The sequence below is a fragment of the Enterococcus sp. AMC1623 genome, assembly GCF_058216495.1.
The window spans coordinates 2680001-2737671 of the sequence record NZ_CM177096.1 but is presented as its reverse complement, the minus strand read 5'-3'; the positions used below and the strand labels follow the sequence as shown (position 1 = coordinate 2737671).

General features: G+C 36.9%; 60 protein-coding genes, 1 pseudogene, 1 riboswitch and 1 other annotated feature (1 of these 63 cut by a window edge). Of the genes and pseudogenes, 13 read left to right on the top strand and 48 right to left on the bottom strand.

The features are described 5' to 3' along the window. The 6 genes and pseudogenes from AC4BC7_RS13285 to AC4BC7_RS13260 all read right to left on the bottom strand — a co-directional run. On the bottom strand, positions 1-843 hold the 5' portion of the coding sequence (locus AC4BC7_RS13285; RefSeq protein WP_490503072.1) for a PTS galactitol transporter subunit IIC. The gene continues 513 nt to the left of window position 1, outside the view; 843 of the gene's 1356 nt are visible here — the first part of the coding sequence; the start codon lies at positions 841-843; its stop codon lies off the left edge, out of view. A 25-nt stretch (positions 844-868) separates the two neighbouring features. Beyond that, positions 869-1165, bottom strand: coding sequence for a PTS sugar transporter subunit IIB (locus AC4BC7_RS13280; RefSeq protein WP_490503071.1), 297 nt, complete (start codon positions 1163-1165; stop codon positions 869-871). 33 nt (positions 1166-1198) lie between these two features. Then, complete coding sequence (locus tag AC4BC7_RS13275; protein WP_490503070.1) at positions 1199-2047, bottom strand: PRD domain-containing protein; 849 nt, start codon at positions 2045-2047, stop codon at positions 1199-1201. 483 nt (positions 2048-2530) lie between these two features. Beyond that, entirely contained in the window at positions 2531-3031 is a 501-nt protein-coding gene (locus tag AC4BC7_RS13270) for a Gfo/Idh/MocA family protein (protein WP_490504436.1), read from the bottom strand. 85 nt (positions 3032-3116) lie between these two features. Continuing rightward, a pseudogene (locus AC4BC7_RS13265) lies at positions 3117-3449 on the bottom strand (transposase zinc-binding domain-containing protein); the annotation flags it as partial. Positions 3450-3605: 156 nt separating this feature from the next. After that, positions 3606-5003 carry an alkaline phosphatase gene (locus AC4BC7_RS13260; RefSeq protein ID WP_490503069.1) on the bottom strand — a complete coding sequence of 466 codons (1398 nt, stop codon included), beginning with the start codon at positions 5001-5003 and terminating at the stop codon, positions 3606-3608. 361 nt (positions 5004-5364) lie between these two features. On the opposite strand from AC4BC7_RS13260, the gene AC4BC7_RS13255 reads away from it, so the two are divergent. Continuing rightward, positions 5365-6810, top strand: coding sequence for an amino acid permease (locus AC4BC7_RS13255; RefSeq protein WP_207942263.1), 1446 nt, complete (start codon positions 5365-5367; stop codon positions 6808-6810). A 41-nt stretch (positions 6811-6851) separates the two neighbouring features. On the opposite strand, the gene AC4BC7_RS13250 is transcribed toward AC4BC7_RS13255, so the two are convergent. Genes AC4BC7_RS13250 through AC4BC7_RS13235 form a run of 4 tightly spaced genes read right to left on the bottom strand, consistent with a single transcriptional unit; the run spans position 6852 to position 10539 of the window. Further along, a complete protein-coding gene (locus tag AC4BC7_RS13250) occupies positions 6852-7247 on the bottom strand; it encodes a GNAT family N-acetyltransferase (RefSeq protein ID WP_207942264.1) in 396 nt (131 codons plus the stop codon). Between the two features lie 12 nt (positions 7248-7259). Then, complete coding sequence (locus tag AC4BC7_RS13245; RefSeq protein WP_490503068.1) at positions 7260-8576, bottom strand: HD domain-containing phosphohydrolase; 1317 nt, start codon at positions 8574-8576, stop codon at positions 7260-7262. Beyond that, positions 8573-9817: a hypothetical protein gene (locus AC4BC7_RS13240; protein WP_490503067.1), complete on the bottom strand. Its 1245-nt coding sequence runs from the start codon at positions 9815-9817 to the stop codon at positions 8573-8575. The genes AC4BC7_RS13245 and AC4BC7_RS13240 overlap by 4 nt, the downstream gene beginning before the upstream one ends. Positions 9818-9828: 11 nt before the next feature. Next, positions 9829-10539, bottom strand: coding sequence for a gamma-glutamyl-gamma-aminobutyrate hydrolase family protein (locus AC4BC7_RS13235; protein ID WP_207942266.1), 711 nt, complete (start codon positions 10537-10539; stop codon positions 9829-9831). Between the two features lie 148 nt (positions 10540-10687). Between AC4BC7_RS13235 and AC4BC7_RS13230 the strand changes: the two genes are divergently transcribed. Further along, positions 10688-11215, top strand: coding sequence for a type 1 glutamine amidotransferase domain-containing protein (locus tag AC4BC7_RS13230; RefSeq protein WP_207942267.1), 528 nt, complete (start codon positions 10688-10690; stop codon positions 11213-11215). A gap of 61 nt (positions 11216-11276) precedes the next feature. Here AC4BC7_RS13230 and AC4BC7_RS13225 read toward each other — a convergent pair whose 3' ends face one another. Next, positions 11277-12404 (bottom strand): DUF3114 domain-containing protein, encoded by a 1128-nt coding sequence (locus AC4BC7_RS13225; protein WP_490503066.1) that lies wholly within the window; start codon positions 12402-12404, stop codon positions 11277-11279. Positions 12405-12416: 12 nt separating this feature from the next. Next, a complete protein-coding gene (locus AC4BC7_RS13220) occupies positions 12417-12950 on the bottom strand; it encodes a TetR/AcrR family transcriptional regulator (protein ID WP_207942268.1) in 534 nt (177 codons plus the stop codon). Positions 12951-13055: 105 nt separating this feature from the next. Here AC4BC7_RS13220 and AC4BC7_RS13215 point away from each other — a divergent pair, with 105 nt between their 5' ends. Then, positions 13056-13967: an NAD-dependent epimerase/dehydratase family protein gene (locus AC4BC7_RS13215; RefSeq protein WP_207942269.1), complete on the top strand. Its 912-nt coding sequence runs from the start codon at positions 13056-13058 to the stop codon at positions 13965-13967. Here the strand turns inward: AC4BC7_RS13215 and AC4BC7_RS13210 are convergent. Beyond that, positions 13954-14466, bottom strand: coding sequence for a VanZ family protein (locus AC4BC7_RS13210; protein ID WP_207942270.1), 513 nt, complete (start codon positions 14464-14466; stop codon positions 13954-13956). The two genes, AC4BC7_RS13215 and AC4BC7_RS13210, sit on opposite strands and share 14 nt — an antisense overlap. A 175-nt stretch (positions 14467-14641) precedes the next feature. On the opposite strand from AC4BC7_RS13210, the gene AC4BC7_RS13205 reads away from it, so the two are divergent. The 3 genes from AC4BC7_RS13205 to AC4BC7_RS13195 all read left to right on the top strand — a co-directional run bounded on the left by AC4BC7_RS13205 (position 14642) and on the right by AC4BC7_RS13195 (position 18795). Further along, positions 14642-15670 (top strand): M42 family metallopeptidase, encoded by a 1029-nt coding sequence (locus tag AC4BC7_RS13205; RefSeq protein ID WP_490503065.1) that lies wholly within the window; start codon positions 14642-14644, stop codon positions 15668-15670. A gap of 60 nt (positions 15671-15730) precedes the next feature. Next, positions 15731-15969 (top strand) — a binding site (T-box leader). 52 nt (positions 15970-16021) lie between these two features. Continuing rightward, complete coding sequence (locus AC4BC7_RS13200; protein ID WP_490503064.1) at positions 16022-17680, top strand: 2-isopropylmalate synthase; 1659 nt, start codon at positions 16022-16024, stop codon at positions 17678-17680. A gap of 65 nt (positions 17681-17745) precedes the next feature. Next, positions 17746-18795, top strand: a complete 1050-nt coding sequence (locus tag AC4BC7_RS13195) for an endonuclease/exonuclease/phosphatase family protein (RefSeq protein ID WP_490503063.1) — start codon at positions 17746-17748, stop codon at positions 18793-18795. A gap of 51 nt (positions 18796-18846) precedes the next feature. Here AC4BC7_RS13195 and AC4BC7_RS13190 read toward each other — a convergent pair whose 3' ends face one another. The 13 genes from AC4BC7_RS13190 to AC4BC7_RS13130 form a co-directional block, all read right to left on the bottom strand. Continuing rightward, positions 18847-19221 carry a hypothetical protein gene (locus tag AC4BC7_RS13190; protein WP_490503062.1) on the bottom strand — a complete coding sequence of 125 codons (375 nt, stop codon included), beginning with the start codon at positions 19219-19221 and terminating at the stop codon, positions 18847-18849. 93 nt (positions 19222-19314) lie between these two features. Continuing rightward, on the bottom strand, positions 19315-19653 hold the full coding sequence (locus AC4BC7_RS13185; RefSeq protein ID WP_490503061.1) for a hypothetical protein: 339 nt from the start codon (positions 19651-19653) through the stop codon (positions 19315-19317). A gap of 18 nt (positions 19654-19671) precedes the next feature. Beyond that, the gene (locus AC4BC7_RS13180; protein WP_490503060.1) at positions 19672-20295 is read right to left on the bottom strand and encodes an HAD family hydrolase; all 624 of its coding nucleotides are present in this window, start codon (positions 20293-20295) and stop codon (positions 19672-19674) included. 78 nt (positions 20296-20373) lie between these two features. Further along, positions 20374-21669, bottom strand: coding sequence for an LLM class flavin-dependent oxidoreductase (locus AC4BC7_RS13175; protein WP_207942276.1), 1296 nt, complete (start codon positions 21667-21669; stop codon positions 20374-20376). A 3-nt stretch (positions 21670-21672) separates the two neighbouring features. Beyond that, the gene (locus AC4BC7_RS13170; protein ID WP_207942277.1) at positions 21673-21957 is read right to left on the bottom strand and encodes a glutaredoxin family protein; all 285 of its coding nucleotides are present in this window, start codon (positions 21955-21957) and stop codon (positions 21673-21675) included. Positions 21958-21961: 4 nt separating this feature from the next. Next, positions 21962-22954 carry an MsnO8 family LLM class oxidoreductase gene (locus tag AC4BC7_RS13165; RefSeq protein WP_490503059.1) on the bottom strand — a complete coding sequence of 331 codons (993 nt, stop codon included), beginning with the start codon at positions 22952-22954 and terminating at the stop codon, positions 21962-21964. Between the two features lie 13 nt (positions 22955-22967). Then, on the bottom strand, positions 22968-23708 hold the full coding sequence (locus AC4BC7_RS13160; RefSeq protein ID WP_207942279.1) for an amino acid ABC transporter ATP-binding protein: 741 nt from the start codon (positions 23706-23708) through the stop codon (positions 22968-22970). Then, positions 23705-24418, bottom strand: coding sequence for an ABC transporter permease subunit (locus AC4BC7_RS13155; RefSeq protein WP_490503058.1), 714 nt, complete (start codon positions 24416-24418; stop codon positions 23705-23707). Before AC4BC7_RS13155 ends, AC4BC7_RS13160 begins: the two co-directional genes overlap by 4 nt. Before the next feature lie 19 nt (positions 24419-24437). Then, complete coding sequence (locus tag AC4BC7_RS13150; RefSeq protein ID WP_490503057.1) at positions 24438-25250, bottom strand: transporter substrate-binding domain-containing protein; 813 nt, start codon at positions 25248-25250, stop codon at positions 24438-24440. Between the two features lie 21 nt (positions 25251-25271). Next, complete coding sequence (locus AC4BC7_RS13145; protein WP_207942282.1) at positions 25272-26087, bottom strand: transporter substrate-binding domain-containing protein; 816 nt, start codon at positions 26085-26087, stop codon at positions 25272-25274. A gap of 13 nt (positions 26088-26100) precedes the next feature. Further along, positions 26101-26862 carry an amino acid ABC transporter permease gene (locus AC4BC7_RS13140; RefSeq protein WP_207942283.1) on the bottom strand — a complete coding sequence of 254 codons (762 nt, stop codon included), beginning with the start codon at positions 26860-26862 and terminating at the stop codon, positions 26101-26103. Between the two features lie 13 nt (positions 26863-26875). Then, the gene (locus AC4BC7_RS13135; RefSeq protein ID WP_207942284.1) at positions 26876-27418 is read right to left on the bottom strand and encodes a GNAT family N-acetyltransferase; all 543 of its coding nucleotides are present in this window, start codon (positions 27416-27418) and stop codon (positions 26876-26878) included. Further along, positions 27400-27969: an NAD(P)H-dependent oxidoreductase gene (locus tag AC4BC7_RS13130; RefSeq protein WP_490503056.1), complete on the bottom strand. Its 570-nt coding sequence runs from the start codon at positions 27967-27969 to the stop codon at positions 27400-27402. Before AC4BC7_RS13130 ends, AC4BC7_RS13135 begins: the two co-directional genes overlap by 19 nt. A 320-nt stretch (positions 27970-28289) precedes the next feature. Between AC4BC7_RS13130 and AC4BC7_RS13125 the strand changes: the two genes are divergently transcribed. Together AC4BC7_RS13125 and AC4BC7_RS13120 are read left to right on the top strand one after the other, a co-directional pair. Next, a complete protein-coding gene (locus AC4BC7_RS13125) occupies positions 28290-29219 on the top strand; it encodes a LysR family transcriptional regulator (RefSeq protein ID WP_490503055.1) in 930 nt (309 codons plus the stop codon). Positions 29220-29265: 46 nt separating this feature from the next. Further along, positions 29266-29913, top strand: a complete 648-nt coding sequence (locus tag AC4BC7_RS13120) for a CPBP family intramembrane glutamic endopeptidase (RefSeq protein WP_490503054.1) — start codon at positions 29266-29268, stop codon at positions 29911-29913. 56 nt (positions 29914-29969) lie between these two features. On the opposite strand, the gene AC4BC7_RS13115 is transcribed toward AC4BC7_RS13120, so the two are convergent. The 3 genes from AC4BC7_RS13115 to AC4BC7_RS13105 form a co-directional block, all read right to left on the bottom strand. Continuing rightward, positions 29970-30914 carry an IS3 family transposase gene (locus AC4BC7_RS13115; protein WP_490504395.1) on the bottom strand — a complete coding sequence of 315 codons (945 nt, stop codon included), beginning with the start codon at positions 30912-30914 and terminating at the stop codon, positions 29970-29972. Then, positions 30800-31363: a helix-turn-helix domain-containing protein gene (locus AC4BC7_RS13110; RefSeq protein WP_311055572.1), complete on the bottom strand. Its 564-nt coding sequence runs from the start codon at positions 31361-31363 to the stop codon at positions 30800-30802. Before AC4BC7_RS13110 ends, AC4BC7_RS13115 begins: the two co-directional genes overlap by 115 nt. Positions 31364-31431: 68 nt before the next feature. Continuing rightward, positions 31432-32244 carry a YwqG family protein gene (locus tag AC4BC7_RS13105; RefSeq protein ID WP_490503053.1) on the bottom strand — a complete coding sequence of 271 codons (813 nt, stop codon included), beginning with the start codon at positions 32242-32244 and terminating at the stop codon, positions 31432-31434. Positions 32245-32428: 184 nt separating this feature from the next. Here AC4BC7_RS13105 and arr point away from each other — a divergent pair, with 184 nt between their 5' ends. Then, entirely contained in the window at positions 32429-32845 is a 417-nt protein-coding gene (gene arr, locus AC4BC7_RS13100) for an NAD(+)--rifampin ADP-ribosyltransferase (protein ID WP_207942288.1), read from the top strand. A gap of 24 nt (positions 32846-32869) precedes the next feature. Here arr and rpiB read toward each other — a convergent pair whose 3' ends face one another. From rpiB to AC4BC7_RS13065, 7 genes are all read right to left on the bottom strand, one after another. Then, on the bottom strand, positions 32870-33328 hold the full coding sequence (rpiB, locus tag AC4BC7_RS13095) for a ribose 5-phosphate isomerase B (RefSeq protein ID WP_490503052.1): 459 nt from the start codon (positions 33326-33328) through the stop codon (positions 32870-32872). 17 nt (positions 33329-33345) lie between these two features. Beyond that, positions 33346-33816: a PTS sugar transporter subunit IIA gene (locus AC4BC7_RS13090; RefSeq protein WP_207942290.1), complete on the bottom strand. Its 471-nt coding sequence runs from the start codon at positions 33814-33816 to the stop codon at positions 33346-33348. Between the two features lie 4 nt (positions 33817-33820). Then, positions 33821-35896: a BglG family transcription antiterminator gene (locus tag AC4BC7_RS13085; RefSeq protein ID WP_490503051.1), complete on the bottom strand. Its 2076-nt coding sequence runs from the start codon at positions 35894-35896 to the stop codon at positions 33821-33823. 69 nt (positions 35897-35965) lie between these two features. After that, positions 35966-37021 (bottom strand): zinc-binding dehydrogenase, encoded by a 1056-nt coding sequence (locus tag AC4BC7_RS13080; protein WP_016176373.1) that lies wholly within the window; start codon positions 37019-37021, stop codon positions 35966-35968. Positions 37022-37051: 30 nt separating this feature from the next. After that, positions 37052-38320 (bottom strand): PTS galactitol transporter subunit IIC, encoded by a 1269-nt coding sequence (locus tag AC4BC7_RS13075; protein ID WP_207942292.1) that lies wholly within the window; start codon positions 38318-38320, stop codon positions 37052-37054. 39 nt (positions 38321-38359) lie between these two features. Then, the gene (locus AC4BC7_RS13070; RefSeq protein WP_016176375.1) at positions 38360-38653 is read right to left on the bottom strand and encodes a PTS sugar transporter subunit IIB; all 294 of its coding nucleotides are present in this window, start codon (positions 38651-38653) and stop codon (positions 38360-38362) included. A gap of 277 nt (positions 38654-38930) precedes the next feature. Then, positions 38931-39911 (bottom strand): AraC family transcriptional regulator, encoded by a 981-nt coding sequence (locus AC4BC7_RS13065; RefSeq protein WP_490503050.1) that lies wholly within the window; start codon positions 39909-39911, stop codon positions 38931-38933. A gap of 280 nt (positions 39912-40191) precedes the next feature. Between AC4BC7_RS13065 and AC4BC7_RS13060 the strand changes: the two genes are divergently transcribed. The 3 genes from AC4BC7_RS13060 to proC are packed head-to-tail and all read left to right on the top strand — an operon-like array spanning position 40192 to position 41903. Next, positions 40192-40617 carry an EamA family transporter gene (locus AC4BC7_RS13060; RefSeq protein ID WP_490504434.1) on the top strand — a complete coding sequence of 142 codons (426 nt, stop codon included), beginning with the start codon at positions 40192-40194 and terminating at the stop codon, positions 40615-40617. Positions 40618-40624: 7 nt separating this feature from the next. Next, positions 40625-41110, top strand: a complete 486-nt coding sequence (locus tag AC4BC7_RS13055) for a DMT family transporter (RefSeq protein WP_490503049.1) — start codon at positions 40625-40627, stop codon at positions 41108-41110. Continuing rightward, positions 41073-41903, top strand: a complete 831-nt coding sequence (proC, locus tag AC4BC7_RS13050; RefSeq protein WP_490503048.1) for a pyrroline-5-carboxylate reductase — start codon at positions 41073-41075, stop codon at positions 41901-41903. The genes AC4BC7_RS13055 and proC overlap by 38 nt, the downstream gene beginning before the upstream one ends. A 123-nt stretch (positions 41904-42026) precedes the next feature. Here the strand turns inward: proC and fabF are convergent, their stop codons facing one another. From fabF to AC4BC7_RS13030, 4 genes are all read right to left on the bottom strand, one after another. Beyond that, the gene (fabF, locus tag AC4BC7_RS13045) at positions 42027-43259 is read right to left on the bottom strand and encodes a beta-ketoacyl-ACP synthase II (RefSeq protein WP_207942295.1); all 1233 of its coding nucleotides are present in this window, start codon (positions 43257-43259) and stop codon (positions 42027-42029) included. Then, the gene (locus tag AC4BC7_RS13040; protein ID WP_207942296.1) at positions 43256-43798 is read right to left on the bottom strand and encodes a TetR/AcrR family transcriptional regulator; all 543 of its coding nucleotides are present in this window, start codon (positions 43796-43798) and stop codon (positions 43256-43258) included. Before AC4BC7_RS13040 ends, fabF begins: the two co-directional genes overlap by 4 nt. A 112-nt stretch (positions 43799-43910) precedes the next feature. Further along, positions 43911-45680: an ABC transporter ATP-binding protein gene (locus AC4BC7_RS13035; RefSeq protein ID WP_490503047.1), complete on the bottom strand. Its 1770-nt coding sequence runs from the start codon at positions 45678-45680 to the stop codon at positions 43911-43913. A gap of 2 nt (positions 45681-45682) precedes the next feature. Further along, on the bottom strand, positions 45683-47392 hold the full coding sequence (locus tag AC4BC7_RS13030) for an ABC transporter ATP-binding protein (protein ID WP_207942298.1): 1710 nt from the start codon (positions 47390-47392) through the stop codon (positions 45683-45685). 114 nt (positions 47393-47506) lie between these two features. Between AC4BC7_RS13030 and AC4BC7_RS13025 the strand changes: the two genes are divergently transcribed. Then, positions 47507-48160 (top strand): TetR family transcriptional regulator, encoded by a 654-nt coding sequence (locus AC4BC7_RS13025; protein WP_490503046.1) that lies wholly within the window; start codon positions 47507-47509, stop codon positions 48158-48160. Positions 48161-48311: 151 nt separating this feature from the next. Here AC4BC7_RS13025 and AC4BC7_RS13020 read toward each other — a convergent pair whose 3' ends face one another. From AC4BC7_RS13020 to metK, 8 genes are all read right to left on the bottom strand, one after another. Next, a complete protein-coding gene (locus AC4BC7_RS13020; RefSeq protein ID WP_490503045.1) occupies positions 48312-49277 on the bottom strand; it encodes a transketolase family protein in 966 nt (321 codons plus the stop codon). After that, positions 49270-50133: a transketolase gene (locus AC4BC7_RS13015; protein WP_490503044.1), complete on the bottom strand. Its 864-nt coding sequence runs from the start codon at positions 50131-50133 to the stop codon at positions 49270-49272. Before AC4BC7_RS13015 ends, AC4BC7_RS13020 begins: the two co-directional genes overlap by 8 nt. 15 nt (positions 50134-50148) lie before the next feature. Further along, on the bottom strand, positions 50149-51504 hold the full coding sequence (gene ulaA, locus AC4BC7_RS13010; protein WP_207942302.1) for a PTS ascorbate transporter subunit IIC: 1356 nt from the start codon (positions 51502-51504) through the stop codon (positions 50149-50151). Between the two features lie 14 nt (positions 51505-51518). Then, entirely contained in the window at positions 51519-51800 is a 282-nt protein-coding gene (locus tag AC4BC7_RS13005; protein WP_207942303.1) for a PTS sugar transporter subunit IIB, read from the bottom strand. Then, positions 51800-53845 carry a BglG family transcription antiterminator gene (locus AC4BC7_RS13000; RefSeq protein WP_207942304.1) on the bottom strand — a complete coding sequence of 682 codons (2046 nt, stop codon included), beginning with the start codon at positions 53843-53845 and terminating at the stop codon, positions 51800-51802. Before AC4BC7_RS13000 ends, AC4BC7_RS13005 begins: the two co-directional genes overlap by 1 nt. Before the next feature lie 177 nt (positions 53846-54022). Beyond that, positions 54023-54802, bottom strand: coding sequence for an alpha/beta hydrolase (locus AC4BC7_RS12995; RefSeq protein ID WP_207942305.1), 780 nt, complete (start codon positions 54800-54802; stop codon positions 54023-54025). Between the two features lie 20 nt (positions 54803-54822). Further along, positions 54823-56298 carry an MDR family MFS transporter gene (locus AC4BC7_RS12990; protein ID WP_490503043.1) on the bottom strand — a complete coding sequence of 492 codons (1476 nt, stop codon included), beginning with the start codon at positions 56296-56298 and terminating at the stop codon, positions 54823-54825. 73 nt (positions 56299-56371) lie between these two features. Further along, entirely contained in the window at positions 56372-57562 is a 1191-nt protein-coding gene (metK, locus tag AC4BC7_RS12985) for a methionine adenosyltransferase (RefSeq protein WP_207942307.1), read from the bottom strand. Beyond that, a riboswitch (SMK box riboswitch) is annotated at positions 57560-57644 on the bottom strand. (Overlaps the previous gene by 3 nt.) Positions 57645-57671: the final 27 nt, after the last annotated feature.

The following is a 57671-nucleotide window of genomic DNA, read 5'->3' as shown; positions in this document are numbered from 1 at the left end:
GATATAATTATTGGCAGCATCCGAGATTGGTGTAAGTGCTGTCATAAATAGTTTTGATACCATTGGGAACAAGGTCAAAGCGGCACCAGCCTGTACCCCCGTCATCAATGACTGAATCCCTTGCCCGCCGAATAACCCAACAAGTGTTCCAATAACGAAGCCCATAACATGCGTTTCACCAAAAATACCAATTTTCTCTTGCATTGTTTCAACATTAACGGTCTTTCTCATAAATGGAATCTTGTCTAGTAACCTGCTAACAGGATAAAAAATAATATTTGATAAAAACATCGGATGCGGCATAGAAACACCAGGAATCCCTGTCAATTCCTGTAGCTGATTTTTTGTCGCATCAGCATTTTTCAACTCTGCTATGATTTGTACCACCGCAACTGCAAAACCAATAATCGCATTGTTGGTTACACTTGAAACAATGTAAGCCGTAAAAATTTTATTTGCTACATTCCACATATCTACATTCAACGTATTCGTCCAGCCTATAATTAGCATCAATATATTGATACCGATTTGCACTGGGAACATGATAAATGCATATTTCCAAGTCCAGGCTAACCCTAGAGCTGGCGCCCACCCCATATCCAGAGCGTTTAACTGGATCCCAAGACTCGTCACAAATTCCTGAGAAGCAGTACCTACAGTTCCACCCATAAAGTCAATTACTAACCCAATTCCTATAAAAGCAACACCTAACGTCAGTCCAGAAGAAAATGCCTTTGTTGGTTTTAAGCCAACGATAATTCCAATGATTGTCAATACAATAGGTAGAAAAACAGCTGCTCCCATATCAAGAATGCTTTGAAAAATCTTTGCTAGTAAATCCATTTTTATTCCTCCCTATAAAACATCTTTATTTTAATTTCAATGAGCGTATAATTTCCTCCATTGTTTCATCTGCTCCCACACCTGTTAAAAAGGTAATTCCGTTAACTGTTGGAATACTGTATTCCTTCTTTTTTTTCGCCATGGGTGTTATAGAAACATATAAATCTGCAGTTGAAATATGTGTATCTAGCGATTTGATATCTACTGCTTCCACCTTTGCTTTACTTGAAAGTTTCAACTCTCGCAATCGATCATTAATTTTCGTTGCCACAGTTGCCGATGTTGCAATTCCTCCGCCACAAGCTACAATAATTAATTTCATCTTCCTCAACCTTTCTCTATCTAAATTTTTTGATTACACTCGACTATTGTCATCAATCAGACGCTGAACATGTAGTAGCAAATACAAATTTTCATCATAATCAAAATCAAATTCATACTTTGTTTTCAATAGATGATCTACCTTACGAACAATACGATTGGCTTCATCAAATCTTTGGGAAACATACTCATATAAATCTTGAATATCTTCATTCGTCAGATTTCCTCCACTTAGTTTTCTCATCACAAAATACCTTAGATGCAAAATAAAACGTGAATAGTACATGGATTCTTTATTAATTGGAAATTGGAACTCTTCATCGATGATTCGAGTAATATCACCCAAGATGTTACTTAATTCCATTACTTCATTAAATTGCCCAGTGCTTTGAAGACCATTCACAAAATGAAGGGTAAAGAAGGTTATCTCTGAATCATAGAGTTCTAAATTATAAGTATTTCTCAAATACTTGACTGCCCATTCAGCAGCACTATATTCTTTCGGATAAATGTATTTCAGCTCATAATTCAAAGGATTGACAATTTCTCCATATTCCTTTGTTCGCTCCAGTGTAAACTGAATATGAGCCGATAAAGAAAATAGGAAAGCCGGGCTTAATTGTTCTTCTAAAATTTTGCTAGCACCTGATGTAATCTCTTCTGCCATCAATAAAATCTCTTCGGGAATCTCAATCAACGAATCCACGATTTTTTTCTCATAATTTGAGTAATAATATCGAAAAATTTTAGAGGCTTTGCGAATATCAATCATATCTCCTTTCTTCTTACCAAATCCAATCCCCCTTCCAATCAAAACAAGTTCTTTACCGCTTTCGTCGATAACGGATACAGCATTTTGATTATAAGATTGTATAACTTCCATTTATCGCCCTTCCTTTCCAAAAAAATAAAAAAAGCATCACTACAAGTATCGAAAAAAACTCCGAACTCATAGTAATGCCTGATTGAACAGTTACACTCTACATAAGGTTTTATATGAAAATATATATTGAATACGCTTTCATTATAACTCATTTCTCTTTAATGTCAATCCTTAATTTTTATTTTTTTCTTCTTTAAATAACAATTTCAACACATAGTCGCCTCTTAAAAATTTAAGAAAAATTCTAAAACGTCAATATGAAAAAACTTTCTTCAAAATTTTCATCCAATCAAGGCGTACTTTACTTATATCTTGATTGAGTTTCAACCGTCTTTTCACCAAAAAACATTGACTTGCTTGAGTTCGTCAATTATAGAAAATACTCTCTTCTCTTCACGATAATCAATAATTGTTTGTACTTTTGATGTCCAATTCCATTTAACTACCGTAATTCTGTTTCATGTTTTCATAAACAATTCAGATTTATACACAAAATCCGTTGATATGGTTGATTTCATATACAAATTCACTTTGATAAGAGAAGTGTACTTCCTCATCTAGATGTAATTGAGCAGTATCTGCTTTCCAAAAATTCGGTACAACTATCTTCCCTTTTTCTCCATATAAAATAAATTCACTTGGTAAATTCATATGCGTCGACACAAAAATATTGGTCTGTAGTTGATTTTCAAGCAATAGACTTATATCGCATTGTGTGTCTGTCTCATTGAGATTCATTAATGCAGTACCGGCTGCTTCATGAATCTCTGTATCAAATAAGTGCAACATGTACTGTACAGGATATCCGCCAGAGCCATGAAATGACCCACCACCTGCTTCCAACGAACGAAACCAGCTGATATGATCCACGTTAGGATAGACTGTGGTTGAACGAATATATCGTACCGGTCCAATTTTTTCAGCTTGCAGTTGTTCTTTTACCCATTGAGTAACTGGCAAAAGAACTGCTTTTTGTGCTTCCATTAAGAATAACTGACGCTCTTTGGTTAAATGAAACAATTCATCTGCATATAATTCCTGGTAGCTTCTATAAGCTTTAGGAATGTTTAAAGTTGTCGCACAATCCTGCATCTATCGTAAACACAACATGACGGCGCACTACTCGAAACAAACTGTTCGCTGTTACCTCAGCCCATCTCTGGCTCTTACCAACAGAACAAGTGGGACAAAATTTCCCTTTGTAACTTAGTGGAACCCTTTTGGGATTATGAGACCCGTCACAAACAAATAACCGATACCCTTTGCTTATATCCCTACAATAACGAAACTTGTTGACTTCTTTCTTTACGACAGGAAGAATCCTTCGTCCATACTTTTCTATGAAACGATTCCAATTCTGATAATCATCAAAAAAGATAGCTTGAAGAAGATTCTTTTTCATTCTTCTATTTTACAAAGTTTTCGGACAAATGAAAAGTGGTCAAAAGCTTATGATGAAAAGCTTTTGACCACTCTAAAAAGTTATAATCCCTTTAATGTTAAAAAAACACTTAGAAAAACAAACCTCGTTTTTCTAAGCATTTATCTGGATGAATCTTTAATTTTTCGGAATATCTTTGTCGTTAATTTTAGCTTTGCCGTCTTTCCCCTCAAGTAGATTGAAAATTAATTTTGCCTGATCGGTATTATCAATCCGTCCAGCAAATGCTTCTGATTTTGGACCATAAGCATAGACGTTCACATCTTCCCCTGTATGTCCGCCTGTTGTCCAACCTGTATTCGAACGGGCATCGAAAATTTTACGAATCGGTACGGCAATTTCTTCTAACTCTTGGCTTTTTTCAACTTTGGTCACCATTGCTAATTCTTCTTTGGTTAGTTCAAAGTCAATATATTTTTCAAGGACTTCTTTCGCAGACGCTCCATTTAAAATTTCATTCGCCATGAAATCAGGTGTCCGTTTTGCTGCATGAAGTGGCTCAGTTAACCAATTATATTCATCATTGGCGCCAATAGAGAAACCTCCTGTTGAATGATCGGCAGTTGTCACTACTAAAGTATTGCCGTCTTTTTCAGCAAATTTAATCGCTGCTTCAAAAGCTGCCTCAAAATCTTGCATTTCACTCATCGCGCCAACTACATCATTACTATGACCTGCCCAGTCAATTTGACTTCCTTCTACCATTAGAAAGAAACCTTCATCGTTTTGGCCCAAACGTTCAATCGCAGCCGTGGTCATCTCTGCTAATGAGGGTGTTTCTTGTTTTCGATCAATCATTTTCGGTAAGCCTTCTGGTGCAAACAATCCTAATACTTTTTCAGTATCATCTTTTAATAATTCATCTTTATTGGTCACGTAGCTGTATCCACTTTTTTCAAATTCTTTTACTAAATCACGGTCTTCACGTTTAAAATAATCTAAGCCACCACCCAACAAAACGTCAACGGTGTGCTGATTGTTGGTCAAATCATCAAAGTAATCATCTGCTATTTCCTTCATATTTTTACGTGATTCATCGTGTGCGCCAAAAGCTGCCGGCGTTGCATGGGTAATTTCTGAAGTTGCAACCAATCCTGTCGACTTGCCTAATTCTTTGGCACGTTCTAGAACAGTCGGTGTATCTGATAAATCATTATCGACAGCAATCGCATTATTGTAGGTTTTTACACCTGCTGACATAGCGGTTGCAGCTGCGGCCGAATCCGTGACATTTTCTTCTGGGTCTTCTGGATGCGTTGCTTGTTGTCCCACTAAATAACGATCAAAAACTGTATCGGGAGCAATTTTTTCATTTCCTTCTTTAAAATAGCGATAAGCAGATGTATATGAAACACCCATACCATCGCCAATCATAAAAATAATGTTTTTAGGATGTTCTTGCGTCGTTTCTGTAGGGGCATTTTCTTTGTTACTACTAGCTAAAACAGTTGTAGAAACAACGCCTCCTACGACTAGACAACTAAGTAAACTCATTCCTAACGTACTTTTTTTCATTGAACATTTCCTCCTCTATCTATTACCTCTCAAAAATAACAAAGGATTATTAAGTTGTAATCAATATCCAGTAAACAAGCTGTAAATTTTGTATATTTTTTGTTTTTTTGGAATATTATATTTTTTCAACAAAATTATAACAACCAAATAATTTGTTATTAATAAATAACTTGTTTTTCCTTATTACTTTCCATTTATTAGAAGAAAAATGAGTATTTCTTAAAAAATATTGACGGCTGTACAGATAAGACTATAATCGAAAAGGATATTAATCTTCGTACTAAAATAACAAATAAAGATTATTTTTATTTTATTATTTGTTATTTTAATACAACTAATTTTATTTAAGGAGTTTTCAAAAATGGAAGCAAACACAAAACAGTTGCGATGGACCAACGTAGGGCTGATTGCCTTTAGTATGGTTTGGGGATTAGGAAATGTCGTGAATAACTATGCCCAACAAGGTCTTTCTGTCGTTACTTCATGGATCATTATCCTCGTTCTCTACTTTATTCCCTATGCATTAATTGTCGGACAATTAGGATCAACCTTCAAAGATAGTCCCGGGGGTGTCAGTTCATGGATTGAAAATACCACGACCAAAAAGTTAGCCTTTTATGCTGCTTGGACATATTGGGTCGTCCATATTCCCTATTTAGCACAAAAACCACAAGGCATCTTGATTGCTTTAGGTTGGGCTGTCAAACGTGATGGCACGTTTATTTCAGATATGCCTATGCAACTTATTTCGATCCTTAGCTTAATTATTTTTCTTGCTTTTCTTTACTTATCAACTAAAGGTTTATCAACGTTGAAAGTAATTGGCGGACTTGCTGGAACAGCCATGTTTATTATGTCTATTTTATTCATTCTGTTAGCAATCGGCGCACCCGCTATTCATTCCAATATTGAATTTGCAACACCTGATATGAACAAACTAAGCTCTTATATTCCTAAATTTGATTTTTCTTATTTTACAACGATTTCCATGCTGGTTTTCGCAGTAGGAGGAGCAGAAAAAATTTCTCCTTATGTCAATCAAACCAAAAATCCAGCCAAAGAGTTTCCAAAAGGAATGATTTTCTTAGCATCGATGGTTGGTTTAAGCGCGATTTTAGGTTCCGTTGCAATGGGGATGTTGTTTACTAGTAACAATATTCCAGCTGACTTAATGGCGAATGGTGCCTATACTGCTTTCCAAAAATTAGGTGCGTATTATGGTGTAGGAAACACGTTAATGATTATTTATGCGCTAACCAATACTATTGGACAAATTTCAGCGTTAGCTTTCTCCATTGATGCACCGTTAAAAATTTTATTAGCGGATGCCGACCCTATGTACGTACCCGCTTGGTTAAGAAAGAAAACGGCCAAAGGTACCCTAAAAAATGGTTACTTACTAACAGGAATTTTAGTGAGCATTTTAATCTTGCTACCGATTTTCGGTATTAGCAGTATGCAAGAGCTTGTAAAATGGATGACCAACTTAAATTCAGTCGTGATGCCCTTACGTTATTTATGGGTGTTCTTTGCTTATATGATGTTAAATAAAGCTTCAAAAAATTATCAATCTGAATACAAATTTGTCAAAAATCCCAAAATTGGTTTTGCCATTGGATTATGGTGCTTCTTATTCACTGCTTTTGCTTGTATTTTAGGAATTGTCCCTAAGATGGAGATGGATTTAAGCTCCAAAACATGGTGGTTCCAATTGACTTCAAATCTTTTAACCCCAGTTGTTTTTCTTTTAATCGGCGCTCTTTTACCAATTATTGCACGTCGTTCTTCACAAACAAAAATTCAATAAAAGCAACTAGAGCTTGGGTACTTCTACCCAAGCTCCTTTTTTCATGTATAGTGGCACGCCATTTGTCCTGCCAGCACGGAATAAAAACCAAATTTTTCATAATAGTTGCGTAAAGAGTCATCATAAATGACATTTATCATGTATATTTTTTGTTCTTTTAGCTTAGCAATGGCCATCGTCATCAAGGTGCTTCCAATTCCTTGTCCTTGATAATCCGGTGCGACCATTACATCTTGAATATAGGCATCCGTTGCACCATTGCTGACTACTGAAAGAAACCCAACTAATTTTTGCGCATCGTAGCAAGCAATTCGCAAAAAATCAGCCAAATCAAGACGATTGAGTTCTTCCTCCAAGCGATTCCAGCCCACTGCTTGACGTAAGTCAGCAATTTCATTTGGTGTAATTAATTTATCAGTGACATACTCTACGATCATTTCCTCTCTCCTTTACTCCACGTTAACTAAATCAATAAAAATTTGAGCAATCATTGGATCAAACTGTGTTCCTTTATTCCGTCTAATTTCTGTCAAGGCTTCTTTTTTACTCATTGCCAAACGATAGACTCGATTGTGCGTCATCGCATCATAGGCATCGACTACACTAATAATTCGACAAGGTAACGGAATTTCTTCCCCTTTTAATCCATGTGGGTAGCCAGTTCCATCCCAACGCTCATGATGAGAAAGAATCAGCTCAGAAATGCCGGCTAATTCTGGCGTTTCACGGGCAATACGATACCCAATCTCCGTATGTCTACGCATTTCTTGCCATTCTTCTTCCGTCAATTTACCTGGTTTGTTTAAAATATCTAAATTAATCCCCACTTTGCCAATATCATGTAAGAGAGACAGCAGTGCTAATTCATCTTTGTCTTTAGAAGATAATTCCAATTTTTGCGCTATGGCAGTACTATAGGTCTCCAAACGCTTCGAATGCGTTTCTGTCTCAGAGCTTCGTTCATATATCGTTGATAATAAGGTACTAATAATACCATTTCGATAACTCTTACTATTCAGTAGTTTTTGTTGATACATATTTTTTTCAGCCTCTTGAATTGCCGCATGGATACTGCCAACCTCTCCTGATGCGCTCGCACAACCTAAAGACAAACTAAGTGGCAAGTTACTCCCTTCGACAATGACTTCTGTTTGTTGAATATTTTGAATGATCGCTTCGGCTTCCTCAATCGCTTGATTCGGTAAAATAATTAAAAATTCATCGCCACCATAACGAATGACTGAAGCTTGCTCATCACAATATTGCGCACACAAACGACTCGCTTGCCGTAACAACTTATCGCCCACATGATGCCCGAAAACATCGTTCGTCATTTTCAACCCATTCACATCAATCATAATAACCGAAGTTGCTTGTTGCTTCTCTTCTAACGTAGTAACAGTTCTGTCTAAAGAATAACGATTGTGCAAACCCGTCATCGCATCATGGCGACTTAGATATTCAATTTCACGTTGCGTTTGCCGCTCTTCTGTCACATCTCGAAAGACCATCACTACTCCTGATAAATTATTATCATCCATATAAATTGGCGCCGTACTATCAGCAATTGGGATTCTTTTTCCCACACGGTTGATTAGTTCAGCTTGGTTGATTTCGATGCTTTTTCCCGTTTGCAAAACTTGTTTAATTGGATTTTCGATTAATTTTCCGTTCAATTCATTTCGTAGTTCAAATATTTCAGAAAAATCTTTTCCATAAACATCGTCACGTGTCCAACCTGTCAATTTTTCAGAAATGCGATTCATAATTTTTCTTCTAAAACTTGTGTAGGCAGCAAGATAAATTTGTTCGGCTTTTGTCCGATAAAATTTTCTCTGACTCCTCCAAATGCATCAATGACTGATTGATTGACATCTTCAATTTCCAAGGTTTTACCATTAATGATTACATTGAGCACACTGCTTTCAGAGAATAACTTCTCCCAACGCTGGACCCATTGCTTTTTTGTTTTTTGCTCATGTTGTAGCTTGTCCTGACTAGCTTGTAAACGTTTGGTTTCTTTTTTCAAGCGCTCACGATTTACTAATAGCTGGAAATAGATTGTCAAAGCGGCTCCGACTGTCAATAACAGCGTCAAACTACTGATGCGCACCATATCATTAAAAACACTTTCTGAACCTAAAAGAATATCTGTATCTTGTACAAATGAGATGAGCTGCCAATCATTTACCTTTAGCGGTACCGCAGTGATATAGTAATTTTTGTCAGCTTGTGCGATGACTGTGCTAGTTAGTTTATCTGCATGCATCATTTGCCTTAGTTCGGCTCTTTCTGTTTTATTTAGACGCAAGGTTTGTAACGTATCAAGTAAATTTTCGCCTTGATATTTATCGTAATCGCTATAAATCAGTTTATCATCTGCTGCTAAAATGACACTTTTAATGCTAGAGTACATCGCAATATTATACATTTCTAAAAATAAATCAGTCACATTCACATAAGAATAAAATGCTCCAATAACACTCCCCTCTTCTTCAATTGGTAACAAAATAGTCATCCTATCATTCGCTAGTTTTTCATCATAATGAATGGTGCTAACGACAATTTCACCTTCTGCAAATCGACTCGGAATTTCTTGTTTTTCTTGTTCTCCTAACATTGATTCAGCATCCTTTAAAATCATTGCCATTGTGGCATATTCAACCCGGCGAACTGAATCATCATTGTTGCGGTATTTTAAAAATTCTTCTGGCGAGGAGACTTTCCCTTCTGTTTTTAGCAATTGATACATCGCTTCGACAGCGTGCAATGAATTTTGATTTCTTTCAATTGCATGTTCAATATGCTTGGCATCCCCTTCTGTTCGTACTCTTAAAATTTCCGATACTGTTTTGTTGTATTCGGCATCAACTCTTCGTTTTTCGAGATACAACAAAGTAACTAAAATGCCAATAAACGTTATTAAAATCAGCATGCTGTAACGGCTAAATTCTCTTTTAAAAAAGTTTTTCAGATTATAAATTCCTTTTTTCTTCTCATGTATCATACGCGTCTCCTTTACGTAGTTCTGACACATCGGCCAAGAAAATAGCGCAACAAGTGTTGGTTCTCCTTAGTAACTGCTTCAAAAAATTCCGGATGCCATTGAACAGCTAAAACAAAGCGTTTATTTGACATATAAACGGCTTCAATCAACCCGTCACTAGCCGTTGCGGCAATTTTTAATTGGGGACTTAATCTTTTAATTCCTTGATGATGATAACTATTCACTCCAACTTGAGTTTTTCCTAAAATCGTAAACAATAAGCTATCTGGAAGAATCGTTACCTTATGTTGAGCGCGATTATAAGGAGCAATCATTTGATGCTGACACGCGCTCGAAGATTCTGTTGGTAAATCTTGATAAAGTGTGCCACCCAATACAACATTCAACAACTGCAAGCCTCGACAAATACCTAATATCGGTTTATCTAATGCGAGTGCCTGCTGTAAACAATAGGTTTCCATTTCATCACGTAATACACAACTTTCTCCACAAGTCTCCCGCATTGCTTCTCCATAAAGAGTAGGTGAGACGTCTTGTCCACCTGTAAATAAAAAACCATCGCAAGTTTGAAGGAAATAATCCAAGGTCTCTTGCTTATTTGTCAATGGTAAAATCAGCGGAATGCCACCATTTTTCTCAATTAATTCTAAATAATTGGGCAGCATCCAAATACTTTCTTTTTCTGAATCATATAATGGCATTACACCTATAATAGCTGACATACACATTCTCCTTTTTTTCACTCAAATAATTATTAGTATAGTATGAATTTTCCAAAAATTCATCATAATAAGCTAATCTTTTCAATCGTCATTTATGATTGACTCTGTTACACTGACTATATAACAAATAAGAAATGGAGGGATAGTTTTGCGCTTAGAAAACAAAAAAGTTATTGCTTTAATTGATGGCGATTTCGAAGATTTAGAGCTATGGTACCCTGTTCATCGTTTACGTGAAGAAGGTGCACAAGTTGATTTAGTCGGACAAGAAGCAAAGAAAACGTATATCGGTAAATACGGCGTACCCGCTGAATCTGATTATGCCTTTGATGAGGTGAACCCAGAAGATTACGATGCCATTTTGGTACCCGGAGGTTGGGCGCCTGATAAATTACGTCGCTTCCCTGAGGTAATTCAGTTCGTTCAATATATGGATGAGCACAAAAAACCAATTGGTCAAATTTGCCATGCTGGTTGGGTATTAATTTCTGCCAACATTTTACAAGGAAAAACTGTCACAAGTACACCAGGTATCAAAGACGATATGACAAATGCAGGCGCTACTTGGGTTGATACTCCTGCAATTACAGACGGACACATCGTTTCAAGTAGAAGACCACCTGATCTACCAGACTATATGCGTGAGTTTATTAAAGTACTTGAAGCTTCAAATTAGTCTTGCTTATAAAACACCCGAACACTCTCTTTACAGACCGTTCGGGTGTTTTTGTCGTGTGTTATATTTTTTTCTTATGATATTTCATAAAACCTGACTGGATTTTCTTTTTTTGACAGTAGTGGCAATATGACTGATACACTTCAGGACGTTGCACTTTAGGAATTTGCTGCCAAGCATGGGCATCATGTGGTTTTTTTACAATGTCTAAATACGGACCCGCTTGTTTTAATGCCACTGGACTTTTCCAATGACGTAAGGCTTTTCGACGAATGGCGGGATTAATTGGATATAAGACATCCAGATATTCATGGGAATGATTCCAAGGTAAAACATCAAAGTTCGAACCATAGGAAAAGCCATAATTAAATGATTCAGTGTTTGCGACAGGTCCCAATTCAGGTACAGCGTAATGATTGGGCTGACTATCATAACGACCATTTGCTAATTTGCGATAGATATCCCATTCGCTGACAAATTCTCCCGTGCTAATTCGCACAATAAATTCCGACATTCGCGCATCATTTGGTCCCCACAAACATGTTTTGCGTTTTGGCACTTGTATTTTCATATTTCTTGGATAATCAAACGCTGTCATTGAACGATTATGGTAGCGGGCACCTGTTGTATAATCGAACGATAGATGAAAGATTTTTCCGTAAGCAAGTAATTTCTCATAATCAGTTGTCCCTTGAAAATGTGTTCGGATATAAGTGATGTTTTGACGATCAATGTACGTACGAAACAAATGGACTTTTTTTCCTAATTCATCGCTATTTAATCCTTCTTTCGTTGGAAAAGCACGCAATACATCTCGACGAAAGTAGGCATAAAAAGCTGCATGGGGTGCTAATTCTTCATCTAACTGATACGTGTTCGACAATAAATGCATAAAATGGAATTCATCAATTTCTGCTTCTAATTGATTAAAAATGAGCTGAATTTTTTCTTTAGCTGACAAGCGACTAGCACGATACAATGTTAAATAAATAGGTGAGCCAATCGCAAAAGTATCCAGATAATACGTTTGAACATTTGCAATACTCGCTGCTAAATCTTTATCCGAAAGCTGGATGGTTTTACGAAGATAGCCCTTAATAGCTGCTTGATCCCATCCAGAACTTTGCAATTGCTGACTAATCTTCTGAACTTCCGACTGCTCTTTTAGTTGTCGATACAATCCCCACATACTCGCCACCTCCTACTCATGGAATGCTTTAATCAATTGTGTCATTTCTGCCAAACTCTCTTTTTGTCCAGTTTGAATCCACGTCAACCAAACTTCAAAAATTCCCGCTGACATGAACTTAATCCAGTATAGTCGCTTAGGATTTTCCCAATCACTCCAAGTTGTAGTGGTATCATAAAATCGCGCCATTTGTTCAGTAAAAATTTGAAAAATAATCATCGTGTAATCACCTGCAATCGCACGTTGAAAGTCAGGCGTCAATTCCGTAAAAAAATCGCCTAAGTCGGTCATCTTTTGTTCTTCACTAATTTTATGAATCGTCTGATCAAATATCTTTTGAAATTTTGGTTCATAATATTCGGTTAACACCTGTGGCAAATTAGTGAAATGGCGATAAAATGCCATGCGACTAACACCTGATCTTTTCGCTACTTCAGCAACCGTCATCTCGGATAATTTTTTGGTCTGTAATAATTCTAAGGTTGCAATCGTGATCCAGTTTTTACTATCTTGCTTTAAATTTTTTGCATAGTTCGTCGCTGCCATAACACTTTCTCCTATCTGTCACAAATGCGGTCACACTGCTTGTTCTTTTGTTTTGTGTTCTCTACAATAGCATCTATAACAAGTGTAACACTAGGAGGTAAAAAAATGAAACTATTAGTCACAGGTGCCAACGGATTTGTTGCTACCCATATCATTCAACAATTACTCGACCAAGGTCATGATGTCGTTGGAACAGTTAGAAATTTCAACAAGCAACCAACTATTTTCAAAGAACTCACGTATGTCGTAACAAATTTAACTCATTCTGATGGGTGGGTAGAAGCTATGGCCGGTGTCGATGCCATTTTACATGTGGCTAGTCCCTTAGGTCATGAAAATGCAAATGATGTTCGCTTAATTAAGGAAGCTGTGGCTGGTGTTGAACATGTCTTCGAAGCGGCACATATAGCTGGTGTCAAAAGAATTGTGATGACCTCCAGTCAAGCTGCGGCCACACCCCTTGCTCAGACAACAGGATTTATCGATGAACATTTTTGGTCTGATCCTGAAAATCCTGAATTAAACGCCTATCGTCTTTCCAAATTATTTGCCGAGCAAAAAGCATGGGAACTAGCCCAGAAATATAAACTGCATGTGACCACCATTTTACCAGGTGCCATTTTTGGACCAACCTTAACGGCTAATCGTTCCTCCAATCAAGTGCTTGATCAGATTAACCACACACGCTTCGTGCCAAAAATTTCATTAGAAGTAACTGACGTCCGCGATTTAGCAGCTTTGCATTTGTTGGCTCTCAACAACTCCGAAACAATCGGAGAACGGATTCTGGCAAAAAATGGTGATTTAACGTTTGCACAAATTAGTCGCCTTTATGGCCAACGACCGATTATTTTACCAAATAGTAGTTTGAAAATAGCGGCAAAATTCGTTAAAAATTTGCGTGCACTTGTCCCAATGTTAGGGAGAAGCTATACGCATACCAATCAAAAAGCAATCAATTACGGCTGGCAGCCTCGTGATGCGCAACAAACGGTACTTGATGCTAGAAATAGTTAAGTTGCACGTGATTCACTTTGAACGTTATGATCATTAAAAAAACAAATGTACACACCGCAACGGTTCCTATGCTTAGCAAGAGAGGATCTAGTATTTTTTTAGGAAAAATTTTAGCTAACAACCCATACAAAAGAAACCCACCATATCCACCTAACGTATTAGTGAGTAAATCAGTCATATCCGTTGCCCCAATCGCTAACAGATATTGGCTGATTTCAATTGCTAAACTAAATAAAAAGCTGTAGCGCAATATCTTCTGACCTTGATAGCGTGTTTCGCGCATACTGATTAACACACCAAAAGGCACAAATACAAGCGTATTTAACAAAATTTCTCTCGTACCACCCGATGCCATAAAAGGCACCCAATTGATGATGCGGTTTTCTCCATTGATAGCGGATTTTATAATGGCTTCTGGGGACAATGAGAATTTAAATAATAAGACCCACAAAACCAATAAACTATAACTACTTAATATGATTATTTGCCATCGTTTCATAGTAATCTCCTTTCATTTCTTTACAATTATGCTAACAAATTCTAGCTGCCAGAGTATTCTCAAATCATCATGAAATTCTTCGTTTTTTCTGACAAATGGAACCTGTGAGCATTGTTTGGGTTTTCATTTTAGTTATGCTATAGTTTGATAGAGTCAAACAGAAAGGAAGTCACGAATGTTTAATAAAGAAGAAACACTTTCATTTTTAGTAGAATTATTAGCAATTAATAGTCCCACTGGTTATACCCGACATGCCATTGATTTTATCAAAACAACAGTCGAGTCATTCGGTTACGAAACAACTCAAACACCAAAAGGGAATTTGATGGTACAGGTTCAAGGAAAAGATGCGACACAAACGCGTGGTTTAAGCGCGCATGTAGATACTTTAGGATTAATGGTGCGTTCCATTAATAGCGATGGAACCTTAGCTTTAACTAAATTAGGTGGTCCGCTCACACCTACATTAGACGGGGAATATTGTGACATTATTACCCGTGATGAAAAAATTTATACGGGCACGATTTTATCCAATACACCTTCTATTCATGTGTTTCCAGATGCGTCTACCAAAGCACGTGATATTGACAATTTGATTGTTAAATTAGACGAACGTGTCACGAATAAAGAAGAAGTCCAAGCGTTAGGCATTCAAAACGGTGACATCGTGGCGTACGATCCAAAAGTCGTCGTCACTGATTCTGGTTTTGTAAAATCACGTTTCTTAGATGATAAAGCTTCTGTCGCCATTTTAGTTAGCTTATTAAAGCAAATCAAACAAGAATCTATTACTCCTGCAACCAATCTCACATTTATTTTCTCAACTTATGAAGAAGTGGGCCACGGTGCAGCGTGGATTCCAGCAGATATCACTGAATTGCTGGCAGTCGATATGGGCTGTATCGGTCTTGATTTAGAATGTACAGAATATGATGTCTCTATTTGTGCCAAAGATTCTTCTGGACCTTACGATTATGAAATGACCACACGCCTCGTAACTTATGCCAAAGAAAAAGAGTTGAATTACGCAGTTGATATTTACCCGATGTATGGAAGTGATGCTTCTGCTGCTTTAGGTGGTGGTGCCAATATTCGTGCTGCACTAATTGGTCCAGGCGTTGCAAGCAGTCATGGAATGGAACGGACACATGTTGATGCGCTTGAAAATACGTTTGAACTAATCTCAGCTTATATTCAAAATTAAAAAAACTCACATACCCCTGTTACTTTTTCTAAAATTTGTTATAATAAGAATATTCAGACAATAAATACATTGCTGAGGAGTAGTACTTATCGTTCCGTTAACAGAAACTTGCTGGCTGATGAAAAGCAAGAACGCAAGATAAGGAACTCGCCTCGAAGTAGCCTTAATGACCATTTATTTAGTTAAGGACGGCAGCCGACCGTTATTTGGAAAAATCAATCAATGCGACATTGATTGATAGAGGGCATGGCTTTTTTAGTCATGAACAGGAGTGGTACCGCGAGTCTTTCGTCTCCAGTAATTTACTGGAGATGAAAGGCTTTTTTATTTTCTATTGAAGGAGGAATTTACATGTTTAATCACACAAAATACGAGAAAAAATATTACCTACCCCCGCAGTTAACCTATGATTGGGTACAAAAAGAAACGATCGAGCGCGCCCCAGTTTGGTGTAGCGTTGATTTACGTGATGGTAATCAAGCCTTAGCCATTCCTATGAATTTAGAAGAAAAATTAGCCATGTTTCAATTGTTAGTTGCTATTGGTTTTAAAGAAATCGAAGTTGCTTTTCCGGCAGCTTCAGAAACAGAATTTCAATTTGTTCGAACGTTAATTGAAGACAACTTGATTCCAGAAGATGTCACAATTATGGTGATTACCCAAGCACGTGAACATATCATTCGTCGGACTTTTGAAGCAATTAAAGGTGTTCCTCGAGCGATTGTTCATTTGTATAATTCAACTTCCGAAGCCCAACGAAGACAAGTCTTCCGTAAAAGCAAAGAAGAAATCAAACAAATCGCCTTAGACGGTGCCATCTTAGTGAAAGAATTGGCCGAACAAACACCAGGGAATTTCTATTTTCAATATAGTCCCGAAAGCTTCCCTGGAACAGAAGTCGACTATGCTTTAGACATTTGTAATAGTGTCCTAGATATTTGGCAACCTACACCTGAACACAAAGCGATTATTAATATTCCAACGACGGTAGAATATGCGATGCCTCACATTTTCGCAAGCCAAGTTGAATATATTCATAAACATTTGAACTTTCGTGAGGCAGTCACCTTGTCTGTTCATCCCCACAACGACCGTGGATGTGGCGTAAGTGATGCTGAATTTAGTGTATTAGCTGGAGCAGATCGTGTTGAAGGAACTCTTTTTGGTATTGGCGAACGAACTGGAAACGTCGATATTATCACGCTGGCAATGAACATGTATTCTCAAGGCTATGATCCTCAATTAGACTTTAGCCATCTAGAAGAAATACGCAAGCGTTATGAAATGTTAACGAGAATTAGTGTCCCAGAAAAACAACCTTATTCTGGTGACATGGTTTTTACCGCTTTTTCTGGTTCTCATCAAGATGCGATCTCCAAAGGAATGAAATATCGTGAAGAAAATCAAATTGACATTTGGGATGTTCCCTATATTCCAATTGATCCCGTTGACATTGGTCGAAATTATCAAACAGATGTCATTCGCATTAACAGTCAATCTGGTAAAGGGGGCGTGGGGTATTTACTTGAAACCAACTATGGTATTAAATTACCTTACAAAATGAATGAAGAATTAGGATATGCCATCAAAGCGATTTCAGATAACACCAATCGAGAATTAACGGCGCAAGAAATTTATGATGCCTTCTTACAACTATATGTTGATTTCCATCCACATTTTGAAATTACGGATTATCGCTTTACACAAGGAACACCACAAGAAGTTACTTTAACTATTTTAAAAGATAACCAATCCATTGAAACACACAGTGCTGGTTCTGGAAGTTTGGATGCGGTGAATCAAGCGCTTAAAAAGACTTTAGGTGCGACATATACGCTTGAAGTTTATGAGCAACATTCATTAGGCAATAATTCCAAAGCGCAAGCCTGTGCACAAATTGGCATCGCCTCACAAGGTAAATTGTATTGGGGAGCTGGTATTCATCAAGATATTGTGAAAGCTTCGATTCAAGCTTTGGTTAATGCAGTGAATCGTTTAGAAGTTTTTTAGTCATTAGGGATTCCTTTTTTTCACAAATAATCTTACAATACGAATGAAGACAAAGGAGTCCACGAATGAAAAAATTACTTAAATACAGTACTATCCCACTTTTGTGCCTGTTACTTGTTATTGTTAGTTTGATTAGCTATCTTTCAATCAATGAATACCGCCCAGCAGCAATCGAACCCTTGATTCCAATAGTAGGCAAAGAAACGATTGATGAAAAACAATCGCTTTCAATTGTGACGTATAATATTGGTTATGGCGGGCTAAGCGCCACAGAAGACTTTTTTATGGATGGCGGAACCAATGTCCAACCACCCAATAAAAAATTTGTGCAAACTAATCTAGCAGCAATTGCCCAAACTTTACAACAGGCAAACGCTGATATTCATTTGTTACAAGAAGTGGACCGTCAATCTAAGCGTTCTTATTATATTGACGAAGAAAATTATTTCCAAGAAAAATTAAATACAGCTAGCGTCTTTGCCTATAATTTTTTGGTTGATTTTGTTCCTATTCCTGTACCACCAATTGGACGGGTTGCGAGTGGTTTAGCCACCTTCACGGATTATCAAATGACGCAAGCCAATCGAATTTCCTTGCCAGTACCTTTTAAATGGCCTATCCGCTTGTCTAACTTAAAACGAGCGTTATTAGAAACCCGTTTTCCAATTGCCGGCAGTGACAAAGAACTCGTCATCTTCAATTTACATTTGGAAGCTTACGATAGTGGCGAAGGAAGAATGGCGCAAAGTAAAAAACTTGCACAGCTCTTAGCAAAAGAATACGCAAAAGGAAATTATGTCATTGCAGGTGGGGATTTCAATCAAACATTCGACGGCAGTCACCAGTTTCCAACAGTTAGTAAAGACATTTGGCAAGCAGGCACCTTTGCCAAAAAAGACTTACCAGAACATTTTAGTTTTGCTTATGATGATACCTATCCGACTGTGCGCGTATTAAACGACGCGTATACAGGCGATTACGAAACTTCGCAAGTGTATGTTATTGATGGCTTTATTGTTTCAGATAATGTAAACGTTGAAGAAATCCAGACGCAAAATACAGATTTCAAAGCAACTGATCATCACTTGGTAAAACTGACAATCACCTTTTCTTAATGCAAAAAGAGGCTGTAATCACAGCCTCTTTTCATTTATAGTCTAAACCAATCAACGACGAATTGATTGCAGAATTTTAGCAATGATACCGGCAACTAATCCCCAAATCAAATTAGTCATAAGTACACTAATGATTGAATAGATGCTGAGAATCGGCCCTTGTACCTGCCCTAATAACATAGGCGATAACACGGCACTTAAAAGAATAGCTAACACCCCATATGTCACACCCGTTACCCCTAATGTGATAATTGGATCAGCGGTTTTTTGTGCAACCAACACCCAAATAACCGTAATTAAAATGGTTGTCCCTATGCTTACCAAGGGTTTACCTAACAATTCAGAAATGCCCACTATACTAAAAAATGGGCGAATTAGCGCCAAAGCGCCTAACCCCAAAATTAACGTCCAATTTTGTTTATTCATTTTCATCCACTCCTCTATAACAAAAGTGTACGAAAAAAATAGCAATGAAACATCGGTCGCACTATGGAAAAGCTTCTACATCTCTAGCAGGAATTATATAGGCATTTGCCAACGCTGGTCTTGCCAAACGACATCGATATCATCCACATGCACCTGCCAGTTTCCGGAAATTTGCTGACGAATTTCTGTTAAACAAGCAAGCCAATACGCCAAGGTTACTTCAATTAATTCATAGTCATCAACGAAAGGTAACTTGGTGGCACCTTCAAATATCGTGTCAGCGGTTGGATTTTCATAGACACAAAATGATTCGGCAAGCTCTTGCCGTTGGAAATTGGTATTGTATCGTTCAATAATCGCGGCACTAGTTGCTTGTTCTGTGACAGTTAACGGTTGTGCTCGTTTACACGTATAATAAATCGATACACTCATCTTTTTTCATCCTTTCCTTTATAAAATTTCAAGTAATTCAGATAATTGACTAACTGTATAATCGGAGTGAAATAGCTCGTTTTCTGGTTGATACTGTCCCAGACCTTGGCGCACCCGAATCGTGGTAAACCCTAATTTTTTGGCTGGAATAATATCATTGTCACAACGATCGCCGATGTATAGGCATTCCTGAGCAGAGACGTGCGCTTGCTGAAGAGCATAGGTAAAAATATCAGGGGAAGGTTTTTTCATGCCAATTTCAGCTGATGAAATAATCAAATCAAAATAATGCGCAATGTCATGGGCAACTAATCGCTCAACCAACCCTGTTCCTTGATTAGCAATAATTCCCAAATGATAGCGAGAGGCTAATTGTTCTAAAGTAGGAATCGTGTCTGGATATCGCTTTTCGCCGGTATACGACCACTCAGGTTTGGCTAATTCAGTATAACGTTCCCAAACCGTTTTAATTGGTTTTTTTCCTAATTTGGACGCTTGAATCATTTGACCGTAATATTCTTCAGGAGTAACGTGAATGCCCATCAATGCTAATTGTTGGGTGCATTGTGTGACGTGTTCCTCATAACAACGTGTTTCATCAATTAATGTAAAACCAACATCAAAAAATACCCATTTTTTCATACTATCAACCACCTTTCCCTGTTAGTGTACCATCCTTGCAAAAAAAAAGACGCTTCCTGTAAAAGGAAACGTAATTTTTTATTTAACAATCGGCACTCCAATATTTTCACGTAAGGTACTACCCGCATAGGCTTTGCGATAAATACCACGCTCTTGTAGAATTGGAATCACTTCATTGATAAAACGTTCAAATGAACCTGGAATATCACTCCCAATAATAAAACCATCAATTGCCTCTGCTTCAAACCAGCGTTGGATTTCATCTGCTACATCTGTGGGTGTTCCGATGAAATTTGGTCGTGGTACAGCTTGTTCTAGCGCAACCTGACGCAAAGTTTGATTGTTGTCTTTCGCGCGTTGCTTAATATAATCCGTTGTACTACGGAAGGCATTTTTTCCGATGTCGCCTAATTCAGGGAACGGCGCATCCAAATCATACGAACTAAAATCGTAATCGTCAAAATAACGTGCTAGGTAACGAACAGCATTTTCGATTGGAATCAAACTAGCAAATTCTTGATATTTCGCTTCTGCCTCTTCTAATGAATCGGCAACCAACGGATTAATTCCTGGATAAATTTTTACATAATCTGGATTTTTACCCGCAGCTTGTGCACGTTTTTTTACATCATCATAAAAAGCTTTGGTTTCTTCTAACGAGCTACTATGGGTAAAAATTGCCTCGGCATTCCCTGCAGCAAACGCTCGGCCATTTTCTGAAGAACCCGCTTGAAAAATTAACGGCTCACCTTGCTTTGAGCGACTAATGTTCAACGGACCGGCTACTTGGTAATAATCGCCTTCATAATTTAAGCGATGTAATTTACTTGGATCAAAGTATTCACCCGTTTCTTTATTTCGTGGAAACGCATCGGCTTCCCATGAACGCCATAACCCACGAACCACATCTAAATGTTCTTGGGCGATTTTATAGCGCTCGTCGTGTGGTGGTAATTCTCGATTATTGTAATTTTTAGCAACGCCTGCTTGAGGTGAAGTCACCAAATTCCAGCCAGCACGACCGTTACTTAAATGATCCAAAGACATTAGTTGGCGTGCCAACGTAAACGGATCAGTATACGTAGAAGAAAAAGTTCCGACTAAACCGATATTTTCCGTAATCGCAGCTAACGAAGATAATAACGTAATCGGTTCAAAGCGATTTAAAAAATGCGGAATTGATTTTTCTGATATGTACAATCCATCCGCAATAAATACAAAATCAAATAACCCTTTCTCAGCTAATTTAGTTCGTGCTTTATAAAAATCAAAATTAGTACTAGCCGTTTCATCGACTTCTGGATGGCGCCAGCCGTCTGTTGTACCGCCAACGCCATGCAGAATACTGCCAAAATGAATTGTTCTTTTACTCATACCCTACACCCCAATCTCTGCTTCACGTAAACCATTGACAACATGCTCTAAACCAAGGTCAGTAATCCCTCGGTAAACGTGACTACCCGCTGAAGCAACCTCAACTACAGGAACATAGCGAATGCCGTATTTCGCAAACAAAATATCACGAAAATTATCTTGTTGTGTCACATCAATTACTTGATATGCTAATTTTTTTTCTTGGAAAAAGTCTTTGATTTCTTGGCAATAATGGCAACCATCTTTTGCCCATAAAATAATCGATGCTTCTTGATTTGTTTGCGTCATTTTCTTACTCTCCTTTTAATTCATTCGCTAAAGCTTGAATGATTTCATGTTTTTTATCATAAGGTACACCTGGCGTATGAATCACAAAATGCTCGGTGTTAAAACGTTCTGAAAAATCTAGTAAATCTGCTTTGACTTGTGCCGCGCTACCTACAAAAGCTCCGACTTGTCGCTGAATCACTTGCGCTTCTTCTGCTTGATGTTGCTGAGCATATTCCTCAGCTGTTGCTTGATCAGCAAAATTAAGACGTTTCCCTGTATTAAAAACAACCGTATACGAAGCTTGCTTTTCTAGATACTCGGCAGCTTCTGTTTCATCCTCGGTAATATAGACCACTACCGCAATTTTAAACGTTTCTTTTGCTTGGTATGCTTGGCGAGTTTTAGCCAAAGCCTCTTCGTCAGCATTGCCAAAGTATGGATAAATAAGACCTGCTTGTTCTTGCGTGGCCAGTTCAGCACTTTCTTGACTTCCACCTAATAATTCGATGGCTAGTTTTTCTTGAATTTGGGGTTCCAACGTGTATTCGGGTGTTGCATAAGGATGTCCTTCAGGAAAATCATTGCGGATAAAATGTGCTAGTTCAGCAAACTTCTCTTCAAAACTAGGTGCTGGTTTGATAAAGTCTCGTTGTAAAACCTCCACAGCTTCGTCTTTGCCTCCTTGGGCTTTACCTATACCTAAGACCACCCGTTCAGGCGCTAGATGATGCAACACACTAAAAGACTCTGCCACTTTAAAAGGAACATAATGCTGCAACATAATACCTGCTGCGCCGACTTTAATTTTTTTAGTGCTCGCTAAGAGATAGCCAATCAAAACTTCTGGTGACGCACCAGCTAGCTCTTTAATCAAATGATGTTCTGAAACAAAAAACGTATCAAAACCGAGGGCATCCGCTTTTTGCGCAAAAGCTACTGTCTTGGCTAAGGTCGATGTCGCCGTTTCCCCTTCATAAACGATACTTTGATCCAACAAACTTAATTTTATCCACATTTCTTTCCCTCCTTTAATGGTAAACGGCAGTCCTTGCTAAAAAGTTTTTTGTCCGTTGTTCTTTTGTATAATCAAATACTTCTTGCGGTGTTCCTTGTTCAACAATCACACCATTTTCCATAAAAATGACCCTATCGGCAATTTCATAAGCGAATTGCATCTCATGCGTAACAATCACTAACGTACTGCCTTCGTTCGCTACTTGTTTGATGACATCCAGTGTTTCGCCAACTAATTCTGGATCAAGTGCCGAAGTTGGTTCATCAAATAAGATTACTTCTGGATTTAAAGCCAAGGCGCGGGCAATTCCCACACGCTGTTGTTGTCCACCTGATAATTCATGCGGATAATGATTTTCTTTCCCTGCTAAACCCACTTTTTCTAGCAATGCTTTGCCTTTTTCAGTTGCTTCTTTTTTAGGTGTTTTACGAGCAATCACTAGCCCTTCAATCACATTTTCTAAAGCAGTCCGATTAAAAAATAAAGCATACTGCTGAAAAACCATGGCTGTTTTTTTGCGAATAGCTAAAATTTGTTTTTTCGTTGCTTGTTTAAAATCAGCGGTAGTCTCACCAATTTGAAGTGTGCCTTGGTCAGCACGTTCTAAAAAATTCAAGCATCGTAAAAAGGTCGTTTTACCTGAACCACTGGGACCAATAATCACGACCACCTCACCTGCTTCAATCGTAAGGTCGACCCCTTTCAGAATTTCATTTTGTCCAAATTTTTTATGAATATTTTGTATCTTAATCATACGAAAGTCCCCCTTACAAATTTGCGTGCGTAGTGGCGTTCAAAAAATCCTGATAGCTGTTCAATAAGTATCGATAAGCCCCAATAAATCAGTGCTGCTGCGATATATGATTCTAAAAAAGTATAGCTAGTGGTTGAAGTAATTAGTGCGCCATTTAAAACATCGACGACCGATACTAGAGAAACCAATGCGGATGCTTTAATTAAGACAATTAATTGACTACAAATCATCGGTAGCACAATCGGAACCATTTGGGGTAAGACTACCCGACGAATCGTTTGAACTTGCGTGAGCCCAATCGATGCGGCTGCGTCCCATTGATCTTGAGGAATACTTGTTAAAGCCCCACGAAAAATTTCTGACAAACCGATACTTGCGTACAAGCTCAGGACAAACATTGCGATATATTCCCGATTAATGTCTTTAAATTGTAGTGACCAACCAAGTGCTTGAGAAATACTGTCAAACGCATCGGAAAAAACTAAATACGCCACAATTAAGCTCAACACAATCGGAATCCCTTTACCTACCGTAATTATTCCAGAGAAAATTTTCGCTAAAATAGGCAGACGGTAAAATCGAATTAAAGCGATAATCAATCCCACTGCTGTTCCAATCAATAAAGGAACCAGTGCCAGACGTAGCGTGACCGGAATATAAGGAATTGCTGCTTTAAAAGCTGTGATGATCGCATTAATATCTATTTTCATTTCCTTCTACCTACTTTCTTTATTTTGTATAGTCGTCACCAAAAATATCAATCGATAGTTGTGACAAGGTTCCTTCATCAATTAATTCTTCTAACGCACCATCTACAGCTTGTTGTAACTCTTCATCGCCTTTTTGGAAGATGAAAAAGATCCCCGCACTCTTAAGTGCTTTATTCGATGCTTGCAAGTTAGCATTAAATTGTTCATTGTATTTATTGGTATCGAATTTCGTTAAAATTGCTGCATCGGCTGTGCCATTTTGCAAACCTTTAACCAATACCTCACTAGCTGCTTCGTTATAAATAATCTCAATCGCTTGATTGTGCTCTTTGTTATACGTTTCTAAAATATAGGCTACTTCACTGCCTGGTGAAGCAAACACCTTTTTCCCTTCTAAATCAGCCAGTGATTCGTAAGCTGCACCAGTACTTTCATCATTGACAATGTGATGAGCATACGTATTATACGCAACCTCGCCATAAAGATATTTTTCTCCTCGTTCATCATTGTACGCATAATTATGTGCAGCCAAACGAACTTTATTTGCAGAAAGCGAAGTTAAAATATTTTTAAAATCCATCGATTCAAATTCAAAGGCATACTGAGGTAATTTTTCATCGACCGCTTTTAACACCTCGACATCATAGCCTTGCAACTCATTATTTTCATCTAAATATACAAATGGTTGATAGACATTTCCTGTACCAACAATAACCGTTTCAGCATCTTCATCTGCTCCTGTTTTTTCTGATGAATCTGCCTTATTTCCACATGCCCCTAAAAAGAGTGCTCCGACAATTCCTAATGAGATCAACCACTTTTGTTTTTTCATTCTATGCCTCCTCAGTAATTATTATTTCGTATAGTCATCTCCTAAAATATCAATGGATAATTTCGATAAGGTTCCTTCATCAATTAATTCTTGCAACGCACCATCTACCGCTTCTTTTAATTCTTCATCGCCTTTTTCATATAAGAAATATGTTTTAGAAACATTGATAGGCTCTCCAGAAATCTGTAAATCGGCATTAAATTGTTCGTTGTATTTATTGGTATCATATTTCGTTAAAACGGCCGCATCTGCTGTACCGTTTTGTAACCCTTTTACAAACACTTCACTGGAAGCTTCATTATAGATAATCTCAATTTTATCGTCATGCTCCTTATTATATTTTTCAAGTAAATACGCGACATTACCCCCTGGTGAAGCAAATACTTTTTTACCAACTAAATCATCTAGTGATTGATAGGTGGCGTTTTGTCCTCCATCATGCACAATGTACAAGGTATAATCGGTATAACCAACTTCACCATAGAGGTAGTTTGCAGCACGTTCATCATTGTATTCATATTGATGTGCTGCTAAACGAACCTTTCCAGCTGAAAGTGAGGTTAAAATATTTTTGAAGTCCATTGATTCGTATTCAAAATTATATTGATCGAGTTTTTCATCAATCGCTTTTAAAATCTCAACATCGTAGCCTTGCAATTCATTATTTTCATCTAAATATACAAATGGTTGATAAACATTTCCTGTCCCCACAACGATTGTTTCTGCATCGGGATTTTTTGAAGTTTCTGTTGCATCTGATTGATTCCCACAAGCACTTAAAAGTAGTGCTCCAACAATTCCAAATGAAACAACCCATTTATTAGTTATTTTTTTCATAATTTTCTCCTTTTCAACGAACAACTTTCGGTAATTTTTTTTCTTGTTTAACTTGTTTAATTAGTGGCTGAAACGTTACAATTGGTTTGGATTGCGTTACTTTTTTGGATTGAAATTGATAACGTCGGCCTAACCAAGCAAAGAGTTGTTCAAGAATAATACTTAAAACGACAAAGATAATTGCCGCAATGAAATATCCTTCTAATGAATGATAGGTTAACGCACCTAACGCCCGAACTTTCCCAATTACATCAATGACACCCAATGAGAAGGCTAATGAAGTGTCTTGTAATAAGTTAACAATCATCGTTCCCGTTGCAGGTAATGCAATACGAACCGCTTGCGGTAAAATAATTCGCCAATACGTTTGAATTTTCGTCAATCCCACCGATGCCGCTGCTTCTTTTTGTGAAACTGGCACGCTTAAAATCGATGAACGAAAAATCTCTGAGAAAAAAGCCGCAGTATTTAATCCATACGTAATATATACGTAGTCAATTTTGTTCAAATTAGCTAAACTTGGGAACAGAATCGGCAAGCCATAAAAGACTAAAAACAGTTGCACTAAAATCGGCGTTCCTCGAATAAATGAAACAAATACACGACTAATTTGTGAGAGAACTGGTACCTTTTCAATTCGAAGAAACGCGATGAGCAACCCTAGCAACATGCCAATCATCGAAGCAACCACCACAATGAGTAAGGTTATAGGTAGCGCTGATAAAATTTTTGGAAAAAATGAAACTACATATTCCCATTTAAAAAAGTCTGACATCACGTTCTCCTCCTTAATGCGTAACTACTTCAGGTATTCGTAAAATATTTTCGTCAAATTTTTCAGGGATTAATACTTTATAAAGAGCCACACCTGTATCATCTTCATCTTCACGCGTTGTTAAAATTTGATAACCATTTCTTAGATACATATCTAACAACCACGGATGCTTTCTACCCGATGTCCCAATCACATAAGCCGGTGCTTTCAAAATTTTGACTAAAAATTCTTCTTCAACTTGTTTGATAAACTTTTTGCCAATGCCTTGTCCTTTTAATTCATCTGCCGTAGCAAACCACCAAAGAAAGGGATAATTGGAAATCGGTGTTTCATTTTCCCACGGTTGGCGAACAGTGATGGTAGAAATTAAACGACCTTCGCGCTCTAACACAAGTGCAATACCAGTTTCAATATTTTCAATGACGCTTTCTAAAGTGGCGTTAGTGGACGGCCAATCAATGCCATAATCTTTCACTTCTTGAAAGGATTCTTGAATCAATTCTAAAAAAGCCGGTGCATCTTCTTTGGTAGCAATTCTTAAACGATCTTTTCCCATCGTGGTTCCTCCTTTAGCTGTTTTGCTTCAATCCGAGTATAAAATTGTTCTAATTGTTGATTGATACGTTGTTTAACCACATCACTAACTAGAAAACCATTAATATCATCTTTTGTGACTTGCTCTTGGACAACATAGGTTGATTGCAAGAGCTCTTCTGTTCCTAATTCTTTTAAAACTGGTTCTAAGGCGTATTGTAACGCCAACAAATGATGATGCGACCCTCCCAGCCCTAATGCGTAAACGACTTTATTTGCTAATGCTTTTTGTGGCAATACGTCTAAATAGGTTTTCAAAATTCCTGAATAACTGCCTTTAAAAATTGGAGTAAAAACTAAAACACCCTCACTAGCTGCAATTTTTTCGTTATATGATTGAAGAGTGCTATCCATGACATCAGCAGTCAATAACGCTTGATGCGGCAACATGTTTACTTGAATCACCTGCGTTTGTATTTTATAGTCAAACAATACTTTTTGCGTATATTCTACCAAGCCATTTAATCTAGAAGACATTGAATTGGCACCGACAATGAGTGTAACTTTCGTCATGTTTATCCCTCTTTCCTGATTGTTTAGTGAAATTTGTTTCTAAACTATAAGGGATAAAAAACACAGTTACAAATAAAAAAAAGTAATCTAACGTATCAAAAAAACTAATGAATGAAAAAACATTCATGTGTAAAAACAACAAAAAAGCTTGATAAATCAAGCTTTCAAACAACTACGTTCTTTTTATTTTCACCTTTATTTTTAAAATCCAACGTCCTCTTTCACGTGATATAAAAAAACTATATACCTAAAACAATAAGATTGTTGATTACACAAACTCTCTTTATACTGTAGAAAATACACTAGAAAGAGGGCAATTTATGGACATACGAGAAATCCAGACATTTGCAGTTATCGTTAAAACCGGCAGTTTCCAAAAAGCTGCTGAAATTTTACAATATTCACAACCAACTATCTCTATGCGCATCAAACAATTAGAAGCCGAACTAAAAATCCCCTTATTCGAACGGGGCAAAACGTTACAATTAACCCCTGCTGGTACTCTTTTTTATGAAAAAGCCCAAGCACTTCTAGCACAATATGACGCATTGGATCAGTTGGCGGAACAATTACATAACGAAACGCCACGTTCTTTAGTTTTAGGTATTTCAGATCCGACTGCTAGCTTAATTATGCCGCAAGTCATCAAGTCATTTAATGCTGCACATCCAACCGTTACGATTCATGTACAAGTGGCTGATGCCAACGCTTGTAGTCAAGCACTCCAAGATGGCATCATTGATTTTGCTATCTGTGGCGCACCCAATTTAATGTTGGACCATTATTATGAACCTTTTTTCTATGACGACTTAAATTTATTGGTTTCAGAACAGCATCCACTTGCTCATCGAAAAGTGGTGTCGTTAAAAGAATTAAAAAATGAAACCTTCTTATTTACACCAGAAAACTGCCCGATTCGGATTCAAATCGAGCAGTATTTACGTCGCAGTATTGGCGATCAATATAAAAAAATGGAAGTAACGACTAGCTTGTCACACAAATATTATGTCCGTGAAAATTTGGGCGTTTCGATTTTTACTGCCACAGCGCATTCAGAAGTATTTAGTGGAACGAAAGTCATTCCCATCAAAAACTTGCCGATTCATCCACCAATTGGTTTATTGACGCCTTCAAATAAAACTGACTATGATAGCATTACCTTATCAATGATTCAACGGATTATCGAAGCATTTGAAAACCGTGGACAAGACTTACACTATCCAAAAATCTTGCGTAACCACACAAAATAAAGGACCTTATGTTATCATAAAAGAAAACGTTAAAGGTTGTGTGCTTATGAAACAGCGTTCACGTATTTTATTTGTCAGTTATTTTATTGTCATGCTCGTATTGCCAGCATTCTTAGGAACTTTTTTATCCATTGAGTGGTTTTCAGTTGGCTCCTCTCTTTTTTTATTAGTATTCGCTTTACTATTATTTGGAAAACAATTGCGTTTAGACTTTCAGCGCTTCACGCAACAAGTGCATCTGGGAAAATTTTTACTTTCTTGTATCGGTTATTTTCTATTGCTAGGTCTTATTCGTACGATCACCTATTTCATTTTGGATCTTTTTATGGATACTAATCAAATTGGCCAAAATCAGGAAATGTTAAATGAACTATCACAAAATATTCCGATGATTGCTACGTTCTTAGTTATAGCTATCTATGCCCCCATCGTCGAAGAACTTGTTTTTCGGCAAGCAATTATGGGATATGTCGATAAAAACAATCGGCCAAAAGTGATTTTTTTAACCATTCTTTCTGTGGCTATTTTCACCTTATTACACACATTACAAGTGGTTGACATCTTTTTATACCTTCCACTTTCACTACTATTAACTTGGCTTTATTGGAAATACGACCGCAATATTATTGCTTCAATTATTTTTCATTTTGTGAATAATACTATTGCAGTCATTACGATGCTGCTATTTCTATAAAAAAAGAGCGACTCGCTACACGCAAGGGTGGCGACCCCTAAAAGTTAGAGTTTTTATTATGCAGCTGATTGGCTGGATTGAATTCGGTATTCGACCGGACTCAGTCCAGCCAATTTTACTTTTGATCGTACGTGGTTATACCAGTAGATGTATTCTTTAATTCGTCGTTTTAATTCTTCATAACTGACTAGTTTCTCTCCATAATACATTTCTTGTTTTAATATGCCAAAGAAATTCTCCATCGAAGCATTGTCTGCACACGTTGCTTTACGTGACATACTCTGGAATACATTGTTTTTATTTAATGTTTTTACCCATTTATTATGTTGGTAATGCCAACCTTGATCCGAATGGATAGTTGTACGGTAGGTTGCGTGATTCTTTATTATCTCTATTGTTTCATTTAGTGGCTCCATGACTAAATCTAATGTTGGGCGTTTCTTAATTCCAAACGCAATCACTTCTCCATTATATAGGTCAAGAATAGGGTTTAAATACAACTTTTCTTCCCCTAGACATTTGAATTCCGTAATGTCAGTTACTAGTTTCTGAAATGGGATAGGTGTACTAAACCGACGTGACAATCGATTCTTCACTATTTTTCCAGTAGTTCCTTTATATGAATTGTATTTACGGGATTTTCGCATGAATTTTACACACTTTAATCCTAGCTCTCGCATAATGCGATACACCTTTTTATGATTAATACAGTATCCTAATTTCTTTAACTCGTCTGTAATCCGTTTATATCCATAACGTTCATAAAACGCCTTAAATAGGTGAGTAATGCGTTCTTTTAGTTCGATATCCAGATCTTCTTTTCCGAAGTTCTTGACATGATAGTGATAGGTTGCTTCGGGAATTCCCACAACTAGGATAATATCCTTTAATCGGAACCCTTCTTCTTTAAGTTCGAATGCCCATTTTGCTTGCGCTTTTCGAGTAAGACATTCGGATTTTCCCGAAAAGCTCTCAGCTTTTTTAAATAGGCAATTTCTAATCTCAGTAGTTCATTCTCTCGTTCTAACTCCGTTTCACGTGTGAACTTGTTTTCTTCCTTTTTCGTTTGTTTATTTAGTTTCTTAGTCATAGAAGGTCGCTCCTTTGATTTTGGTTTCAAGCCTTCTATCCCTTGAGAATTAAAATCTTTCATCCAACGATAAATTAATGAAGGATTATTTAATCCGAATTGTTCAGTCGTTTCCTGATAAGAAGCACCTGTGTCTAACATAAATTGTATCGTATTTAATTTAAATTGAACAGGATATACTTCCTTCCTTTTTCTTCGTTTTAATCCCTCCATCCCTTGTGTTTTATAAGCTCTTACCCAATTTTGTAATGGTGTTGCAGAAGGCATATTGTATTTCTTCGCCAATAATTTATAACCAATATTTCCATCCAAATACTCCGTAACAAGCTTTATTTTAAATTCTTCACTATATTTAGCCATAAAAATACCCCCGAAAGTTAGATTTATTACTCTAACTTTCGGGGGTCGGTACCAAGTCGCTCTTTTTGTTAATAACAATCCCAATTGTAAAGAACATTGGTAAAATTTCGATTGGCTAAATCTTCTTTCGAAATAAAGAAATTACCTATACCCGAGTCGCCCCACATAATCCCAATCTCATCCGTGTCTAACTGGAACAATAATTCAGTATGTGTGACATTTTCAGCGTAGTTACGGGGGTCTTCTTGTGTGAAGAACGGATAGCCTCCCATTAGTGCCCCAGCAATTGCGAGATTCTCATAAATGGCATCGCTCACATCATCGGCAGCATCGCCAAAGTGCGTTTCCATATACTTATAAAAATGCGTGCCATATACTTTTTCAAAAGAATAACTATCTGTCACTAAATAGCGAGGTTCGATTGTCCCAAGCATTTGAAATTCACCATTCACTACACGATAGTCATCTTCTTTAGGGAATTCTGCAAAAATGTCATCCATTTCTTCTCTGGTATAACTTTTTTTTATGATGTCTTCAAAATAAACAACTCTAAACCCCGTATTATTGGTCGGGTTATCAAAATCCAATCCCATCAGATCATCGAATAAATCAATATAAAATGCTAAAATTCCCTTTTTCGGATATTCTGCTAAGTGCGGCATTTCTTCAAAATTGATTTGGGCTAATAAAGATAACGGTTGACCTGCTAAATTTGTTGGATAAGCCAACTCTTTTGGAAAATAACCCACACCACCTGCTTTACTCGTTGTTAAAGATAACGGTCCCGCATTTTTAAAAGAAAAAGCCAACGCAGCTACTTCTGTTTGTTGCATCGCCTGATATATGTCATCATTTGGAAATAGTTCTCTTAATGATTTCATGTTAACACCTCGCTTTTCTTTCATTGTAACGAGGAAGTTTTTATTTAGCAAACAAAAACGGGAACCGACACGCTGGCGGTTCCCTCACCTTTATTATACTACACTTTGGTCGACAATTATAGACTGGTTCTTTCACCGAAAATAGCATAAGATAGACTTCCAAATAACAATCGGAGGTACGTTTATGACAACTGATAATGTGTTAGATCGTGGACCCTTTTTGCATGGGACAAAAGCTGTCTTGCAACTAGGTGATTGCCTTAAACCGCAACATCATTCCAACTATGAAGTCGGACGAATTTCTAATTATATCTATTTTACAGGTACTTTAGAAGCTGCCAAATGGGGCGCGGAATTGGCCATTGGTTCTGGAAAAGAACGAATCTATTTAGTGGAACCTTTAGGTGAATTTGAAAATGATCCCAATCTAACTGACAAACGTTTTCCTGGGAACCCCACACGCTCTTACCGCTCGAAAGAACCATTAAAAATCATTGGAGAACTGGCAACATGGGAACGCCATACTGATGAAATGATTGCTCAAACAAAAGCTCATTTAAAACAAATGCAAGCTGACGGTACAGCTGAAATTATTGATTAAAAAAGAAGAATTCTTCTTTTTTAATCAATTTTTCTGTTTGCGTCTTTCAATCAAATGAATTTTCTCAATTCTACGTAAATGACGTTCATCCATCGAACATTCTGTCTTCAACCAAGTATCCACAATCATCAGTGCCAAGCCTTCACCGATTACGCGTTGCCCTAGGCACAAAACATTGGCATGATTGTGTTCTTTGGTGGCTTGTGCGGAAAAGACATCGCCAACCACCGCAGCACGGACACCTGCTATTTTGTTGGCGGTAATGCTAACGCCAATCCCTGTTCCACAAATTAAAATCCCACTGTCTACTTCATTCTTAGCCACTTTTTCGGCGACCATTTCGGCAAAATCTGGATAATCTCCAGATTCTAATAGCTTATGTGTGCCGACATCAATGACTTCAATGTTGTGTTCTTTTAAAAAGACAACAATTGCTTTTTTCAGTTCAAAGCCACCGTGATCATTTCCAATTGCGATTTTCATTTTCTTATTCCTTTCTTTTAATAGCCATTTTCTTCAAGTAAGGTAATGATGTCTTGGGCTTCCGTTTGTTTCGATAATGCTTGAAGTAAGGTAGTATTTTGAATTAACTCCATTAATTGTTGCAGCATCGCTAATTGCTGATGCGGTTGATTCAAGCCTAAGATAAAGATGAAATCAGCGCCTACAGATAAATTAATGTCGTCCATCCGTTGAAAAGTAACTGGCTTTTTAGGAACGACCAAGGAAATAAACTCTTCTACAATACATTCCGGATCTGTATGAGGAATTGCAATCCCAAAGGAACCTTGGTGCAAACCTGTTGGAAAAACCTGTTCACGCTCAATAATTTTCTGTAAGAATTGTTCCGTCACCCAACCTTTTTCAAGCGTTTGTTCCGTTACTTTAGTAAACACAAATTCGCGGTTTTCAAATTCATCACCTAATAAAATCGGTGCATTCTTTAAATAATCTGTTACTTTTTCTGCCATTTTTTTACCCCCAATAGTTGATTCGATAGGAATGTAGAATTTTATAGGCTTGTGCTGCCGTCTGACATTCTACTAATTTTGAAATATAATCGTCTCTTCCGGATAAATCCATTAATTCTAAGAGCGCATCTATATGCTTTTCTTTATCATTGGAAGCTAATAATACGACAATATGTATCCGTTCACCTGTCTCAGTAACAAGTCCTTCTTTAAAGATACCAAAACTCATAGCTACTCCCAGCGCGCCTTTTTCTGGTTCAGTATGTGGCAAGGCCAATCGATTGCGAAAAACCATATACGGCGGTATCTCTGCCATCTCTTGTTTTAATGCCGTTAAATACTGTGGTGTGATTATTTTTTCAGAAATGAGTGGTTGACTTAACGCGTCTAGCGCTTCATGCCAAGTCACCTGATTTTCTTCAATTAATATACTTTTAGATGGAATTAACTGGTCGAAATGAATCACGCGGTCTTTGATTTTTTCATTTTTTGCCACATTTTCTTTTAACACATTTAAAACATCTAAAAATAACGCTTCTTCATCTAATACTTTGGTATTTTTTTTAACTTTTTTGACAATTTTTTCAGCTAAAGCAAAATCATCCATTCCAACTAACGTATCATTCATTACTTGCTTTCTAAGCTGTAATTTACCCTCATCGGTTAGAAAATCCTTCACTAAATAAAACCGTTTGTCCGTTTCTAAAGGTACCGAAGAAAAAACATATTCTGCTTCAATATTTTTCTCATAAAATTCTCTAGCCGATAGCGTGGCGATAAAATCAATTTCGGGGAAAAGCCCCGTCAAATTTCTTTCTAGCATCAATGAAACCGAAATGCCATTCGTACAAACAATGATGGCCGTTTTGCGTTCTTCCTTTGCAAGCACACTCTCATGTTCTAATAAATGCCCACCAAAAAACAAAGCCAAATAAAAGATTTCCGTTTCTGGTAACTGTTTTGAAAAAAATTGTTCCAATGGTTCTAAGGATTGTTTCACTAAATAAAACACCGAAGAAACACCCATATTTTTTTGTCGTTCGATGTCCACTTCATTTAAGTGCATTTGATATTTAATCCGATAATAAGCTGGACGCATGTGTATCATCACTCGCTGTAGCAACTCTTCTTTATCTACAATGGTTACATGGGCTGTTTTCTCAAAGTTTTGAATGACCTTTGTGACAGCTAATTCTAGTTGCCGCAACTCCTTAGCAGATAAAATGTCGATTTGCGTCAAATTCGTTGATAGAAATAATAACGTAAAGTAAATCACATCATTAAAATCAGCTGTAGCAAGCGCACCATCAAAAAATATTTCTTTGATGACATTGTATTCTTGTGTTTCTTGTAATTCTGAGAAATCTAATTCGACATCGTAACGAATCGTTTTTTTGCGTTTCACACGTCGATGCAACAACAAAGTGAACACCGGTAAATTTTTGATATTGTTATCGGAGTAGCGAATATTTAGAGATTGTTCAACAGCTTCGACTTTCGCTTGATAGTTGGCTAAACTCGCTTCATTAATATCCGCAAATTGGAGCAACAATGTGCCATCTGTATCAAACAAATAAATTTGATTAATTGTTTCCAATAACAACTGTCGACGTTGCCATTCAGTTGCTTTAATACGATAGCCTTTTGAGCGTAAATATTCTAATTTAAACCCTTGTTTAGCTAAGAGTGCACCTAACTCTTTTAAATCTCTAACTACGGTATTTTTACTCACATTTAGTTCAACAATAAAATGATTCATTGATAAAAAATCAGTTTTTGATAATAACATCAATGTGATTAAATGCATCCGTTCCTCTGGTGCCAAATAAATATCAATTTGTTTACGCTGATGCAAATCATTAAACTGCTCGTTAACTGTTCGCGGAACAACAAAGTGGCCATTGGGCGTTCGATGAATTGCTTCTAATTGTAAATCGGCTAAATATTCGTTCAGTTTTTTAAACGAATAGTTTATTTGCGCCCGTGTTAAACCCAAGCGTTTGCCTAATGTTCCACTTGTTTCATTAGGATGATTCAATATCTCCATAAATAATTCATTTGTTCGTACGTCTAATTCCATGATATACCTCTTTTTACCCTTATCTTTAAAGAGTAGACAGCGGACGAATCACGCTGCCTATCTCCTCAATTAAAAGTCATTGGACTTAATCATCACTTTAATTTCATCCCCAGACATGACACTTTCAAATGCTTTGCGCCAATCTGCTAACACAAATTCTTTGGTAATCATTTCATCAATATGAATAGAACCTTTTGCAAGTAAATGCAATGCTACTGGCCAATCATAGGGATTTTGAGAACGGCTACCTACGTAGTTAATTTCTCTTTGGATAATTGTTTCTAAATCTAATTCATTCATTTTATTTTTGAACAAACCTACTTGAATGAACTCGCCGCCTTTTCGAATTAACGGTAACGCATAATTAATGGCACCTACCGCACCAGAAGCATCGTAAATTTTATCTACACCTAACTCATCGGTTTCTTGTAAAACAACTTCTTTTAAGTCTTCTTTTTCTGTATTTACAATCACATCAGCACCCATTTTTTGTGCTAACGCCAACCGATGTTCATCTCTGGTAATGCCTGTCACAATAACTTTAGAACCAATTTCTTTTGCAATTTGAACTAAATACAAACCAATCGGACCAGGACCAATAATTAAAATCGTATCATGTAAATCCAAATGACTTTTTTGATACATGGCGTGGACGCAACATGCTAACGGTTCAGTCATTGCGGCACCCTTATAGCTTAAAGAGTCCGGTAACTTATGCGCATATTTTTCCTTTACTAATAAATAATTAGCCATTGAGCCATTTTGTTGTGTACCGATACCTTTGCGGTGGGGGCATAAATTATATTGCTCTTTTGCGCAATATTCACATTCATTGCATACATAAAAAGTCGTTTGACTCGTCACTCGATCATTTGGGACAAATTTTGTCACGTCTGCTCCCACTTCCACCACTTGACCAGAAAATTCATGTCCTAAAATCACCGGTGTTGTAGGATTGTTATATTCGCCTTTAAATGTGTGTATATCTGAACCACAAATCCCTGTATAAGCAACTTTCACTAATAATTCATCCGCTGCAGGAGACGGAATATCTACTTCTAAGAGTGCCATTTGATCGTATCCAGGTGCCGTTTTAGTTACACCTAACATTTTATCCGTTGTCATTGTTTTCAGCCTTTCTAACTTATCGTTTTTTTAGAAAATACCATTCCATAATTGTGCTAATTTTAAGAAAATCCAGTTTAAAATATTTCCACCGGTGTCAAAATTACTAATTTGGGCAGCACCTTCTGGAAAGGCTACCACACCCTCTGCCATTTGTGTTAAAACTGGTGCATAATCTGTCGCCATTAATAAAGCAAATACCATTACAACTGTACACGTTAAAACAGAATGCAAAATGTTTCCTTTGCGACTTGGAACAATCATTCCTACGAAAAATGGAATTGTTGCTAAGTCTCCAAATGGTAACACGCGATTTCCTGGTAAGATAACTGCTAAAAATAGCGTGATTGGTACCATTAATAAACCTGTAGCTAAAGCTGATGGTGAACCAGTTGCTAACGCCGCATCCATTCCTAGGAAAATTTCACGGTCTCCATAGCGATCTTTCAATAATTTTTGCGCGCCTTCTTGGATAGGAATTAAACCTTCCATTAAAATTTTTACCATCCGTGGCATTAATAACATAACGGCACCCATCGTCATTCCCATTTGCAAAATACCTGAAATATCATACCCACCTAAAGCTGCCAATACTCCACCAATTAAGATACCCATAACCATTGGCTCACCGAAAATGCCGAAACGTTTTTGAATGGTCTCTGGGTTAACATCAATGTCACGAATACCTGGAATTCGACTAATCACCCAGCCAATCGGAATTCCCAATACAGCATAACCGGCTGTTGACCCAGTTGAAAAAGCAATCCCTTCAAGGCCATAATATTCTTGGACAGCAGGCGCCGTTTTGTCTGCTAAAATTTGTACAAATACGGTATATGCAATCCCCGCAATCACACCTAGAATTAAATTTCCAGTCACAATATAAACAGTTGCTGCGGCTGCCGACATATGCCAATAATTCCAAATATCAATATTTAACGTTTTGGTCCAATTCAATGCTAACATTATCAAATTAACCACTAAAATAATGGGAATCATCAAGGCTGAGATAGGCTGTGCCCAAGTTCCAGCGGCAATAGCCGGCCAACCACCATCAATCACCGTTAAATTTAACCCAAAACGTTCAACCATTGCTTGAGCAGCTGGACCTACGCTCGTCGTTAAAAGATTAATCACTAAATTAATTCCAATCATGCCGATTCCTACCGTAATTCCCGAAAGCAATGCTTTGGTAGGTTTCACTTTAAAAACGACACCTAGAATAAAAATAATGATTGGTAACATTACACTTGCACCCATATTCAAGACACTCTGTACAATATTCATCAATGTATCCATTAATAAGACCTCTCCATTCTATAAATAATAATAATCAAACTATGCCAGAATTTCTTTTGCGATGGTGATAATTTTATCTTCTACTTTTTCTGTCCCAATACCTGTAAGAAAGGCCATTGCTTGAATCGCCGGAATTTTATACTGTGTTGGAAGCATAGTCGTCGAGATGAGCATGTCTGCATTCTCTTGCTTTCCTACTGCTTCCGAAATTTTAATTTGCTGAATTTCACAGGGAATATGATGCTCTGCAAATAAATCTTCTACTTTTTTTACCACTACCGTTGACGTTGCAATTCCTGCACCACATGCAATCAAAACTCGTACTTTTTTCATCTTAATTCCTCCAATATACTTTTTATGTAAAAACAACTATTTTGAATCTCACTGTATATTTGTTATTTTTTACAAGTCTTACTATACGTTACAAACGCTTACACAACAATCGCTTTCAAGACTCACTTTTCTTCTGCTCGTTGTGCAACATGAGTCTAATCTTCTTCTAACCCACCATTCAGTTGTACAAATCACAACTTTTAAATCCGTCCTTACGTAAAAGAAGTACCCTCTTCACGCAAAGAGAATACTCCTTTTTCAATTGAATATTTTTTCACTAATTGTTTTCTTTAGAATCGAAAATTTGTACGGATTGAAATTTACTTCGATATTGTCCGGGTGTCTTTTCGTAATATTTTTTAAAAATACGAAAGAAGAATGCTCGATCTTGATACCCAATTTCTTCACTGATTTTTTGAATAGGTAATTTGGTATTGCGTAAATAATAAGCTGCCGTTTCTAATCGCATGGTCAAAAGATGTTCTTTGAATGATTTGCCCGTTTCTTTTTTTATCAAACTTGATAAATAATTGGGATGAAAATTAAATTGTCTCGCTAGTTTTTCTAACGTGATATCTTTCAAATTATTTTCTATTACATTCAACATTTCTGATATTAAAATCGTTGAAGAAATAAAGGAATCATTTAAACGCAAGGACTTTTCAGCCAATTGACTAACTTCAACCATCAATAATAAAAAGGCGGCACGTGTAACTTTATTGTCTTTATAACGCATTTTCACTACTTGTTTTAACAATAGCATACTATAGAAATGCACATCATCTAAGGCACTAAATTCAAAAACGTAATAACGACCAATCGTATCTTCTGATTTTAATGATTCAATCAAAAAACGATACAATAACGGTTCTTCCGCTAACTGATTTAACAAAGACTCAGTAAAATATTCAGGTTTAAAATAAAAACCAACAATGCAGGTCCCTGCTTGCAACTCCTCATAGGCAATTGTCGTAAACCGATTGGATAAAATCATCCCACCAGCGCCTAAAACCAATTCCTTCCCATCAATTAATATCTTAACTTCCCCTTCCAACACATACAAAATCCGCAGATAAGGTGCCGGAAAACTTAATTTTTCTTGGGTATTTTGACAAACTAAGGCAGCAATATTTCGTTGAGAATTCTCTTTAAACTCATGTAATTCTGCTATCATTCCTGCTTCCGAAGAAATATAGCAATCCAATTGCTCCAAAAACTCATAAAACTTCTGATGTTGTTCGTAACTAAATTGATACATCCTAACCACCTTTGAAAAGAACACTTTTTTCTTTCGTTCAGCTATTTTTTTCACAAATTTTCCATGTAGAATATAACATGTAATTACAAAGAAATCTATCTTTTATATTGTGAATACAGGCACATTAAAATGAATGGTATCCATTATTTAAAAAATTATATTAAAGCGATGAATTGATAATGGACAAGAAAAAAGCAATTGCCCCTCCGCTGCTGTGATAACTGCCGCAGCCATTTTAACCAACGTCATTTGGGGTGCACTGTTTAAAATAATTAAAGTGATGAATGCCGAGTTAGAAATTGATTGCGCACTTTTAGGCGACCACTACATGAGACAAATGTTATCTGTCATCAGTATCCGTTTTATCTTAGCAGGTTTAATGACTTTAGTCTTTGCTATGTGTATCGGACAAAATATCTTTAAAGTAACAAAAAAACAATGGGTTGATGTCGTATTGATGGGACTTGTCTCAACGACTGCTGCTCATTTCTTCTTTAACATCGGTAATGTTACTATCAGCTCAACCATCAATTCAACAATTTTAGCACAATCAACTATTTTCTTTGCTGTGATTTTGGCGCATTTTGCTTATAGGAATGACAAATTAACAACCAAAAAAACCGTCGCATTGATTATTGGTTTTGCTGGATTGACGATTTCACAAATTAAAGGATGTAGATTTATTTTCTTTCTCTTTCACTGGTGAAGGTTTCATGTTAATCTATGGATTATTAGCAGCCTTTGCAACAATGCTAGCAAAAAAATTAGGTTCTACCTTAAACTCATTTGTCATGACTGGTTGGAACTTAGTCATTGGTGGTTTTGCTTTATTACTCATTGGATTATTCATGGGTGGTGATTTAAGCATTATCACTTGGACACCACTAGGAATTACGTTACTAATTATTTTAGCTGCAGCATCAGCGATTCCATTTAGCTTATGGTACTGGTGTGCGCAATACGCAAACTTAAGCGAGTTATCTGTTTATAAGTTTATTATGCCAATTTCAGGTAGTATTCTATCTGTTATCTTAGGTGAAAAATTCACCACACCATTATTAGTTGGTTTAGCATTAGTTTGCTTATCAATTATTATGATGAACTATTCACCACATAAACATAAAAAAGAACTACAACAAACTAAATTAGGGAGTGTCAATAATGAAAGATTTAAAAATTGGATTTATCGGTGTCGGTAATATGGCCTCTGCCATTGTTGAAGGAATTGTCGCAAAAGAATTTGTTTCTGGTTCACAAATTTATTTATTCGATATTTTAACCGAAAAAGTACAACAATTTGCGGGTACATTAGGTGCACATGCAATGAACTCACCAGAAGAAGTCATCATAAACGTAGATGTCTTAGTGTTAGCAGTGAAACCAAATATTGTACGCACAGCATTATTAAATGCTAAAGAAGGTATTTTAGAAAAACAACCTTTGCTGGTTTCTATTGCTGCAGGTACAACAACTGAAGCAATTTATGATATTTTTGAAACAGATCAACCTGTTAAAGTTGTCCGCGTGATGCCAAACGTTAATGCCATGGTTGGCGAAGGAGCCGCAGCTGTTTGTGGTAATCCGTTTGCATCCAAAGAAGATGTTTCGTTAATCGTTGACATGTTTAATAAAATTGGTCGCGCTTGGGAATTAGAAGAAAAGAATTTCTCAAATTTCACTGCCCTAGCAGGAAGTTCACCAGCCTATGCGTACCTATTCATTGATTCAATTGCTCGTGCCGGCGTTAAAAATGGCTTGCCAAAAGACATTGCTTTAGAAATTGCTACACAAGCTGTTTTAGGTAGTGCCAAAATGATTGAAGAATCAAAAGAAAATCCTTGGACCTTAATTGATCGCGTCTGCTCACCTGGTGGAACTACTGTCGCTGGTTTAGTCGAATTAGAAAACAATGCCTTTATTTCAACAGTTATCAAAGGTATTGATGCAACAATCGAAAAAGATTTAGACTTAATGAATCAAGCAAAAAAATAGTTCCTCGTTTTTAATACACGAATCTTCCCCAATAAAAAGCCTTGAGTGGATTGTAGTGACCCCTAAAAGTTAGATTTTTGGTCTAACTTTTGAGGGTCGGTACAGATTGCTCAAGGCTTCTTATTATTCACTATATTTTTTCATCAAAAGCGTAGCATTATGCCCGCCAAAACCAAAACCATTACTCATCACAATCGTTGTTTCATGCTGGACGTTATGATTAGGAATATAGTTTAAATCACAAGCATCGTCAGGATCATCCAAATTAATGGTTGGTGGCAAAAGATTATTTTCCATTGCTTTTAAAGAAATAATCGCTTCTATTCCTCCAGCCGCACCTAATAAATGCCCAGTCATTGATTTCGTCGCACTGATTAAAAGCTCATATGCGTAGTCACCAAAAACTTCTTTAATCGCTTTGGTTTCTCCTATATCACCCACACCAGTACTTGTAGCATGTGCATTCAAATAGTCAACCTCATTGCTTTCAATTTGTGCCATTTCTAGCGCTTGTTTCATTGCTCGCACCGCACCTTCTGAGCTCGGCGCTGTCATATGATACGCATCTGACGTCATGCCGTAACCAATAATTTCACCTAGAATGGTTGCTCCTCGTTTTTGAGCATGAGAAAGTTCTTCTAAAAACAACACACCCGCACCCTCAGACATCACAAAACCATCTCTTTTTTTATCAAAAGGACGTGACGCTTGCTGAGGATGCTCATTATTGGTGGACATCGCCTTCATGTTACTAAAACCAGCATAAGCTAAAGGTACAATCGAAGCTTCCGTTCCTCCCGCTAAAATAGCATCACTCAATCCATATTTGATATTTAAATACGCTTCGCCAATGGCTTGATTACCCGTAGCACAAGCAGAAATAGGGCACATACTTGCTCCTTGAAAACCAGTTTTAATCGAAACAAAACCTGTTGCCATATTCGCAATCATTTTAGGAACCACTAAGGGCGATACACGCCTTGCCCCCTTTTCAGATAAAACATGTTCATTTTCTATTAATGACTGAATACCGCCAATTCCTGTCCCAATAAATACTCCACAACGTGTTCTATCAAAATCTTTTGCATCAAACTGTGCTTGTTCTAATGCTTGAAAACTACTAATCGTTGCAAAATGGGTAAAACGATCGGTTTTCTTGATTTCTTTTTTATCTAAATACGCCTCAATGTCATACGATTCAATGAAGCCCCCAATTTTTGTCGGTGAATCTGTAAAAGAGGGGTTTTGAATGAATTTGATTCCGCTAACGCCTGAACTAACATTTTCCCATAGTTCATTGGCATCTTTTCCGCTAGAAGAAATACTTCCATATCCTGTAACTACTACTCTTCTCATGTATTCTCAGCCTCTCCAATTTCTTGTTTTATTTTTTTTAAAATCGTCTCTGAAAAAGGAACATTCAGGGTGCGATTATAGATTTGAGCTCCTTTAATACTAGATAAATGAATTTGTGCCAATGTTTCTGCACTAGTTATCGGCATATTGCGAGCCAATATTTCTCGATAAATTTGGTACTCCTTGGCTACCAAATGGATAATTGCCAGTTGCATTTCTTCCTCGTATTCATTTAAGTCTGTCTGTAAACTGACAATCGGACAAATATCGTCTTGAGACAACGTTTGATGCCTCCGATGAATAAATTCCCAAGCGGTTTCATTTGAATATTCCATGAAATAATTGAATTGCTCTTGCAAGCTTGTTTCTAAATAATTACAAATTGCCAAACCTAAATCTTTTTTATTTTTAAAATAATAGTGTATGGCCGTTTTAGTAATCGCTAGTTGTTTCGCTAAATAATCATAGCTTAAATCTTTAAAACTAGCTTTTTTAATAAATTGTACAGATAATTGGATAATTTCTAGCTTTTTAGTCATACGCCCTCCTTACTTACCTGTAAGTAAGTTTAATCGACAAATGATTTTTTTTCAAGATTTTAATACAAATAAAAACCTGTAAAAATGAAAAACATTTTTACAGGTTACTTCTTTATTCGAAAACAAATTGATTATAATACAATTCTGCGTAAAAACCAGCTTGTTCAAGCAATTCATGATGATTGCCTTCTTCAATTACTTGTCCATCTTTTAAGACGACAATCCGATCGGCATTCAAAATCGTTTTTAGACGATGGGCGATTACAAAACTCGTACGTCCTTTAATTGCTTCATCCATAGCTTTTTGAATTTTTGCTTCGGTTACTGTATCGACATTACTCGTGGCTTCATCTAGAATTAACAAGGCCGGATTGGTAATAATTGTACGGGCAATACTAATTAATTGTTTTTGGCCTGTACTAAAGACACTATTTTCTTCAGTAATTGGTGTCTCGTAGTCTTTTTCTAAACTCATAATGAAATCGTGAATATTCGCTTGTTGGGCAGCATAGACAACTTCTTCATCGGTTGCATCTGGTTTCCCAAAAACAATATTTTCACGAATTGTACCTGAGAATAAGACCGAATCTTGTAACACAATTCCAACGTTTTGGCGTAAACTATCCAAATCGATTTCACGAATATCAGTACCATCAAACGTCACAGAACCGTTATTCACATCGTAAAAGCGATTTAACAAGTTCATAATTGTCGTTTTACCTGAACCAGTTGGCCCCACTAAAGCGACCATTTCACCTTTATTCACTTGAATAGACACATCTTTTAAAATTAACCGATCTTCTTTATAACCAAAATCAACCTGGTTTAAAGCGACTGCTTGTTCAACACCAGAAATTTTAGGCGCATTCACAGGTTTCACTTCATCTGGTTCATCAAACATTTCATTCAAACGACGGGCACCCGTAATAGCTAATTGGATCATACTATATCCAGAAGAAATCTCCATTAATGGACGGTAATACTGTTGCGAATATTGGACGAACATAACGACTAATCCTAGCGCAGTTGCTCGTTCTAAGTCTCCATTTAAGGCTAACCAACCACCTAAGAAAATGACGATTGCTGTGTTCACTAAAGACATACCTTGCATCAATGGAAACAGCATTCCTGAATAAACTTGACCTTTAAAGGTTGCCTGACGCACTTTTTCATTATGCTCTAAAAAGCCATCAATCGTTTCTTCCTGTAAGCCATTCGTAATAATAATTCGTTGACCACTTATTTTTTCATCCATATAGCCGTTCAATTTCCCCACTTCATCTTGTTGGATATTCACGTATTTTCTGGCTTTTTGAATAATTACAACAGCTAAAAGCACAGCAATCGGTGTTGAAGCAACCGTTGCCCAGGCTAAAGTGACATTTTGTTGGAACATCATAATTAAGATACCGACTAATAAGGCGATATTTGTAAAAAATTGTAATAACGCTTGGTTTAAACTATTTTGAATATTATCCAAATCACTGGTAAAGCGACTTAAAATTTCTCCATCTTGATGCGAATCAAAAAAACGGATGGTTAATTTTTCTAATTTATTAAACAAACCAATCCGCATACGGTTCGTTGATTTTCCGACAACTTGTGTAAATAAAATACTATAAATAAAGTTGGCAGCACTTGCTAAAACATAAAAAATAAGCAATTTCCAAACAACCGCAATAAACTTGCTCTTATCATCGACACCTTGCATCAACCCACCAACATAGTTTGCTAACTCTTGAAAAGCTTCACCCACAAATTGCGGAGCTTTTACTTGAAGATAGGTTGCTAAAATGATTGTCACAAAAATAAAGAAAAAAGATGCTCTGTAACGTTTCAAATAATGATAGAAAAATTTACTTGCTTTTACTAAATCAGTCATGCTTACTCCGCTCCTTTTTGTGTTTCAAAAATTTCTTGATAAATTGGATTGGTTGCTACCAATTCACTATGGGTACCTTCACCCACTAATCGTCCTTCATCAAGCACTAAAATACGGTCTGCTTTCACCACTGAAGCAATTTTTTGGGCAATGACAATAGTGGTCGTCTCTTTCAATTCACGATCTAATGCTTCACGTACCAAACGTTCTGAGCGGGCATCTAAAGCACTGGTACTATCATCTAAAATCAAAATTTTAGGATTACCGATAACACCGCGGGAAATAGATAGTCGTTGTTTTTGACCACCTGAGAAGTTGGCACTACGTTCTTCAACAGTTGCATTGTAGCCATCTGGTAATTTTTCAATAAATTCACGAGCTTGAGCAATTTTAGTTGCACGTGTCATGTCTTGTTCAGTTGCATCTTTTTTACCATGACGTAAATTGTCAGCAATTGTTCCTGAGAAAAGAATTGCTCGTTGAAGAACAAAAGAAACCGTCTCGCGTAGGCTACGTTCATTAACTTGTGTTAAATCAACACCACCAACTTCAACTTTTCCTGAAGTTGGGTCAAATAAACGAGGAATCAATTGCGCTAAGGTTGACTTACCAGAACCAGTTGCGCCCACAATCCCAATCATTTCTCCTGATTGAATAGTAAAACTAATATCTTTTAAAGTATCTTTCTCATCGCCTGGGTAACGGAATGAGACATGGTCGAATACGACACTACCTGTCAACACTTGTTCCGGAACATCGGCATACGTCACATCAGGTTCAGCAGCTAAAATTTCTTTGATACGCTTCAAGGAAACTGCTGCACGCGATGTCATCATCATCATCATGCCTCCAATAATAATTGCCATCATAATTTGCATCAAATAGTTCATAAATGAAGCAATTCCACCGATGACAGTTGGATCATCTTTGACTAGATGACTCACAAAGAAAATAGCCCCTACTACAGCTAAATTCGCAGCCAACATAAAGCCTGGAATCATCACTGAAAATAACGTTCCCACAATAATATTGTGTTTGGTTAAATCATCACTGACTTTACTAAAATAATCCAGTTGATTTTTTTCTTGAACAAATGATTTTACAACCCGAACACCCATTAGATTTTCTTTGGCAATATTGTTTATTTTATCGATTAAATTTTGAATAATCATAAAATGTTTGCCCATACTAGTGAATGACAAGCCTGTAATGACTAACACTGCCACAATCAAAGTCACAATAATCCACCATAATTGGGGTAAAGTAATCATTGCTAAAATGAAGCTTCCAATAAAGAGGATAGGAATACGAAACAGTGATTGCAAGGTAATCATCACTAAGTTTTGAATTTGATTGACGTCATTCGTTAAACGAACCACAATATTTCCCGCTGAAAATTTTTCGATATTTCCAAATGAGAAGGTTTGCACTTTGCGAAAGGCTTCTTCACGAATGTCAGCACTCACACCTTGTGCCACTTTCGCTGAAAAAATTGTATTAAGAACACCAGCAATTAACCCTAAAATAGCTAATCCAATTAAATAAATACCTATTTGCGTCATTTCATCATTATTTTCAGTAATAATTGCTTCTAAGACTTGTTGGAGTAACTTTGGTTGCCATAACGAAGCCATCACCATTACTACCACTGATAGTAAGGAAACCGATACAGCAAGCTTGTATTTCTTAACATGTTTTAAGACTAAATCCATCGTTTTTTCTCCTTTTTTTATAAATTTGACACCCTGTATTTAACACTGTAAAATACAGGCAGATAAATAATTTACCACGAGTAAAAATCAATTGCAACTAAAAGGATGACTTTCATGGAACAAAAATTATCGAAGGAAAAAATTATTCAAATAGCCTTCGACATTCTCGCTGAAAAACGTAGTATTGAGGGATTATCAATGCGTAATCTTGCCAACGCACTGAATGTCAAAGCCCCGGCAATCTATTGGTATTTCAAAGACAAACAAGACTTATTACAAAATATGGCGGAAACAATGGAACAACACTTGTGTTTACCTGATTCCTCGCTTGAAGCAACGGAACAACTAATCGCCTTTATGAATGCGTATTATGATTTATACACCCAATTTCCCTGTGGCGCAGAATTAGAAATCAATACCGTTCCGGCCTATGCAAGTCGCTTGGAACATATTGAAACAATGAATCAATTATTGTTACAACAAGGTTATAGCTTGGCACAGAGTCGCCATGCTGTTATCTCTCTGCATTATTTGTTAATTGGCTATTTAATTGACCAACAAAAAGAAGAGCAGCTCACTCAAAAAATTATAGATGGCAATCACTATCTGCTGCAATCCGTTCAGTGGATGCGTCATTATGCGCAAGAACAATCGCTCGAATCCTTTAATTTTGCTCTTTCACAACGTGAGCAAATAATTGATGTCAAAGAGATTTTTATGAGTAGCGTTAAAATCTATCTTTTAGGTTTGGAGCAACTGAAAAAATAATTTTTCCTCGTAATTCTTATATAGCTTACCACAGAACATACGTTCTCACAATAAGATATTTAGTATGTACCAAAAACGACCAACCTACCGATGTAGTGACCCCAAAAAGTTAGAATTTTTGGGGTCACTACAAGGAGATTGGTCGTTTTTATTAATTTAGGTTGGCTAGATTCGGTTGAACTTGTTCGTAAATTTTATCTGTTGTTAATCCAAATTCCGCTTGTAAGAAATCTGGCGTGCCAACTTGGCCAAAACGCTCATTCACACCAATTCGTTGCAAAGGAATACCACAGCCATTTTCTGCTAGTGTTTCCGCAACTGCACTACCTAATCCACCATTAATCGAATGATTCTCAATCGTGATAATGAGTTTTTTATCTTTACTTTGTGCTAACAGTAATTCTTTATCTAACGGTTTAATCGTAAACATATCAATCACTGCAACGGAATAGCCTTCTTGCACAAGTTGTTTGGCCAGTTGCAAGGTTTCATAGACCAACTGTCCGGCGGCTACTAATAAAATGTCGTTTCCTTCTTGCAAAAGATTGCCTTTACCTAATTTAAAAGTAGAGCCTGGCGCATAGACCTTATGAACAGCTTTGCGATTGCCTCGAACATAATGAACTCCTTGTAAGTGGCTAAAGGTACGAATAATCCATTCCATTTGTACTTCATCAGCAGCATCGCAAATAGTTGCGTTTGGAACCATGCGCATTAACGCTACATCTTCCCATGTCGTATGTGTTCCGCCATTTGGTCCTGCTGCAAAACCTGGATCAGAACCATAAACATTAATCGTATTACCTGCGTAACCTCCAGAAATAAACATTTGGTCAAAGACCCGTCTCGTTGCAAAGGGACCAAATGTATGAATAAATGGAATATAATTGGTTAAACTTAAACCGGCTGCGACACCAACCATATTGGCTTCAGCAATCCCCATATTAAAGAAGCGTTCTTTGTTTGTTCCTTCTAGCGTCGTCCAACCACTGGCACTTCCCAAATCAGCATCTAAAGCAATCACGCGCTTGTTTTCATCCATCAACTCTTTAATCGTGTCTACCACTACCATCCGGAGTTCTTTACCAAGTTCTGCGGTTTCAATTTGTTTAAACATTGACTTGTTCACGCTCCTTAATGGATTTTTCAAGTGCCACAATAGTTTCTTCTGCCGCTTGATTAATTTCATCGTTGTTAAATTTCACAGAATGATTGTCATTTAACGTTTCAAAATACGGGACACCTTGTCCTTTAATACTATCTAATACTAAACAGACTGCTTGGTCTTTGACTGATTTCAATTCCTCAATCGCTGCATCAATTCCCCGAATGTCATCGCCTTTGACTTTTAGCGTATAAAAACCAAATGCCTCCATTTTTTTCTGAAAATCAAAAGGATTCATAATATCCACTGTTAAGCCATCCAATTGTTTTTTGTTATCGTCAATGATGACAATACAATTGTTTAATTTAAAATGAGCTAAATATTGAAAGGCTTCCCAACATTGACCTTCATTCAATTCACCATCACCACAAATTAGATAGACATAATTATCTTTTTTATCAAGACGTAAACCCGTTGCAATACCTGCGGCCACCGATGTTCCTTGCCCTAATGAACCTGTCGTTGCATCAACACCAGGTGTTTTTAAACGATCGGGATGCGAAGGCAAATTCGTGCCACCTTCGTTTAAAGTTGCTAACATACTTTTGTCAAAATAGCCCATATTCGCTAACATCGCATATAGTCCTGGACCCGCATGCCCTTTTGAGAGAACCAAACGATCCCGATCCGCCCATTGCGGTTCTTGCGGGCGAATTCTCATTTGTTTTCCATATAAAACAGCTAATAACTCAGCAATTGAAAATGAACCGCCCAGATGTCCATAGCCCATATCTTTCAATGTTTTCAAGGTATCTAAACGAACTTTATCTGCTAAGATACTCAAGTGTGTTACGGTTTGTTCATCCATGATTTCAGAACTCCTTTAGTTATTCGTTTGTTGTTTTTTACCAAAAATAGTCATTAAAATCATCACAACTAATACAGCAACAATTCCTGAAATAACCGCAATTTGTCCCCCAACATTTGCGATACTTCCCATAAAGATACCCACCACACCATAGTCAGTATCTGAGAATGTCGAACCAGCAAAACCAAGGTTCCCCATAACTGGCATTAAGAAAATTGGCATAAAGCTAATTAAAATTCCTTGTAAAAATGACCCAACTACAGCACCACGTAAACCACCAGTCGCATTCCCGTAAACACCTGAAGTCGCACCACAGAAGAAATGCGGCACTACGCCGGGTAAAATAATGACTGAACCAGTCAATGCCATAATTACTAGACTGAAAATTCCTCCAAGAAAACTTGAGAAGAAACCAATTAGTACTGCATTTGGTGCATAAGGAAAGACAATCGGACAATCTAATGCCGGAATTGAATTTGGTACTAATTTTTCCGAAATTCCTTTAAATGCTGGCACAATTTCAGCTAAAATTAAACGAACACCCGCTAAGATAATAAAAACACCTGCAGCAAACGTTCCTGCTTTTTGTAATGCAAAGATAATGGAATTTGTGCCATCACTCAAGTTCGCTGTGATATAATCGCCACCTGCAAAAATCGCAACAATAACATACACTACCGACATCGTTAACGTAATACTTACTGTAGAATCTCGTAAAAATGCTAAACCTTTCGGAAAGTTAATGTCTTCGGTTGATTTTTCTTTATTACCTACAAGTTTGCCAATGAAACCACTAAAAGCATACCCAAAGTTTCCTGTATGGCCTAAAGCCACAGAATCATTTTTAGTAATCATACGTGTATATGGTTGCGCAATTGCTGGGAAGATGGCATTGGCAATTCCTAAAGCTAACCCACCTACAAGCACTAATACCGCACCTTTCATGCCTGTTGTTGTTAAAATAACAGCGATTAAACACGCCATGTATAACATTGCATGCCCGGTTAAATAAATGTATTTAAACTTCGTCACTCGTGCAATCACAATATTGAAAAACATTCCGGCTAACATAATTAGGGCGGTATATGTCCCAAATTCTTCTAAGGCTAATGCCACAATTGCTTCGTTATTTGGCACAACGCCCGATACATTAAAAGCTTGTTGAAACATTTCGCCAAATGGTTCTAAGGAAGCAACAATTACATTCGCACCAGATGTAACAACTAAGAACCCAACAAATGTTTTAATTCCTCCACGCATAATATCGCTAATTGGTTTTTTCTGTAAAACTAACCCTAAGACTGCAATTAAAGCAACCAATATCGCAGGGGTACTGGCAATATCAATTAATACATCTAAAATTCCATTCATTGATGCTCCTCCTATTAAATTAAGTTATTTTCTTCAGCTACTTTTTTCACTTTATCTCTTAATTCGTCCATATCAATAATGCTATCTAGCACTACTACATTTCCTAAATGTTGGACGCTATCTGCTAAGTCGCCACCTACAAAGAAAACATCTGCTAATTCAGGTGCAGCACTTCCTACGTCATAATGGTTTACTTCCACATCATTAATTCCTAATTCACCTAACACCGTTTTAATATTCATTTCCACCATAAAACTAGAACCTAATCCTGATCCACAAACTGCTGCCATTTTCATTATTCATCTTCTCCTTTTAATATGTTTTGAATTTCTTCTTTACTAGTCGCATGTAATAATTTCTCTAAATTAGTGGCATTTGATAAAATCTTTGTCAAACTTGCCAACGCACGTAAATGCGCATCATTGTCGACTGCTGCTAAACAAATAAACAACGTAATTGCGTGTTTCTCATCATCTAACAACAACACGGGTTCAGATGTTTTCAAAAGAGACATCCCTAATTCATTCACACCATCTTCTGGACGCGCATGAGGTAAAGCGATATTTTTACCAATATGGATAAATGCTCCATATTGTTTTACTTTGCTGATCATCGCTTCAATATAACTATCTTCAATTTTTCCTTGCTCAAGCAGAGGTTTTGCTGCAAGTTGAATCGCTTGTTCCCAATTTAATTGTTCATCTGTCAATTGAATCATGTCAGATGTAATTAGTTCTGAAAGCATCGGTCGTTCGTCCTCCTTATTTTTTTGGATTGTCATCATCTTCTTTGTTAAAATATCTAACAATTTTTCTGTTTTGACCCCTTTGCGTAATTCGATATAAGGCTCAATAATTTTCAAAATTTGTTCAGGAGATAAAATAGCCACGCCTGGCAACAATAGCTCTTCTTGGACTTGGACAAGCAACCGCTGTTTTTCTTTTATCGTCATAATCGGTTGAATCGTATACATCGGTTTTTTGGTATTCAATGTCGTATTAGTAAAAATTACATCATAGGTATCTTCTGGAATATTTTCTAATTCTTTGACTGAATTGGTTAAGCTAAAATCAATGCTAGGAAACAATTGTTTTAATTCCGCTTGCATAATCAAAGAAGAACTAATACCATTCGGGCATAAAATCAAGGCGCGTACTTGCCTGGAAAGAACTTCTTTTTGACTTTCTATCTCACCACCAAATAAAATAGTAAAATAGGCAACTTCATTGTCAGGAATTGGCTTTTTCGTTAGCTTTTCCAAAGGGCTCAATGCAATTTGAGTTAATTTAAATAATTCACCATGCTGACGTTTCACCACATCGGTCCAGGCATTTGGTAAATGATAACCAAAATAAATTCTAAAAAAAGAGGGCACCAAATGATAAAAAACATGCAACAACGTTTGACTTTGTTCACGAAAATCAATTGCACTATACGTTTGAATCCGTTGAATAATTTGATTGGCACATTGTAACAAATAATCCAGTGATGAATCTTGAATGCTGCCTTCAACAACTGTCATTACTAAACTCGTTAAAAATAATGCTTCGTTTGGATAATCAAACGCTGGCGTTAGCGCAATAAACTTTTTGGCAACATGTTGAGCATCTAAAGCTCCTAAAAGCTCATATTCCTCATTAGAAAAAACCACACGATAATCTTGAACACGCATACTTAAAAACGTAATATAATGGGAAACTTCTTCCACTCTACTAGGAACAACCGTTAACTTTTGTTCTTGCAACGCCTGCTTTAAATGCTGCCGAAAGACTAAATAATCATTTTGTGGTAATTTTTCTTGCAGAGCAGTTAAGCCCCAGTAACCTGACTCATTATCTAATAATTCAGAAACAAAATTTCGACCTAACACCCGAATTTGCAATTCATTCCCTGACAAATAAAATCCTGACTTTCGTTGATAGACTAGCTCAATTTCATTTTCACTAAGATATTCTCTTAACTTTTTAATATCGGCTAAAATCGTATTTTTACTCACTTGTAAAAAATCTTGAAAATGAAAAACTGATAAATTATCAACATCCAAAAAGCAATATAAAAAGATGAGTCGTTGGCGTTCAATTTCAGAAAAAATAATGTCATAACGCGAAGTTAGAAATTTTAATTCAGCCCAACTAAAACTTATTTTTTCTGGTAGTTGAATATCCTCATCTACAAAACGAAACTCCGGTTGTTTCTTTGCTTTCAAAAAAGTGTTTACTTCACGAATTTGTTTAGACAGTCGTTGCGGATCGATCTCAATATATAACGCTAACTCCTCTAGAGAAATACGCGAACCATATAACTTTGATTGAAATAATTTTTGTAAATGATAATCCAACATAACCTCACCTCCATGTTTTCATCATAATTTAAAAGCGTTTTCAGTTAAAGCTTGTTTGAGTCCAATTTATTTACAGAAAAACGTTTTCATTAGACCGAACGCCAATAAGCTATATTTTATACTAAAGAAAACCGCATGCCTGTCAATAAAAAATAACAAGCATACGGTTTTTAATTTTTATTTTTCCTCTAACCAAACTAACACACGCTGAATCCATTTGTCCCAGAAATCCCAATCATGGGCTCCTGGACCCTCTTCAAAGGTCACATCCAAGCGTCGTTTTTTCATCTGTTCTGTCGCATAGACACTCGCTTCATATAACCCATCTTCTGTACCACAAGTGATGAAGAAACGCGGTGCCTGTTTTTTATCTGTTTTTTTGATTAAATGGATTAAGTCATTTTCAGAACCCTTGATTTTATCCAAAGGACCAAAAATACCTTCCCAATAATTTTTTCCACGAATTTCTAAAAAAGAATCGGAGCTTTCTGCTATAGCTAAAGCACCAGATAAAGAAGCCACTGCGGCAAATTTTTCAGGTTTCCGTAAGCCTAACTTGATCGCCCCGTAACCACCCATCGATAGTCCCGCGGCAAATGTTTTTTCACGTTTCGTTGATAATTGTGGAAATAATTCATGACAAATTTTTGGTAATTCTTCAGAAATAAACGTCCAATAATTCATATCGTAAGTTGTATCTGTGTAAAATCCTAAATCGGTCGACGGCATAATAACCGCTAAGCCTAAATCAGATACATATCGTTCAATCGATGTTCGACGTTCCCAGACACTATGATTGCCATTCATGCCATGAAGTAAATACAAGACGGGAATATCAGTTACTGCACCTTTTGTCTCTTTACCGATTGCCTTTTTTGTCTGTTGTGGAAGAATCACATTTACCATAACTTCCATGCCTAATTCATTTGAATATACGTTTGCTTGTAAAAATGCCATTGATTTCCCTCGCTATCTTACTAATTTTTATCTATTGTAGCACGTTTTTTACGAAGTGTTTGGGCAAAAATTAAGGCAACAATAATTAAACAAGCCGCAAAACCGTAAATAACTTGTAAGCCTTGATGTAAAATCCCTCGTAAAGGAACTAACAAATCCTCTGATAATAGTTTCGCTGTCTGTGGATTAACCAGTTTGTTCATAATATCTGGATCATCCGTTAAATTAGCATTGGCTAGTTGCGTCGAAGTTACCATGTTAAAGGTAATACCAAATACCGAGACCATAATGGTTTGACCAATCGTTCGAACTAATGTGTTAAATGAAGTTGCCATTCCTAATTGTGAAGCTGGTACACTATTTTGAGCAACTACTGTCCCAGTAACCGTAACAGCCCCCATACCAACTCCAGTAATGGCCGATAATAAAATAAAGACAATAAATGGTGTCTTAGCTGGTGCCAAAAATAACCCTAAACTGCCAACTAAAATAATCAATAAACTCGCTGTTAATACCCACTGGACCGTCTTAGTCGTCATCCAGCGACTCGCCATTGATGAACCCATTACCCACATAATAGACAACGGTGCTAAGACCAAACCACCAATACCCGCACTTAAGCCCAACACTCCTTGCATCCACATCGGAATATAAACTTCAATTCCCATTAAGAAACCACTAGATAATGCTGCCACAATATTAACAATTACAAAAACATGGTTTGTAAATAATCTCAGTGAAATGACCGGATCTTCCGCACGCTTTTCTACTATAATAAATAAAATAAATGACACAATCGTTAATGCAAAAAGACCGATAACTTTGAATGTCGCATTTGGCTCACTTAAATATTGGAAACCTAATAATAAACTCAATAGAATCAGCATTAAAAAAGTACTTCCCAAAAAGTCCATTTTCTTCGTATCTTTCTCACGTTTGGGTTCAACCAAGAAAACAGTAATCAGAGCAATTAATAAAATACCAATAGGTACATTAATAAAAAAAATCCAGTGCCAACCAATGGTATCGACAATCACTCCACCCGCTAACGGACCCACAACACTAGCTACGCCCCAAGCTGTGCTGTTTAAACCAAGCATGCGCGCTCTTTTTTCTGTGTCATATAAATCAGCTAAAATTGTTAAAGCAACTGGCATCATAGCTCCAGCACCAATTCCCTGAATGGCACGTGAGATAATCAATGGCAACATAGCATTAGACAGCCCACATAAAGCAGAACCAATAATGAAGACTACCGTTCCAAAAATAAAAATGGGTTTACGCCCTACTTTATCCGCTAGTTTTCCATAAATAGGGGTTAACATAGCATTCGTTAATAAATAAATTGAAAATACCCAGTTCATAATTTCAATGCCATGTAATGAACCAACAATTGTTGGCATAGCAGTAGTTACAATCGTTCCTTCAACTGCTGTCATAAATGTTGCAACAAAAATGGCAATAGTTACAATCATTGTATTTGTTTTTCTTTCCATCCTTACACTTCCTTCATTCTATTTCAAAAAATAAAGACGATCCCTATTGATTCATCAATAGAGATCGCCTCTGTTATTCCTTCACACTTGCCAACAAACTGTCTACTTTATCCGTTTGTTCCCATGGTAAGTTGATATCTGTACGACCAAAATGTCCATATGCTGCAGTTTGTCGATAAATTGGTCGACGCAAGTCTAGCATTTCGATAATTCCAGCCGGACGTAAATCAAAGTTCTCCCTTACTGCTTCGACTAGTTTTGCTTGAGAAACTTTGCCTGTGCCGAATGTATCAATCGAAATGGATACAGGCTGTGCTACACCAATTGCATAGGCTAATTGAACTTCTACTTTAGAAGCTAATTTGGCCGCCACAATATTTTTAGCAATGTAACGAGCGGCATAACTTGCTGAACGGTCAACTTTTGTCGCATCTTTTCCTGAAAAAGCCCCGCCGCCATGACGAGCATATCCGCCATACGTATCAACAATAATTTTCCGCCCTGTTAAACCAGCATCTCCTTGTGGTCCACCAATAACAAAACGTCCAGTTGGATTAATATAATATTTTGTTTTATCATCTAATAATTCAGATGGAATGACTTCTTTAATAACTTTCTCAATAACGTCTCGATGAATTGTTTCATTGTCCGTTGCGTCATCATGTTGTGTACTAATAACGACCGTATCCACACGTTGCGGTTTTCCTTGATCGTCATATTCAACAGTGACTTGCGATTTTGCATCTGGACGTAAATAAGAAATTTCTTCGGTCTTACGTAACTCTGCTAAACGTCTCACTAAACGATGACTTAAAGATATAGGTAAAGGCATGAACTCTGGAGTTTCATCTACAGCAAAACCAAACATTAAACCTTGGTCTCCTGCGCCAATTTCATCTAAATTATCTTTTTTCTCAGTTCTTGCTTCTAATGCGGTATCGACTCCTTGAGCAATATCTGGTGACTGCTCATCAATTGCAACTAATACAGCGACTGTATCGCCATCAAAACCATATTTCGCTCGTGTATAACCAATTTCTTTAATCGTTTCACGAACTACTTTTTGAATATCCACATACGCAGTTGTTGAAACTTCTCCAAATACTAACACTAATCCTGTGGTAACAGAAGTTTCACAAGCCACACGCGCCAGTGGATCCTTCTCTAAAAGTGCGTCTAAAATTGCATCACTGATTTGATCAGCAACTTTATCCGGATGTCCTTCAGAAACAGATTCTGAAGTAAATAAATGTCTTTCTGTCATGATGATTCCCCCTAATAGTTGTCGGTTACAAGGCATCTCCATTTGTTATACAAATGAATCCTTTCGGGAACTTGCAACGGTCTGATTATAGCAGATTTAATAAAAAAAA

What these genes read in the sequence shown, in the direction of transcription:
- AC4BC7_RS13035 (WP_490503047.1), bottom strand. Translation starts at nt 45,680, where the DNA reads ATGACTGATTTAGTAAAAGCAAGTAAATTTTTCTATCATTATTTGAAA.
- rpiB (WP_490503052.1), bottom strand. Translation starts at nt 33,328, where the DNA reads ATGAAAATCGCAATTGGAAATGATCACGGTGGCTTTGAACTGAAAAAA.
- AC4BC7_RS13235 (WP_207942266.1), bottom strand. Translation starts at nt 10,539, where the DNA reads ATGTCAGCTATTATAGGTGTAATGCCATTATATGATTCAGAAAAAGAA.
- AC4BC7_RS13125 (WP_490503055.1), top strand. Translation starts at nt 28,290, where the DNA reads ATGGACATACGAGAAATCCAGACATTTGCAGTTATCGTTAAAACCGGC.
- AC4BC7_RS13160 (WP_207942279.1), bottom strand. Translation starts at nt 23,708, where the DNA reads ATGATTAAGATACAAAATATTCATAAAAAATTTGGACAAAATGAAATT.
- arr (WP_207942288.1), top strand. Translation starts at nt 32,429, where the DNA reads ATGACAACTGATAATGTGTTAGATCGTGGACCCTTTTTGCATGGGACA.
- AC4BC7_RS13225 (WP_490503066.1), bottom strand. Translation starts at nt 12,404, where the DNA reads ATGTGGGGATTGTATCGACAACTAAAAGAGCAGTCGGAAGTTCAGAAG.
- AC4BC7_RS12995 (WP_207942305.1), bottom strand. Translation starts at nt 54,802, where the DNA reads ATGGCATTTTTACAAGCAAACGTATATTCAAATGAATTAGGCATGGAA.
- AC4BC7_RS13170 (WP_207942277.1), bottom strand. Translation starts at nt 21,957, where the DNA reads ATGACGCAAACAAATCAAGAAGCATCGATTATTTTATGGGCAAAAGAT.
- AC4BC7_RS13040 (WP_207942296.1), bottom strand. Translation starts at nt 43,798, where the DNA reads ATGACTAAAAAGCTAGAAATTATCCAATTATCTGTACAATTTATTAAA.
- AC4BC7_RS13000 (WP_207942304.1), bottom strand. Translation starts at nt 53,845, where the DNA reads ATGTTGGATTATCATTTACAAAAATTATTTCAATCAAAGTTATATGGT.
- AC4BC7_RS13270 (WP_490504436.1), bottom strand. Translation starts at nt 3,031, where the DNA reads ATGGAAGCACAAAAAGCAGTTCTTTTGCCAGTTACTCAATGGGTAAAA.
- AC4BC7_RS13150 (WP_490503057.1), bottom strand. Translation starts at nt 25,250, where the DNA reads ATGAAAAAACAAAAGTGGTTGATCTCATTAGGAATTGTCGGAGCACTC.
- proC (WP_490503048.1), top strand. Translation starts at nt 41,073, where the DNA reads ATGAAAGATTTAAAAATTGGATTTATCGGTGTCGGTAATATGGCCTCT.
- AC4BC7_RS13165 (WP_490503059.1), bottom strand. Translation starts at nt 22,954, where the DNA reads ATGTGGATAAAATTAAGTTTGTTGGATCAAAGTATCGTTTATGAAGGG.
- AC4BC7_RS13250 (WP_207942264.1), bottom strand. Translation starts at nt 7,247, where the DNA reads ATGATCGTAGAGTATGTCACTGATAAATTAATTACACCAAATGAAATT.
- AC4BC7_RS13245 (WP_490503068.1), bottom strand. Translation starts at nt 8,576, where the DNA reads ATGAATCGCATTTCTGAAAAATTGACAGGTTGGACACGTGACGATGTT.
- AC4BC7_RS13025 (WP_490503046.1), top strand. Translation starts at nt 47,507, where the DNA reads ATGGAACAAAAATTATCGAAGGAAAAAATTATTCAAATAGCCTTCGAC.
- AC4BC7_RS13210 (WP_207942270.1), bottom strand. Translation starts at nt 14,466, where the DNA reads ATGAAACGATGGCAAATAATCATATTAAGTAGTTATAGTTTATTGGTT.
- AC4BC7_RS13215 (WP_207942269.1), top strand. Translation starts at nt 13,056, where the DNA reads ATGAAACTATTAGTCACAGGTGCCAACGGATTTGTTGCTACCCATATC.
- AC4BC7_RS13090 (WP_207942290.1), bottom strand. Translation starts at nt 33,816, where the DNA reads ATGGCAGAAAAAGTAACAGATTATTTAAAGAATGCACCGATTTTATTA.
- AC4BC7_RS13080 (WP_016176373.1), bottom strand. Translation starts at nt 37,021, where the DNA reads ATGACAACGGATAAAATGTTAGGTGTAACTAAAACGGCACCTGGATAC.
- AC4BC7_RS13085 (WP_490503051.1), bottom strand. Translation starts at nt 35,896, where the DNA reads ATGGAATTAGACGTACGAACAAATGAATTATTTATGGAGATATTGAAT.
- AC4BC7_RS13070 (WP_016176375.1), bottom strand. Translation starts at nt 38,653, where the DNA reads ATGAAAAAAGTACGAGTTTTGATTGCATGTGGTGCAGGAATTGCAACG.
- AC4BC7_RS13030 (WP_207942298.1), bottom strand. Translation starts at nt 47,392, where the DNA reads ATGGATTTAGTCTTAAAACATGTTAAGAAATACAAGCTTGCTGTATCG.
- AC4BC7_RS13195 (WP_490503063.1), top strand. Translation starts at nt 17,746, where the DNA reads ATGAAAAAATTACTTAAATACAGTACTATCCCACTTTTGTGCCTGTTA.
- AC4BC7_RS13075 (WP_207942292.1), bottom strand. Translation starts at nt 38,320, where the DNA reads ATGGATACATTGATGAATATTGTACAGAGTGTCTTGAATATGGGTGCA.
- ulaA (WP_207942302.1), bottom strand. Translation starts at nt 51,504, where the DNA reads ATGAATGGAATTTTAGATGTATTAATTGATATTGCCAGTACCCCTGCG.
- AC4BC7_RS13185 (WP_490503061.1), bottom strand. Translation starts at nt 19,653, where the DNA reads ATGAGTGTATCGATTTATTATACGTGTAAACGAGCACAACCGTTAACT.
- AC4BC7_RS13015 (WP_490503044.1), bottom strand. Translation starts at nt 50,133, where the DNA reads ATGGATGAACAAACCGTAACACACTTGAGTATCTTAGCAGATAAAGTT.
- AC4BC7_RS13240 (WP_490503067.1), bottom strand. Translation starts at nt 9,817, where the DNA reads ATGATACATGAGAAGAAAAAAGGAATTTATAATCTGAAAAACTTTTTT.
- AC4BC7_RS13055 (WP_490503049.1), top strand. Translation starts at nt 40,625, where the DNA reads ATGTTAATCTATGGATTATTAGCAGCCTTTGCAACAATGCTAGCAAAA.
- AC4BC7_RS12990 (WP_490503043.1), bottom strand. Translation starts at nt 56,298, where the DNA reads ATGGAAAGAAAAACAAATACAATGATTGTAACTATTGCCATTTTTGTT.
- AC4BC7_RS13200 (WP_490503064.1), top strand. Translation starts at nt 16,022, where the DNA reads ATGTTTAATCACACAAAATACGAGAAAAAATATTACCTACCCCCGCAG.
- AC4BC7_RS13120 (WP_490503054.1), top strand. Translation starts at nt 29,266, where the DNA reads ATGAAACAGCGTTCACGTATTTTATTTGTCAGTTATTTTATTGTCATG.
- AC4BC7_RS13020 (WP_490503045.1), bottom strand. Translation starts at nt 49,277, where the DNA reads ATGTTTAAACAAATTGAAACCGCAGAACTTGGTAAAGAACTCCGGATG.
- AC4BC7_RS13135 (WP_207942284.1), bottom strand. Translation starts at nt 27,418, where the DNA reads ATGGGAAAAGATCGTTTAAGAATTGCTACCAAAGAAGATGCACCGGCT.
- AC4BC7_RS13145 (WP_207942282.1), bottom strand. Translation starts at nt 26,087, where the DNA reads ATGAAAAAAATAACTAATAAATGGGTTGTTTCATTTGGAATTGTTGGA.
- AC4BC7_RS13180 (WP_490503060.1), bottom strand. Translation starts at nt 20,295, where the DNA reads ATGAAAAAATGGGTATTTTTTGATGTTGGTTTTACATTAATTGATGAA.
- AC4BC7_RS13190 (WP_490503062.1), bottom strand. Translation starts at nt 19,221, where the DNA reads ATGAATAAACAAAATTGGACGTTAATTTTGGGGTTAGGCGCTTTGGCG.
- AC4BC7_RS13005 (WP_207942303.1), bottom strand. Translation starts at nt 51,800, where the DNA reads ATGAAAATGGCAGCAGTTTGTGGATCAGGATTAGGTTCTAGTTTTATG.
- AC4BC7_RS13255 (WP_207942263.1), top strand. Translation starts at nt 5,365, where the DNA reads ATGGAAGCAAACACAAAACAGTTGCGATGGACCAACGTAGGGCTGATT.
- AC4BC7_RS13105 (WP_490503053.1), bottom strand. Translation starts at nt 32,244, where the DNA reads ATGAAATCATTAAGAGAACTATTTCCAAATGATGACATATATCAGGCG.
- AC4BC7_RS13140 (WP_207942283.1), bottom strand. Translation starts at nt 26,862, where the DNA reads ATGTCAGACTTTTTTAAATGGGAATATGTAGTTTCATTTTTTCCAAAA.
- AC4BC7_RS13130 (WP_490503056.1), bottom strand. Translation starts at nt 27,969, where the DNA reads ATGACGAAAGTTACACTCATTGTCGGTGCCAATTCAATGTCTTCTAGA.
- AC4BC7_RS13065 (WP_490503050.1), bottom strand. Translation starts at nt 39,911, where the DNA reads ATGTATCAATTTAGTTACGAACAACATCAGAAGTTTTATGAGTTTTTG.
- AC4BC7_RS13110 (WP_311055572.1), bottom strand. Translation starts at nt 31,363, where the DNA reads ATGGCTAAATATAGTGAAGAATTTAAAATAAAGCTTGTTACGGAGTAT.
- AC4BC7_RS13220 (WP_207942268.1), bottom strand. Translation starts at nt 12,950, where the DNA reads ATGGCAGCGACGAACTATGCAAAAAATTTAAAGCAAGATAGTAAAAAC.
- AC4BC7_RS13155 (WP_490503058.1), bottom strand. Translation starts at nt 24,418, where the DNA reads ATGAAAATAGATATTAATGCGATCATCACAGCTTTTAAAGCAGCAATT.
- metK (WP_207942307.1), bottom strand. Translation starts at nt 57,562, where the DNA reads ATGACAGAAAGACATTTATTTACTTCAGAATCTGTTTCTGAAGGACAT.
- fabF (WP_207942295.1), bottom strand. Translation starts at nt 43,259, where the DNA reads ATGAGAAGAGTAGTAGTTACAGGATATGGAAGTATTTCTTCTAGCGGA.
- AC4BC7_RS13175 (WP_207942276.1), bottom strand. Translation starts at nt 21,669, where the DNA reads ATGAGTAAAAGAACAATTCATTTTGGCAGTATTCTGCATGGCGTTGGC.
- AC4BC7_RS13060 (WP_490504434.1), top strand. Translation starts at nt 40,192, where the DNA reads ATGAATGCCGAGTTAGAAATTGATTGCGCACTTTTAGGCGACCACTAC.
- AC4BC7_RS13205 (WP_490503065.1), top strand. Translation starts at nt 14,642, where the DNA reads ATGTTTAATAAAGAAGAAACACTTTCATTTTTAGTAGAATTATTAGCA.
- AC4BC7_RS13280 (WP_490503071.1), bottom strand. Translation starts at nt 1,165, where the DNA reads ATGAAATTAATTATTGTAGCTTGTGGCGGAGGAATTGCAACATCGGCA.
- AC4BC7_RS13275 (WP_490503070.1), bottom strand. Translation starts at nt 2,047, where the DNA reads ATGGAAGTTATACAATCTTATAATCAAAATGCTGTATCCGTTATCGAC.
- AC4BC7_RS13260 (WP_490503069.1), bottom strand. Translation starts at nt 5,003, where the DNA reads ATGAAAAAAAGTACGTTAGGAATGAGTTTACTTAGTTGTCTAGTCGTA.